Consider the following 55,653-nt stretch of genomic DNA (forward strand, 5'->3'; position numbering starts at 1 on the left):
CTGTGTTATTTCAAAGGAACCTCGACCATCGGTAGTCCGATGGACGGGGTATCAACATATCTGGCGTTGACTTTTGGCACGCTGTTGAGTTCTCAAGGAACGGTCGCTTCCTTTGTACTCACCCTCTCGGGCTTTCCTCCGGGCGCTTCCCTTCGGTCTTGCGTTTCCGACTCTATCAGATCTTTCCGACCCGATTTCCTCGGTGCTTTCCAGGTTCCCGCTTCCGCGTTTCCCTTTCCGGCGGTTCCGACTCTATCAGATCCTTTCGGGCCTGATCCCCGGTCAGCGGGGTTTGTCTTCGCGGCTGTTGGGCCGTTCCGACGAGTGAGACTTTAGCGGATTCCCCGGCTCCCGAGCGAATCGGGGGCCTCGTCCTTTCGAACGTGGATTCCTCATTCCGTAAATACACATGCCAATGAAGCGACGACAGACGTGCTGCGCGTCGAATAGTGGTGAGTACTTGCGGATTGGCTGCCCGGGGACCGACCGGGGTCGGCGCTCACGTCGGGCAACTCGGAGAACACTACGGATGGGGGTAGGGCGTGTCAACTCGGGGGCGGGCCGCACTCCGGCGGCGTACTCTGGGCCGTATGACGACGCGTACGTGCACCCGACTGTGGTGGGCCGCCTGACGGCGGCCGCTCTCACGTATGCACTCAGCGGCCGCCGCTTCGGCGGCCGTTTTTGTTTCCTCCTCCGGCACCACGGAGGGGCGGCCGCCCGGGGCGGCGGTCCCTACCAGGAGGTGGAGGAGAGATGACACGGGTCTTCAGTGGGATCAAGCCGACGGGGCATCTGACGCTGGGGAACTACCTGGGGGCCATGCGGCGGTGGGCCGCGGTCGACCAGCACGAGGCCGACGCCCTGTTCTGCGTCGTCGATCTGCACGCCCTGACCGTCGACCACGATCCCGCGCGGGTGCGCAGGCTGAGCCGGCAGTCGGCGACGCTGCTGCTGGCGGCCGGGCTGGATCCGGAGCTCTGCACGGTGTTCGTGCAGAGCCATGTGGACGAGCACGCCCGGCTGTCGTACGTGCTGGAGTGCGTGGCCACCGACGGTGAGATGCGGCGGATGATCCAGTACAAGGAGAAGGCCGCGCGGGAGCAGCGGCGGGGCGGGAGTGTGCGGCTGTCGCTGCTGACGTATCCCGTGCTGATGGCGGCGGACATCCTTGCGTACGGGGCCGGTGAGGTGCCGGTGGGAGACGATCAGCGGCAGCACGTGGAGCTGGCGCGGGATCTCGCCGTGCGGTTCAACCAGCGGTACGGGCACACATTTGTGGTGCCGCGGGCGACGCGGCCGGGGGTCGCGGCCCGGGTGATGAATCTTCAGGAGCCGGCGTCGAAGATGGGCAAGAGCGACGACGTGGGGCCGGGGATCGTCTATCTGCTGGACGAGCCGGACGTGGTGTGCAAGAAGGTCATGCGTGCCGTGACCGACAGCGGGCGGGAGGTCGTGTACGACCGGGAGGCCCGGCCGGGGCTCGCCAACCTGCTGGAGATCCTCGCGGCGTGCACGGGTGGGGAGCCCGAGCTGCTGAGTGGTGCGTACACCTCGTACGGGGACCTGAAGAAGGACACCGCGGAGGCGGTGGTCGAGGTGCTCCGGCCCTTGCAGGAGAGGCACAAGGAGTTGTGTACGGATCCCGCGTATGTGGAGGGGGTGCTGCGGGACGGGGCCGAGCGGGCCCGGGGGATGGCCCGGCCGACGGTGGATGCCGCGTATCGGGCGATCGGCTTGCTGCCGGCCGTGGCGGAGAGGGAGCCGGCCGGGGCCGGGGTGTGACGTGGCCGTGGGGGCGGGTGCCGGGCCCGCCCCCCGTGGTCAGCTGTTGTTGCCGGAGGCCAGGGCGCGGCTGCGGTCGCGGGCGGCTTCGAGGGCGGCGATGAGGGCGGCCCGTACGCCGTGGTTCTCCAGTTCGCGGATGGCGTTGATCGTCGTGCCGGCGGGGGACGTGACGTTCTCGCGGAGCTTGACGGGGTGTTCGCCGCTGTCGCGGAGCATCGTCGCGGCGCCGATGGCGGACTGGACGATCAGGTCGTGGGCCTTGTCGCGGGGCAGGCCGAGGAGGATGCCGGCGTCGGTCATGGCTTCGACCAGGTAGAAGAAGTAGGCCGGGCCGGAGCCGGAGAGGGCGGTGCAGGCGTCCTGCTGGGACTCGGGGACGCGGAGTGTCTTGCCGACGGCGCCGAAGATCTCCTCGGCGTGGGCGAGGTGGTCGGCGGTGGCGTGGGTGCCGGCGGAGATGACGGACATGGCCTCGTCGACCAGGGCCGGGGTGTTCGTCATGACGCGGACGACCGGGGTGCCGGGGGCGAGGCGCTCCTCGAAGTAGGCCGTGGGGATGCCGGCGGCGCCGCTGATGACCAGGCGGTCGGCGGGGACGTGGGGGGCGAGCTCGTCGAGGAGGGTGCCCATGTCCTGCGGTTTCACCGTGAGGATCAGGGTGTCGGCGGTCTTGGCGGCTTCGGCGTTGGTGACCGGGGTGACGCCGTAACGGGTGCGGAGCTCTTCGGCTCGTTCCTGGCGGCGGGCGGTGACCAGGAGGTCGGACGGGGTCCAGCCGGCGCGGATCACTCCGCTGAGCAGGGCTTCGCCGATCTTGCCGGTGCCGAGGACTGCGACTTTCTGGGTCATGGCGCGGGATGCCTCCGAAGGGTGCGTCGTCCGGAATCCATCCTCGCACCGGGGGGCAGTGGGCGGCTCGGGTGTCCGCTGGGCGGGATGTCGCGCGCCGGGGTGGCTATGCCGTCCGGCGCCTGAGGGTGGCCGCGCCCAGGGTCAGGACGAGGAGTGCGCAGCCCGCGACGATGAGGACGTCCCGGACGAACGTGGCCGTCATGTCCGTGTGGTGCAGGACCTCGTTCATCCCGTCGACGGCGTAGGACATGGGGAGGACGTCCGAGACGGCCTCCAGGGCGGGGTGCATGGCGTCGCGCGGGGTGAACAGGCCGCACAGGAGGAGCTGGGGGAAGATCACCGCCGGCATGAACTGGACCGCCTGGAATTCGGAGGCGGCGAAGGCCGAGACGAAGAGGCCGAGGGCCGTGCCGAGGAGGGCGTCGAGGAGGGCCACCAGGAGGAGGAGCCAGGGGCTGCCGGTGACGTCGAGGCCGAGGAACCAGACGGCGAGGCCCGTGGCCAGGGCGGACTGGATGATCGCGAGGGTGCCGAAGGCGAGGGCGTAGCCGGCGATGAGGTCGCCCTTGCCGAGGGGCATGGCGAGGAGGCGTTCGAGGGTGCCGGAGGTGCGTTCGCGCAGGGTGGCGATGGACGTCACCAGGAACATCGTGATCAGGGGGAAGATCCCGAGGAGGGACGCGCCGATGCTGTCGAAGGTGCGGGGGCTGCCGTCGAAGACGTAGCGCAGCAGGAACAGCATCACGCAGGGGATGAGGACCAGCAGCGCGATGGTGCGGGGGTCGTGGGTGAGCTGGCGGAGGACCCGGGCGGCGGTGGCGGTGGTGCGGGAGGCGCTCAGGGCCCTCGGTGGGGTGGCCGTCCCGGCCGGGGTGGTGGTCATCGGGTCGTCTCCTTCGTGCGGGCTGCTGCTTTCGCCTCGTCCACCAGGTGCAGGAAGGCCTCCTCGACGGTGGCGGCGCCGGTGCGGGTGCGCAGGGCGTCGGGGGTGTCGTCGGCGAGGAGCGTGCCGTCGCGCATGAGGAGGAGGCGGTGGCAGCGCTCGGCCTCGTCCATGACGTGGGAGGAGACGAGGAGGGTGGCGCCGCGGTCGGTCGCGAGGTCGTGGAAGAGGTTCCACAGGTCGCGGCGCAGCACGGGGTCGAGTCCGACGGTCGGTTCGTCGAGGACCAGGAGTTCGGGGGCGCCGAGGAGGGCGACGGCCAGGGAGACGCGGTTGCGCTGGCCGCCGGAGAGGTTGCCGGCGAGGGCGTCTGCGTGGGTGGTGAGGTCGACGTCGGCTATGGCGCGGGTGACGTCGGCTTCACGGCGGTCGGCGGCCGGGCGGCCGGGGTGGAGGATCGCGGCGAAGTAGTCGAGGTTCTGGCGGACGGTCAGGTCGTCGTAGACGGACGGGGCCTGGGTGACGTAGCCGATGCGGGTGCGCAGGGTGGGGTGGCCGGCGGGGTGGCCGAGGACGTCGAGGGTGCCGGCGACCTTGGCCTGGGTGCCGACGAGGGCGCGCATGAGGGTCGACTTGCCGCAGCCGGAGGGGCCGAGGAGGCCGGTGATCTGGCCCCGGGGGACGGTGAAGCCGAGGTCGCGCAGCACGGTGCGGGTCCCGCGGGTGACGGTGAGGTTCTCGGCGTGGACGGCTGGGGTGTCCGGTGTCGGCGTGCGGTCGGGGGTGGGGCCCGGGTGTGGTGAGCCCCCGGGAGCATTATTCATCATGCGATGAATAATGCTCCCGGGGGTCGGGCTCGTCAAGCGGCCGGGGGGCCTTGGGGCGGGTGCGCGTCAGGCCGGGGTCCCGGCGAGGAGGAGGACGACCTCGTAGACCTCCTCCACGACGCCGCCCGGGAAGGCCCGGAGGAGGTGCTCGCGCTCTTCGGCCAGGAACGACGCGGTGCGATCCGCACCGCCGACCAGGAAGACCGAGTGGCTGCCGATGTTGGCGAGGTGGGTGTCGACCGGGACGCGGCGGCTCCAGCGGACCGTGCGGCGGGTGAAGTCGAGGCGGCCGCTGGGGTCGGCGGTGCCGTAGTCGACGTTGCGCTTCTCGGCGGAGACGTCGATGCCGAAGTGACGGCTCATGCGGACGGCGGCTTCGGCGATCCAGGGGACGTCGAGGGCGTCGGTGTTCCACCACAGGGCCAGGGCCCCGCCGGGGCGCAGGACGCGCAGGGCTTCCGGGACCGCGCGGGCGGGGTCGGTCCAGTGCCAGGCCTGGGCGTAGGTGACGAGGTCGACGGAGGCGTCGGAGAGGGGGAGGTCGTCGCCCGTGCCGCGGACGACCGGGATCGCGGGCAGACAGCGGCGGAACTGGGCCGCCATGCCGTCACCGGGTTCCACGGCGACGACGTCCGCGCCGCGTGCGTGCAGGAGGGCGGTGGCGATGCCGGTGCCGGCGCCGATGTCCGCGACGCGGGCGCCGGCGAGGGGGCGTCCGGTCAGGTCCTCGATCGCGTCGAAGAGGGCCGGGGGGTAGGAGGGGCGGTTGGCGGCGTACTGGGCCGCGGCGGCGTTGAAGGAGTGGGCTCGGGCGCTTCGGGTGGGCTCGGGGGTCTTGGCAGGGGGGTCGGGGGTCGGGTCGGCTCCGGCGGGGTGGTGGGCGGAGGGCGATGCGGTCATACGGCCATGGTGGCCGGGGGCGGGGTGGAGTGCGGTGAGATTTCGGTGAGATCGGCGGGGGGGGGCCGGGCGGATCTCTTTCGGCAAGGCTCTGCTGCCCGAGCGGATGCCGAAGTGGGGTGGGTGGTCGGGCCGTTCGGGAGTCGAGAGCTCGTGATCAATACTCTTGGCGGCGGGTGAGGCGGGTGAGGGTGACGCCGCTGGGGAAGGCGGTGCGCTCGGCGACCTCGAAGACGGTGGGGTCGAAGGCGCCGTCGAAAGCCGGTACTCCGGCACCGGCGACCACCGGGTAGTGCTTGACGATCAGTTCGTCGATCTCGGGCAGGAGGGCGCCTGCGAGCTTGCCGCCGCCGCAGAGCCATACGTTCAGGGCGGTGTCCTCATCCTTCTTCAGTGCGCGGACCAGGCCGAGGGGGTCGCCCGGGACGACGGTGACGGCGGGGTCGGCGTCGGGCCGGAGCGTGCTGGACACCACGTACTGGCGCAGGTGCGCGTAAGGGCTGGTGACCCCTTGTTCGAAGGGGGCGCGGTAGGTGCCGAGGCCCATGACGACGGTGTCGAAGTACCGGTTGGGGGTGTCGGCGAGGCCGGCGGCGGCGCGGTAGGCGGTCGGGACCGTCTCGGGGTACAGGGAGTTGGCCCAGGCGCTGTAGGCGGCGCTCTGCCGTTCGTCGCCGGAGGGGAAGAAGTCGTATTCGCCGTCGGGGCCGGCGATGCGGCCGTCGAGCGTGACGGCGATGTAGTACACGAGCTTTCGCATCTCTCTCATAACTCCATTCGTAGTACTCTCCTTGCAGTGGTTTGAACGTAGTACTACAACTGGAGTGGTGTCAATGGTGCGACGGAACGACCAGCGGCGTGCCGCGCTCGTCGACGCGGCGATCGAAGTACTGGCCAGGGAGGGTGCGCGGGGTCTGACGTTCCGGGCGGTGGACGCCGAGGCCGCCGTACCGGCGGGGACCGCGTCCAACTACTTCGCCAACCGGGACGACCTCCTCACCCAGGCCGGCGCCCGGGTCTACGAGCGGCTCCAGCCCGACGACGCGACGATCGCCCGGCAGCGGGACGCCGGCCGCGACCGGGAGACCTACGTGGTGCTGATGAGGGAGCTCGTCGGCCGCGTCGCCGCGTTCCGCACCGGCTACCTCGCCCTGCTCGAACTGCGCCTGGAGGCCACACGCCGTCCCGAGCTGCGCACGGTCCTCACCGAGCGGGTTCGCGCGGACGTCGACGCCAACGTCGCGTACCACGAGGCCTCCGGCCTGCCCGGCGACGCCATGGCCGTCAAGCTGCTCATGCTCACGCTGAACTGGCTGATCGTCGAGCAGCTCACCCTGCCGGACGTCTTCACCGAGGCGGAGCGCGAAGAACTGGTGGCGGCGGCGGTGGAGCGCATCGTGGCGGAGCGGTAGGCGGCAGGGCTCCGCCGGTGGCGGCTACCCGCGGCGGCGGTTCTTCGGGTTGCCCGAGCGGCGGGTCGTGCGCTTCTCGTACTGCCTTCGGGCCTCTTCGTACTCCTCGCGGTGGAGCCTCTCACCGGGGGCCTCGGTGAGGGAGCGGAAGAAGTAGGCAAGGAGCGAGCCGACGAAGCCGATGGTCAGGAGGCCGCGCAGGGACGCCTGGCGGTCCGGGTCGGGGCGGCGGGTGAAGCCGTCCCAGGTGTGACGGAAGGCCATCGCGCTGCAGATCGCGAACATCACGACCATGAGGAGCGTGACGAAGCCACCGATCGCGGCGATCTGGAGGCCCTGGTAGGCGAGGCGGAGGACGAGGCAGGAGGCGGCGGCCGCCGCGAGTGAGCCCACGGCCACGGCCGTGCGGCGGGCCGCGTAGCCGCTGTCGTGCTCGACCCAGGTGGTGCCGAAGAAGCGGATCGGCTCGGGGCGGGGGCCGGGGGAGCCCGCAGAGGCTGCCTGGGTGCGGGTGTCGTCGCTCACGCGTCGATTATGGCCCCGGGGTGACTGCGGGCTCCGGGCGGCTCAGCCGCAGCGCGGGCGGATGTAGCCGTCGCTGCCCGTCCGCACGTAGGCGTCCGAGACGTACTGGCCGCTGTCGATGTTGTCCCAGATGTTCGTCGTGCCGTACGGGCCCGTCACCGTGGTGCCCGGCGACTGGCAGTGGATCGGGACCTTCGCCCCCTCGGACAGGACGCGGACGACCGTGTAGTTGGTGCCGGGGCCGCTGCGGACGTTGACACGGACGCCCGGCGCGACCGAGTAGTAGCGCACGGCCGCGGTCCCGGCCTCGGCCGTGACCGCTTCCGTCACCTGGCCGCCCACTGTCTCTTCGACGCGGTCGACAGACATGAAAAACCTCCCCCGTTGCAACCCCATGACCGGCATGGGGCCCCGTTGATTCCCCTGAATCGCGCCATGAAACACCTGTGCGCGACTCGCACGCGGAGACTAGCAAGCCGCCTCTGTCACGAACGGCTCATCGACTAGGCTCCGTGCGTCGCGCGCGCGGACGAACAGCACGGGGGTGGTTCCATGGCGCCGCAGAGCAGCACCGGGGCGGGCGCGGAAGCGGAACTTCCCGAATACGCCGGCCACTACCGGCTGGAGACGACGCTCGGATCCGGGGGCATGGGCGTCGTGCACCTCGCGCGGAGCACCTCGGGGATGAAGCTCGCGGTGAAGGTCGTGCACGCCCAGTTCGCCAGGGATCCCGAGTTCAGGGGGCGGTTCCGGCAGGAGGTGGCGGCCGCGCGGAAGGTCAGCGGTGCCTTCACCGCGTCCGTCGTCGATGCCGACTCGGAAGCCGAACGGCCCTGGATGGCCACCCTGTTCATCCCCGGACCGACCCTGTCCGACCATGTGAAGCGGAACGGGCCCATGAGCCCCGCCGAGGTGCGCCGTCTGATGGCCGGACTGGCCGAGGCGCTGCGCGACATCCACCGGGTCGGCGTGGTGCACCGGGATCTCAAGCCCAGCAACGTGCTCCTCGCCGAGGACGGGCCCAAGGTCATCGACTTCGGGATCTCCCGGCCGAAGGACAGCGAACTGCGCACCGAGACGGGCAAGTTGATCGGAACGCCGCCGTTCATGGCGCCGGAGCAGTTCCGGCGCCCCCGCGAGGTGGGACCCGCCGCCGACGTCTTCGCGCTCGGGTCGGTGATGGTGCACGCCGCCACCGGCCGGGGGCCGTTCGACTCGGACAGCCCGTACGTCGTCGCCTACCAGGTCGTCCACGACGAGCCGGACCTGACCGGAGTGCCGGAGAACCTCGCGCCGCTCGTGGCGCGGTGTCTCGCCAAGGAGCCCGAGGACCGGCCGACGCCCGACGAGTTGATGCGGGAGCTGCGGTCGGTCGCGGCCTCGTACGACACGCAGGTCTTCATACCCCCGGAGCGCGCCGAGGAGGGGCCGGCGGAGCCCACCCCCGAGGCGCCGGCTGCCGGGACGCCGGTGCGTGAAGGGTCCGGTCGGCTGCGGAAACGCGGGGCCGTGGTGGCCGGGACCCTGGGACTGGCGGTCGCCGGGGTACTGGCGGTGGTAGGTCTGCCCGGGGGTGCGGAGCCGGCGCGGGAGGTCGCCTCGCCGCGGACCACGGCCGCCGCGTTCTCCGGGTGGGAGGCGAAGCCGCTCGACGGCCGGAGCACGCCGCAGTGCTCGTACGCGGCGGACGCCGTGGTGTGCGCGCAGGAAGGGCTGGTGTTCGCGCGGGACGCCGTGGACGGGCGGCTGCTGTGGCGGCGGGCGCTGAAGGGCACCGCAGCGAGCGGGCCGCCGGCGGGGCCCCCGGTCGTGGCGGACGGCGAGGTGCTGGGCGGACTCGGTCAGGGGCGGGAACTCACGGCCGTCGACCTGGCGTCGGGCAGGGTGTCCCGGCAGGAGCTGCCGGCGTACGGCGGGCTGCGGGCCGTGGGGGGCATGGTGCTGCTCACCGGATCCGACGGCACGGTCAGCGGGGTGGAGGCCGCCTCGGGACGGGTGCGATGGAGGCACCGGGTGCCGGGACAGGACGTGCCGTACTTCCTCTCGTTCCCCGGCGACCGGCTGGCGTACGCGGTGAGCGTGTCCGGTGACGGAAGCCGGACGCGGGTGACGGCGGTGGATCCGCGGACGGGTGCGGTGCGGTGGCAGGCGGGGCTGGACGGCGCCCTGGAGGCCGTCGGGACGGCGGGCGGGTCGCTCGTGGCGGTGGCCGTCGACCCGGCGCGTGATGAGGCGCGGGCCGTCGTGCGCTACGACCCCCGCAGCCGCAGGAGCGTGCGGGTGCCGTTGCGTGTCCCCCTGGCACAGGCACAGGGCGGCGTGCGCGGGGACGTCGTCCATCTCATGGCGAGCGGCGGGGCGTTGACGGCCGTGGACCTCCGGGCGCGTGAGCAGGTGTGGACCCTGGAGACGGGGGTCGTGCGGGCGTCCAGGCCGGCGGCGGACGGCCGGCACGTGTACGTGAGCGCGCCCGACGGGCGCATGCTCGCCGTCGACGCCCGGCGGGGCAGGCTCGTCGGGCAGACACCGGTCCGGCTGGGTGAGCGCTCCGACCGGGTGCCGGCGTCCCTTCCCGAGCCCCTGGTCGTGGGCGACCGGGTCTACGGCAGTGCGCCGGACGGGAGCGTCTTCGCCGTGAACGGGCGCGATCCGGCGGCCTGGTAGCCGGTGGTCATACGCGAGGGCCGCCTCCCGGCGGGAGACGGCCCTCGGCGTGAGACGGGGATCAGCCCAGCTTCGACACGTCCCGCACCGCGCCCTTGTCCGCGCTGGTCGCCATCGCCGCGTAGGCGCGCAGCGCCGCCGAGACCTTGCGTTCGCGGTTCTTCGGGGCGTACACGCCGTTCAGCGCCTGGTCGCGGCGGGCCAGCTCGGCGTCGTCCACCAGCAGCTCGATGGAGCGGTTCGGGATGTCGATGCGGACCCGGTCGCCGTCCTCGACCAGGGCGATGGTGCCGCCCGCTGCCGCCTCGGGCGAGGCGTGGCCGATGGACAGGCCGGAGGTGCCGCCGGAGAAGCGGCCGTCCGTGACGAGCGCGCAGGTCTTCCCGAGGCCGCGGCCCTTGAGGTACGAGGTCGGGTAGAGCATCTCCTGCATGCCGGGGCCGCCCTTGGGGCCCTCGTAGCGGATGACGACGACGTCGCCGTCCTTGACCTGCTGGGTGAGGATCTTCTGGACGGCCTCCTCCTGCGACTCGCAGACGACCGCCGGGCCCTCGAAGGTCCAGATGGACTCGTCGACGCCGGCCGTCTTCACGACGCAGCCGTCCACGGCCAGGTTGCCCTTGAGGACGGCGAGGCCGCCGTCCTTGGAGTAGGCGTGCTCGGCGGAGCGGATGCAGCCGCCCTCGGCGTCCTCGTCCAGCGCCTCCCAGCGCTCGGACTGGGAGAAGGCCTCGGCGGAGCGGACGCAGCCGGGGGCCGCGTGCCACAGCTCGACGGCCTCGGCGGACGGGGAGCCGCCGCGCACGTCCCAGGTCTTCAGCCAGTCGGCGAGGGACGGGCTGTGCACGGAGTGCACGTCCTCGTTGAGCAGGCCCGCGCGGTGCAGCTCGCCGAGCAGGGCGGGGATCCCGCCGGCGCGGTGCACGTCCTCCATGTAGTACGTGCGGTCCTTGGCGACGTTCGGGGCGACCTTGGCCAGGCACGGCACGCGGCGCGAGACCGCGTTGATCTCGTCGAGGCCGAAGGGGACGCCCGCCTCCTGGGCGGCGGCCAGCAGGTGCAGGATCGTGTTGGTCGAGCCGCCCATGGCGATGTCGAGCGCCATGGCGTTCTCGAACGCCGCGAAGGAGGCCACGCTGCGGGGCAGGACCGTCTCGTCGTCCTGCTCGTAGTAGCGGCGGGTGATGTCCATGACCGTGTTGGCCGCGTTGACGTACAGCTGTTTGCGGGCCGTGTGCGTGGCCAGGACCGAGCCGTTGCCCGGGAGGGACAGGCCGATGGCCTCGGTCAGGCAGTTCATCGAGTTGGCGGTGAACATGCCGGAACAGGAGCCGCAGGTCGGGCAGGCGTTCTCCTCGATGCGGAGGATGTCCTCGTCCGAGATCTTGTCGTTCACGGCGTCGGAGATCGCGTCGACCAGGTCGAGCGTGCGGACCGTGCCGTCGACCAGGGTGGCGCGGCCGGACTCCATCGGGCCACCGGAGACGAAGACCGTCGGGATGTTCAGCCGCAGGGCGGCGTTGAGCATGCCCGGGGTGATCTTGTCGCAGTTGGAGATGCAGATCAGGGCGTCGGCGCAGTGCGCCTCGACCATGTACTCCACGCTGTCCGCGATCAGGTCGCGGGAGGGCAGGGAGTAGAGCATGCCGCCGTGGCCCATGGCGATGCCGTCGTCGACGGCGATCGTGTTGAACTCGCGCGGGATGCCGCCGGCGGCGACGACCGCCTCGCTGACGATCCGGCCGACCGGCGCCAGGTGCGTGTGGCCGGGCACGAACTCGGTGAAGCTGTTGGCGACCGCGATGATCGGCTTGCGGCCGATGTCCCCGCCCGGTACACCGGAGGCGCGCATAAGGGCGCGGGCGCCCGCCATGTTGCGGCCGTGGGTGACTGTGCGGGACCTCAGCTCGGGCATCGTCGCTCGCTCCTTCAGAGACGGCGTCAGAGAGTTCGGAGATTTCTGACTGCTACCGAGCGTACGCCGGTCATCCAGTGGGCGGGACGCACTGTCCGGAATGCGGGACGGCTGTCTCGGAGCACGGCACCCGCAGGCCTTACGGATCGGTCAGGTGTCCCTGTACGACGGGTGCCAGCCGCGCGATGACCTGCTCCGGGTCCGCCGAGGCCAGCGGCTCGATCTTGAGGACGTACCGCAGGATCGCGGTGCCGACGAGCTGGGCGGCGGCGAGCTCGGCCCGCAGCTCGGCGTCCGGCAGCTCCAGCTGCCCGGCGATGCGGTGCAGCACCTGGGTGGCGATGATCCGCCGGAAGACGGCGGCCGCGGTGTCGGTGGTGAGGGCGGAGCGGACGATGGCGAGCAGGGGCGCGCGGGTCGCCGGGTTCTCCCAGACGCCGAAGAAGAAGCGGGCCAGGCGCTCCCCCACCCCGTCGAGCGGGCCCTCCTCGATGGCTTTCGGGGCCTGGAGCGCGGGTCCGAAGGACTGGGTGATCGCCGCCTCGAAGACCTGCTCCTTGGTGCCGAAGTAGTGGTGCACCAGGGCCGAGTCCACTCCGGCCGACTTGGCGATGCCGCGGACGGACGTCTTCTCGTAGCCGCGCTCGGAGAACTCGTCGCGGGCGGCGGTCAGGATGCGGTCGCGGGTGTCCGCCGACTCGGTGCGCGGGGGGCGGCCGCGGCGGCGGGCGGTGGTGCCGGACCCGCCGCCGGCCGGGGTCGCGCCGTTCATCGCCGCGGCACCTTCACCGCCGAGGCCAGATGCAGGCGGGTGAAGGCCAGCGCCTCCGCCAGATCGGCCTCACGCTCGGCGCTCGACATCGCGCGGCGGGTGTTGACCTCGATGACCACGTGCCCGTCGAAGCCGGTCAGGGCGAGGCGCTCCAGCACCTCGGCGCAGGGCTGGGTGCCGCGCCCGGGCACCAGGTGCTCGTCCTTGGCGGAACCCCGGCCGTCGGCGAGGTGGACGTGGCCGAGACGGTCCCCCATGCGGTCGACCATGTCCAGCGCGTCGGAGCGGGCCGTCGCGGTGTGGCTGAGATCGATCGTGAAGTGCCGGTAGTCGTCCTTCGTGACGTCCCAGTCGGGGGCGTACGCGAGCATCTCGCGGTCGCGGTAGCGCCAGGGGTACATGTTTTCGACGGCGAACCGTACGTCCGTCTCGTTCGCCATGCGCCAGATACCGGCGACGAAGTCCCGGGCGTACTGGCGCTGCCAGCGGAACGGGGGGTGGACGACGACGGTGGACGCGTCGAGCTTCTCGGCCGCCGCACGCGCCCGCTGGAGCTTGGTCCACGGGTCGGTGGACCACACGCGCTGCGTGATGAGCAGGCAGGGGGCGTGGACGGCGAGGATCGGGATCCGGTGGTAGTCGCTGAGTCTGCGCAGGGCCTCGATGTCCTGGCTGACCGGGTCGGTCCAGACCATGACCTCGACTCCGTCGTAGCCGAGGCGCGCGGCGATCTCGAAGGCCGTGGCCGTCGACTCCGGGTAGACCGAGGCCGTCGACAGGGCGACCTTCGCGTCCGGGATCTTTACGGCTGGCTCTGCCATGCAGGACAGATTACGGGGTGTGGTCGGGGTGGGGTGGGGGGCCTCTTCGCCGTTGTGGTGTTTGCCATAGGCGGGCCGGCCCCTACAGGGACTCCATGTGATCCAGGCGACGCAGGATCACGCCCTCGCGCAGCGCCCAGGGGCATATCTCCACGCGCTCCACGCCGAAGAGGTCCATCGCGGCCTCGGCCACCAGGGCGCCCGCCAGGAGCTGGCCGGCCCTGCCCTCCGAGACGCCGGGCAGCTCGGCGCGCTCCTGCTCGGTCATGGCGGCCAGGCGTGGGACCCAGCCCTCCAGGGACTCCCGCTTGAGCTCGCGCTGCACGTAGAGACCCTCGGCGGAGCGGGCCGCACCGGCGATGCGGGCCAGCTGCTTGAAGGTCTTCGACGTGGCCACGACGTGGTCGGGGGTGCCGAGGCGGCTGAACTCCCCGACCGTGCGGGCGATCTCGGTCCGCACGTGGCGGCGCAGGGCGCGCACGTCGTCCGGGTCGGGCGGGTCGCCGGGCAGCCAGCCGGCGGTGAGGCGGCCGGCGCCCAGCGGCAGCGAGGCGGCCGCGTCGGGCTCCTCGTCGATGCCGTAGGCGACCTCGAGGGAGCCGCCGCCGATGTCCAGGACCAGCAGCTTCCCGGCCGACCAGCCGAACCAGCGGCGGGCGGCGAGGAAGGTCAGCCGGGCCTCCTCGGAGCCGGTGAGGACCTGGAGCTCGACACCGGTCTCGGCGCGCACGCGTTCGAGGACGTCATCGGCGTTACGGGCCTCCCGGACGGCGGAGGTCGCGAACGGGAGAACCTCCTCGACGCCCTTGTCCTCGGCGGCCTGGAGCGCCTCCTTGATGACCGCAACCAGCCGGTCGACGCCGTGGGGGCCGATCGCGCCGTCGTCGTCGAGGAGCTGGGCGAGGCGCAGTTCCGCCTTGTGCGAGTGCGCGGGCAGCGGGCACGCGCCGGGGTGCGCGTCCACCACCAGCAGATGCACCGTGTTCGATCCCACGTCGAGGACACCGAGTCTCATGTACGGAACGCTACTGCCCGCGGGGCCGTCCGCCGTCCTCGGCTGGGGTACAAGGCCCGAGGCGGGGCCCGTACCCTGGAGGCGTGCCAAAGACGAAAAAGGCGAAGCGCGACAAATCACCGGCCGTCGTGGAGTCCGACGAGAAGGGCCTCGACTTCGCTCGCGCGTGGGTGGAGTTTCCCGATCCGGCGGACGACGAGCAGGTGTTCCGCTGCGATCTGACATGGCTGACCTCTCGCTGGAACTGCATCTTCGGCAGCGGCTGCCAGGGCATCCAGGCGGGCCGCGCGGATGACGGGTGCTGCACGTTGGGTGCCCACTTCTCCGACGAGGACGACGAGAAGCGCGTCGCCGAGCATGTGGCCAGGCTCACGCCGGACATCTGGCAGCACCATGCCGAGGGCACGCGGGGCGGCTGGGTCTCCGAGGACGAGGACGGTGAGCGGCAGACGCGGCCCTACCAGGGCTCGTGCATCTTCCAGAACCGGCCCGGCTTCGAGGGCGGCATGGGCTGCTCGCTGCACATCCTCGCCGTGAAGGAGGGCCGCGAGCCGCTGGAGACCAAGCCGGACGTCTGCTGGCAGCTGCCCGTGCGGCGGACGTACGAGTGGATCGACCGGCCCGACGACACGCGCGTCCTCCAGGTGTCGATCGGTGAGTACGACCGCCGCGGCTGGGGCCCGGGCGGCCACGACCTGCACTGGTGGTGCACGTCGGCGACCTCGGCGCACGGCGCCGGTGATCCCGTGTACGTCTCCTACCGGCCCGAGCTGATCGAGCTGATGGGCAAGGCAGGCTACGACCGGCTGGTCGAGCTGTGCGAGGAGCGGCTGGCCTCGCAGCTGCCGTTGCTGGCACCGCATCCCGCGGACCCCGTGCCTCCGGTGGCCTGAGGCCCGCTACGACGTGGCCGGGCTCGGGTCGCCGCTGTCCGACGGCGGTGGCGTCGAGCCCGTGGGGTCGGTCGGGGCCGGGTCCGTCGGCGTGGGTGTGGGGTCCGGGTCGGCCGACGGCGGCGGGGTGGTCGGCGTGGGGTCCGGGTCCGGGGCGGAGGTCGTGGGCGTCGGGTCGGGCTGGGTCGGGCTCGGGTCGCCCGGCCCGCCGGGACGCGGGCCCGGGCCGGGGCCGGAGGGACTGGGCGCGGCGCCGTAGCCCTCGATGTGCACGACGGCGCCCACCGGGGCGACCGCCACCTGCGCGCGCCAGGGGCCGGCGGGCTCCCGCAGGTGGTCGACGTACACCTTGATCGTCAACGACTCGCCGGGCCGGAGCGTTCCCGACGACTGGCTGAGGTAGAGCCAGTGGGCTCCCGTGGACGCGGACCAGCGGACCGGGGCCGGGCCGGTGGCGGTGAGGGTGACGAGGGTGGTGTCGCCGCTGTTGTCGGCCGTGACCTCCAGGGCGGTCTCCCGGCCGGCCCCCGCGACGCCGATGACCTCGACGGAGACGTCGGCCTTGCCGTCCTTGCCGAAGCGGGGGCCGGGCCGGGTGCTCGCGTTGCCGGTGTTCTCGTAGCCGCCGCCCGCCATCTCGCCGTCCAGGCCGAACGGGTCGTCCGCCTCGCGCGCGGAGGCCGAGCGGCCGTCCTGGCCCTCGCCGACCGGGGTGCCCCGGTAGGCGGCCCACAGGGCCAGCACGGGTGCGGCCACGACGGTGGCGACGACGGTCGTGGTGACGGCACGCGCGCGCAGGCGGTCCCGGCGGGCGGCGTGGTCCTTGGGGTCCATCGGGAAGCCGCGCCGGTCGAAGCGGGGTACGGCACCCCGGGCGCGCGGGAGGTGGGTCATGGCGACGTGCAGGGCCGCCCGGGGAGCCGGCAGGACGGGCAGTTCGGCGGGCGTGACGCTGGTGCCGGGCCAGCGGCCGGGGATGGCGCGCTCGGCGGTGCGGCGGCAGCGCGGGCAGTCGTCGACGTGCCGGACGAGTTCGGCCCGCAGGGCCGTGCCGAGCACGAGCCGGTCGTCGCCGGCGAGGTGCGCGACGCTCGGACACGCCCCGGTCTCCACCACGGCGAGGGCCGCACGCGTGCGTTCCACCTCGCAGGCGGCGGAGGCGAGCAGATCACGGGCGGCGTCCGGGCCCATGCCGAGGACGGCGGCGACCTCGCGGGCGGCGAGGTGGTGGCGCACGGCCAGTTCGAGCGCCTCGCGCTGCTCCGGGGTGGTGCCGGCGGCCTCCGGCCAGGCCAGCAGGGCCAGTTCCTTACGGCGCCGCTCTTGGACCTCCTCGGAGGGGGCCGGGGCGGCCGGACGGTCGGCGCGCTGCCGGTCGGCGCGGCCCGCGGCATGGCTGCTCTGACGTTTCTGCTTGGCCTCGGCCAGCTTGCGCAGGCACGCCCAGCGGGCCAGCGCGTACATCCAGGCCCTGCGGTCCGCGGGTGCCTGCGGGAGGTGCCGGCCGCGGCGTTCGGCGAGGGCGAGCACGTCGCCCAAGGCGGCGGTCGCGGCCTCGTGGTCGCACAGCACGGACAGGCAGTAGGTGAACAGGCCGTCCAGGTAGGGCTCGTAGCGCGCGGGCGGCCGCTGCGCCAGCGTGCGCGCCGCCCCGCGGTCACGCGCTTCCCGGTGTGCCCGGTGTGCGCCGGCCGTGCGGGTGGAGCGGGTCGAGATCTCCGGAGTACTGCTCATCATTCGGCGACCGTAGGGGGCCGGGAGTGGCACCTTCAGGCGGCTTGAGCACATTTAATCCGTACGGGTGAAACGATCCCTCAATCGGGGACATGAACCGGTGGTTCCGCCGCTGGCGGAGGGTGGCGGACCCCTGGCGCGCAGGTGGCCGCCGTCGGCCGGCCCCCGAGATGTCAGTGCCTGCGGCTACGGTTTCGTCCATGGCTGCCCGTACGAAGACCACCAAGGACCGCCCGTCCTACCGCTGCACGGAGTGCGGCTGGCAGACGGCGAAGTGGCTCGGCCGCTGCCCCGAGTGCCAGGCCTGGGGGACGGTCGAGGAGTACGGCGCGCCCGCGGTGCGGACGACGACACCGGGCCGGGTCACCACCTCCGCCCTGCCCATCGGCCAGGTGGACGGCCGCCAGGCCACCGCCCGCCCCACCGGCGTGCCCGAGCTGGACCGCGTGCTCGGCGGCGGACTGGTCCCCGGCGCGGTGGTGCTGGTCGCGGGCGAGCCGGGCGTCGGCAAGTCGACGCTCCTGCTGGACGTGGCGGCCAAGTCCGCGAGCGACGAGCACCGCACCCTGTACGTCACGGGTGAGGAGTCGGCGAGCCAGGTCCGGCTGCGCGCCGACCGCATCGGCGCCATCGACGACCACCTGTACCTCGCGGCCGAGACGGATCTGGCGGCGGTGCTGGGCCACTTGGACGCGGTGAAGCCGTCCCTGCTGATCATGGACTCGGTGCAGACGGTCGCCTCCCCGGAGATCGACGGCGCACCCGGCGGCATGGCCCAGGTGCGGGAGGTCGCGGGGGCGCTCATCCGGGCCTCCAAGGAACGCGGCATGTCCACGCTGCTCGTGGGCCACGTCACCAAGGACGGCGCGATCGCCGGCCCCCGTCTGCTGGAGCACCTGGTGGACGTCGTCCTGCACTTCGAGGGCGACCGGCACGCCCGCCTGCGCCTGGTGCGCGGCGTCAAGAACCGCTACGGCACCACCGACGAGGTCGGCTGCTTCGAGCTGCACGACGAGGGCATCACGGGCCTCGCCGACCCGAGCGGACTCTTCCTGACCCGCCGGGCCGAACCGGTCCCGGGCACCTGCCTGACCGTCACCCTCGAAGGCCGCCGCCCGCTGGTCGCCGAGGTCCAGGCGCTCACGGTCGACTCCCAGATCCCCTCCCCGCGCCGCACCACCTCGGGCCTGGAGACCTCCCGCGTCTCGATGATGCTCGCGGTGCTGGAACAGCGCGGGCGGATCAGCGCCTTGGGCAAAAGGGACATCTACTCCGCGACGGTCGGCGGTGTGAAGCTCTCGGAGCCCGCCGCCGACCTGGCCGTCGCCCTCGCCCTGGCGAGCGCGGCGAGTGACACACCTCTCCCCAAGAACCTCGTCGCGATCGGCGAAGTGGGCCTCGCGGGCGAGGTGAGACGGGTCACTGGCGTGCAGCGCAGACTGGCGGAAGCCCACCGTCTGGGCTTCACACATGCCCTGGTACCGGCCGATCCGGGCAAGGTCCCGCCGGGCATGAAGGTCCTGGAAGTCGCGGACATAGGGGACGCCCTGCGGGTCCTTCCCCGCTCCCGTCGCAGAGAGGCCCCACAGGACGAGGAGGGTCGCCGGTAGACTTTGCCCTGGTCTCGCCCGTCCGTGCGAACCGAGCGCGCGACACGGGGGCGCCCAGAACCTGCGACCGGAGGAGTGCAGTGGCAGCCAACGACCGGGCATCAGCTCCCGGAAAGTCCGGTGGGAGTGCCGGTACCGATGGCCTGATGCGCGCCTCCCTGAGCGCCGTGGCACCCGGCACCGCCCTGCGTGACGGCTTGGAGCGGGTACTCCGCGGCAACACCGGCGGGCTCATAGTGCTCGGCTCCGACAAGACGGTCGAGGCGCTGTGCAGCGGCGGTTTCGTGCTGGACGTCGAGTTCACCGCGACCCGGCTGCGCGAGCTGTGCAAGCTGGACGGCGGCATCGTGCTGTCCTCGGACCTGTCGAAGATCCTGCGCGCCGGCGTGCAGCTGGTCCCGGACCCGACGATCCCGACGGAGGAGACCGGCACCCGGCACCGCACCGCGGACCGCGTGAGCAAGCAGGTCGGCTTCCCGGTGGTCTCCGTCTCCCAGTCGATGCGGCTGATCGCCCTGTACGTCGACGGCCAGCGCCGCGTCCTGGAGGACTCGGCGGCGATCCTGTCCCGCGCCAACCAGGCGCTCGCCACCCTGGAGCGCTACAAGCTCCGCCTCGACGAGGTCGCGGGCACGCTGTCGGCGCTGGAGATCGAGGACCTGGTGACCGTCCGGGACGTCTCGGCGGTCGCCCAGCGCCTGGAGATGGTGCGCCGCATCGCCACGGAGATCGCCGAGTATGTGGTGGAGCTGGGCACGGACGGCCGGCTGCTGGCCCTCCAGCTCGACGAGCTGATCGCGGGCGTGGAGCCCGAGCGCGAGCTGGTCGTGCGGGACTACGTCCCCGAGCCGACGGCCAAGCGCTCCCGCACGGTCGACCAGGCCCTCGCCGAACTCGACGCCCTCACCCACGCCGAGCTGCTTGAACTGTCCACGGTGGCCCGGGCGTTGGGCTACACCGGCGCGCCCGAGACGCTGGACTCGGCGGTTTCCCCCCGCGGGTACCGTCTCCTCGCCAAGGTGCCCCGGCTCCCCGGCGCGATCATCGACCGCCTCGTCGAGCACTTCGGCGGACTTCAGAAGCTGCTCGCCGCGAGCGTCGACGACCTCCAGACGGTGGACGGCGTGGGCGAGGCCCGGGCGCGCAGCGTCCGTGAGGGGCTGTCGCGGCTGGCGGAGTCGTCGATCCTTGAGCGGTACGTGTAGCGCGCAGGACACCCTGTTCGCAACGGCTGAGGGCGGTACCCGGCAAGGGGTACCGCCCTCGTGCGTTTCCGCCGCTGTTCTCTGGTGCCGCCTCTGTCTGCCGCTGTTCTCCGGCGCCGCCTCTGTCTGCCGCCGTCTCGGCCGCCTGCGCAGGGGCCGGCCGTCTCTGCCGGCCGTGTGCTAGTCCGCCGAGAGCACGAACGACGTCTGCACCTTCGCGAAGCCCGGGGCCTTGGCTTCCACCAGATACGTGCCCGCCCCGGCCGAACCCGCCGGAGGCGTGGCGCACTCGGGGGCACTCGGCTTGCGGTCCCACTTCACGGTGTAGGTGATGCCGCTGCCGGCGGCGACCCGGTACAGCTGGTGCGCGGCGGCCTTGGGGCAGTCCCCGGAGGACCAGTAGTCGTCGTCGCTGCTCGCCGGGGCGATCGTGAACACCGCGTTCTTCGGCCCGAGATCGATCTTGCAGTCGCTGCCGGAGACGTTCCGAGCGGTCAGCAGGAAGGTGGGCGTCTGCTCGGGGTCGTAGGTGTTGTGCCGGCTGCGCAGGCTGAACTTGACCGCGCTCGCGGTGCAGTTGGGCAAGGTGGAGCCGGCCGGCAGGGTGTCACCCGCGCCGACGCCGCCCGCGGAGGCGCCGCTCCCCGAGCCGCCGGAGCCGCCCGCGCCCTCGGAACCGCCCGCGCCGGAACCGTCACCGGAGCCCGAGCCGGAACCGTCCCCCGCCCCGTCCCCCGGGCCGTCACCGGAGCCGTCACCCGAGCCGTCACCGGACCCCGACGAGGAGCCGCCGGAACCGCCGTCGCCCGACTCGTCGCGTCCGCCGGGCGCTTGACTGATGGCCGGGCCCGAACTGGACGGGCCGGGTGTGATGGAGGGCGCGGGATTCTTGCCGTTGGCGCCGTTGTCGCGGTCCTCGCCGCCCCCGCCCATCATCACGATCCAGGTGGTCAGCAGCGCCAACACGGCGACCACAGACACCAGTACGACCCTCCGACGCCAGTAGATGGAGGAGGGAAGCGGCCCGACCGGATTGCGCAGAGATCCCACGGCGCAAACCTTACGAGAGATCGGCGCGTTCGCCGGTCCCACCCGCCGCTCGAAGCCACAACTTTTCCGGATCATCATTTCGGAATCCCGGCCCCCACCCCTGACTTCCGTCAGGTACGGAACCCGACGATCGCTGGGTGTGACGATATGAGCCCGCCGTCTACCGTCCGTGACCATGAACTCCGAGGACACCGCGCTCTACCGCGACATCACCGACTTCGCGCACGACACCCCGAACTGGGTACAGCAAGGCGCCGAGACATGGACGGAGGCCGGACTGCTGGTGTTCGCCGGGCTGTTCGCGACGGCCTGGTGGCGTGCGCGCCGGGGCAGCCCCCGCGCGTTCGCGATCGCGGCCCTTGCACCTCTGGCCACGGCCGTGGCCTATGTGTGCAGTGAGGTGCTCAAGTCCGCTGTCCAGGAGGAGCGTCCGTGCCGTGCGGTGGCCGGGGCCGCCGCGTCACTGGCCGCGTGTCCGCCGCACGGCGACTGGTCCTTCCCGTCCAACCACGCCACCATCGCGGGCGCCGCTGCGGTCTCCCTGGCCCTGGTGCGCCGCGCGCTGCTGTGGCTGACGGCCCCGCTCGCCCTGCTGATGGCGTACTCCCGGGTCTTCGTCGGGGTGCACTACCCGCACGACGTCATAGCGGGGTTGGCCCTCGGCACGCTCATCGCCCTGGTCGCCGTACGGCTGGGCAGGGGTCCGATGACGCGGCTGGCCGGAGCGATGCGCACCTCGTCGGCGCCGGCCGTGCGGTGGGCGCTGGGACCGGGCCCGGCGCCCGTCCCGCGGTACGAGACGCACGCGCGCCGGTGAGCCGTCACACACGGCGCACCGCCGCGCTCAGCGCCTGTCCGCGGCTCGCGGGCGCCGTGACGATGTGGCGCCGTGACGATGTGGCGCCGTGACGATGTTGCGCCGTGACGCCGTGACGCCGCGGCGGTCACGACTCAACCAGCCCCGCCTCGTACGCGACGATCGCCGCCTGCACCCGGTTGCGGACGCCCAGCCGGTCCAGGACCGCGCTCACGTACGCCTTCACGGTGCCCTCGACGAGATGCAGGCGGGCGGCGATCTCCGGGTTGGACAGGCCCGCGCCGACCAGGCCGAGCACCTCGCGCTCGCGGGGGCTCAGGGCGGTCACCCGCGCGCGTGCCCGTGCCTCGCGGGTGAGGCGGCCGCCGCCGAGGCCCTCGTCGATGACGTACCGGGCGACCTTGGGCGAGAGGAACGCGGCGCCGGCGGCCACCGCCCTTACCCCCGCGATGAGTTCGTACGGATCCCCGGACTTCAGCAGGAACCCGGTGGCGCCGCCGCCCAGGGCGCGGGTCACATAGGCGCCCTCGGAGAAGGTGGTGAGCATCGCCACGGCCGTGCCGGGCACCGTCCGTACGATCTCCTCCGCCGCCGCGAGACCGTCCAGGCGCGGCATGCGGACGTCCAGCAGGGCCACGTCCGGGCGGTGGGCGCGGCACAGTTCCACCGCCTCGTGTCCGTCGCCCGCCTCGGCGACGACCTCCGTCCCGCCGCCGCTGCCGCTGCCGCTGTCCAGGATGGCGCGCACCCCGGCCCGGACCATCGCCTCGTCGTCGGCCAGCAGCACGCGGATCGGCGCCCTGCTCGTGTCCCCGGTACTCATCGTGCGAACTCCTCGTACTCTTCGCGGCCTTCGCCGGACAGGCCGACGCCGGGGACCACGTCCTTGGCGACCAGCCGTCCGGCGTCGAAGCACAGTCTGAAGTGGGCGACCGAGACGAAGAGTTCGCCGCTCGCGCGGTAGTAGCGGCAGTCGGCTCCCCCGGGCGGGGCCGGGGCCCGCTCCTCCGGCGGGTCGTTCACGTCGCGCTCGGGCAGCACCCGCTCGACCTCGGCGGCCGGGGTGCCGACGCGGAGCTTCGCGTACGCGGCGGGTTCGAGCACCGAGTGCGTCTCGGCGTACGCGTACCAGCCGAAGGCGGCGCCGACGAGCACCACGCCCACGCCGGCCGCGGTGCCGAGGCCGGCGGCGACCCGGCGGCGGGCGTGTGTGAACGGCGCCCGGGCGGGGCGCGCGGGCCTGACCGCGACCGGCCGCCCCGGGACGTACGCCCGGACCCGGAAGCCCTCCCCGTGCGCACCGGCCTCGAACTCGCCGCCGACGGAGGTCACCGCCGCCCGCAGCCCGAGCAGGCCCGTACCGCCTCCGGAGGGCCGGGAACCGTCCTGCGTGGAAGGGCCGTTGGTGACGGTGACGGAGGTCCCCGCGGTCTGTCCCGTGACCGCCACGACCACGGGGGCGCCCGGTGCGTGTCGTGCCGCGTTGGTCAGCGCCTCCCGGACCACGCGGTGCAGCAGCCGCTCGGCGACCTCGCCGGGACCGGCGGAGGGCGGATCGGCGGCCGGGTCCCGCCCGTCCGGCTCCCAGCGCACCGGAAGGCCCGACTCGGCGGCGCGGGCCACGAGTTGCTCCAGGGTCTCGCCGGCCGGGGACAGCGGCACGGGCTCGTCGTCGTCCTCGCGCAGGACGCCGATGATGCGGTGCAGCCGGTCCGTGGCGTCGGCCGCGGCCGCACGCAGGTCGGCCGCCGCCGTCCGGTGCTCGTCGTCGAGGCCGGGGGCGACCTGGAGGGCGCCGGCGCGCAGGGCGATGAGGCTCAGCTCGTGGCCGAGGGAGTCGTGCATGTCCTGAGCGATCCGGGCCCGTTCCCGCAGCCGGGCGCGCTCCTCGGCGAGGGCGGCCTCGTCCTCCAGGCGGGCGGCGCGCAGCCATCCCGCCTCGGCCAGCTCGCGGCTCTGCCGCCAGTAGCGCCCGCCGAGCCACGGGAAGACACAGCCGAAGAGCAGGGTGCCCGTCATGACGAGCCACTCGGGGGCCGGGTCGACGCCGGTGAGCACGATCCGTGCCGTGCCCGCGCAGCCGACGGCCGCGAAGCACAGCACGGCGGGGCGCGCCCGGCCCGCCCGCAGCCCGAGCAGCAGCGCGCACACGCCGAGGGCGGGACCGTAAGAGGCGGTGAACAGGGCCGGGGCGGCGGCCAGGCTCAGGGCGGCCACCAGTACGAAGGCGACCGGCGGCAGCCGCCGGGACACGGCGGCGGCCACGGCCAGTACGGCCACACCGGCCGCCTGCTGCCAGCCGGGGCGCGGCTCGTTCAGCCCGATCCGGTCCGCCGTGAGCGCCGGGACGGCGAAGGCGGCCCACAGGAGGACGCCACGGACGAGCGAGGCCGGGCCGGGAGGTTCCATGCGCCCGACGCTACAAGTGCCCGGCCTGCCCGCACTGCTGTCGATCGTCAGGTACCCACCCCCTTCAGGGGTGGCGGTGTGCCCGATCCGAGGGCTCTGCGTGGCACCATCGATACGCCATGACTGCTCCCACGAAGCCCCCGCAGCCCATCCCCGCCCCCGCCGACGCCCCCTCCGGCCCGCCCCTCGGGGCGGACCTGCACTCCCCCGTCATCGACTGGTTCGGCGAACACGCCCGCGACCTGCCGTGGCGGCGCCCCGAGGCCGGGGCGTGGGGGGTGATGGTCAGTGAGTTCATGCTGCAACAGACGCCGGTGAGCCGCGTCCTGCCCGTCTACGAGCAGTGGCTGGAGCGCTGGCCGCGCCCCGCCGACCTGGCCAAGGAGGCGCCCGGCGAGGCCGTCCGCGCCTGGGGCCGGCTCGGCTACCCGCGCCGCGCGCTGCGGCTGCACGGCGCCGCCGTCGCCATAACGGAACGGCACGGCGGTGACGTACCGGCCGACCACGCCCAGCTGCTGGCGCTGCCCGGCATCGGCGAGTACACGGCCGCCGCCGTCGCCTCCTTCGCCTACGGGCAGCGGCACCCGGTGCTGGACACCAACGTGCGCCGGGTCCTCGCCCGGGCGGTCACCGGCGTGCAGTACCCGCCGAACGCCACCACCGCCGCCGAGCGCAAGCTGGCCCGCGCGCTGCTGCCCGAGGACGAGCCGACCGCCGCCCGCTGGGCCGCCGCCTCCATGGAGCTGGGCGCGCTGGTGTGCACGGCCAAGAGCGAGTCGTGCCACCGCTGCCCGATCGCCGCGCAGTGCGCCTGGCGGCTGGCGGGCAAGCCGGAGCACGACGGCCCGCCGCGCAAGGGCCAGACCTACGCGGGCACCGACCGGCAGGTGCGCGGGCGGCTGCTCGCCGTGCTGCGTGAGGCGCACGGTCCCGTTCCGCAGACCGCTCTGGACCGGGTGTGGCACGAGCCGGTGCAGCGGGCCCGCGCCCTCGACGGTCTCGTCTCCGACGGTCTGGTGGAGCCGATGGCGGGCGGTCTGTACCGGCTGCCGTTGACCTGACGTACAGGCACGTCACAGCCGCGGGCCGCCGCCCGTCACACCATCCCGAGGGGACAAATCACCCCTAAACCGCCTCAACACCCCCACGTCCTTACCCCGTTCGGATTTCCGTTACACAACCGACGGACAGCCGAGTGCTGGCCGCAGGCTGCTTCGGACAGCGCCGTGACAACGCCTCCGTACCTTCAGATGCGTTCCCGGAAGACACGGGACGACGGAAGACCACAGGCAGTGCACGGGCGGCGGGGAGCCGGCCCGAACGGGGAAACGGGAGGCGGTTCACCATGGCGCAGGGCGAGGTGCTCGAGTTCGAGGAGTACGTCCGCACCCGGCAGGACGCGCTGCTGCGCAGTGCCCGCCGCCTGGTCCCGGACCCGACGGATGCGCAGGACCTGTTGCAGACGGCGCTGGTACGGACGTACGGCCGCTGGGAGACCATCGAGGACAAGCGGCTGGCCGACGCCTACCTGCGCCGGGTGATGATCAACACCCGCACGGAGTGGTGGCGGGCGCGGAAGCTGGAGGAGGTCCCGACCGAGCAGCTCCCGGACGCCTCGGTCGACGACGCCACCGAGCAGCACGCGGACCGCGCCCTGCTCATGGACATCCTGAAGGTCCTCGCCCCCAAACAGCGCAGTGTCGTGGTGCTGCGACACTGGGAGCAGATGTCCACGGAGGAGACGGCCGCCGCCCTCGGCATGTCGGCCGGAACGGTCAAGAGCACGCTGCACCGGGCGCTCGCCCGGCTCCGCGAGGAGCTGGAGTCCCGCGATCTGGACGCACGCGCGCTGGAGCGTGAGGAGCGGGAGCGGTGCGCGGCCTGACCGGCGAGGGTTCTGCACGGGCCCGGGGCAGTATCCAGGCGGTGAGCGCGGCACTGGCCGTGCCCACCGCCCTCGCCCTTTTGGTGTCCGGGTGCGGTGCCGGCGGGACCGGCGCCCGGGACGAGGGCCCGGCGCACGCCGACTCGGTGGCGGGCGCCGCCGCCACCCCGTCCGCCGCGCCGTCGAAGTCCCCCGACAACGTGAACGCGGTCGCGCTCATCAAGGACGACCCGAAGGTCGCGCCTGAGGTGAAGCGCGATCTGAAGCCGTGCGTGGCCGACGAGTACCCGGTGGACGTCTCCTACGGCAATCTGACGAAAGGCTCCGCGGACGATGTCGTCGTCAACGTGCTGACCTGCGGTGACGCGGTGGGTGTCGGCAGTTACGTGTACCGCGAGCGGGACGGCTCGTACGAGAATGTGTTCAAGGCCGAGGAGCCGCCGGTCTACGCGGAGATCGACCGCGGGGACCTGGTGGTGACCAAGCAGGTGTACGACAAGGGCGACCCGGTGTCGAGTCCCTCCGGGGAGAACGTGATCACGTACAGATGGACCTCCGGCCACTTCACCGAGAAGTACCGCACGCACAACGACTACGGGAAGGTCGTCGGCGACAGCGCGACGCCGGTGCCCGCGGGCTGACGCGGGCGGAAGGGCCGCGTGAACCGATCGGGCCGCTCGGACCGATCCCTCGGTGAACGCATCGCAGGGACCGTGCGTCCCAACAGGAGAACGCACCCCACGGACCACGAGGACTGAGAGCACCGGGATGGCAGACCAGACCCATGTCCTGTTCGTCGAGGACGACGACGTCATCCGCGAGGCCACGCAGCTCGCCCTGGAACGGGACGGCTTCGTGGTCACCGCCATGCCCGACGGGCTCTCGGGTCTGGAGGCGTTCCGGTCGGACCGCCCCGACATCGCGCTGCTGGACGTCATGGTCCCCGGCCTCGACGGTGTCAGCCTGTGCCGCCGCATCCGCGACGAGTCGACCGTGCCGGTGATCATGCTGTCGGCGCGGGCCGACTCCATCGACGTCGTGCTGGGCCTGGAGGCGGGCGCCGACGACTACGTGACCAAGCCGTTCGACGGTGCCGTCCTGGTCGCCCGGATCCGCGCGGTGCTGCGCCGCTTCGGGCACGCGGGCGGCGGCCGGGGCGAGGAGCCGGCCGCCCCGGCGAGCGGCGGGGTACTGGCCTTCGGGGACCTGGAGGTCGACACCGAGGGCATGGAGGTCCGCCGCGCGGGACAGCCGGTGGCGCTGACGCCGACCGAGATGCGGCTGCTGCTGGAGTTCTCCTCCGCGCCGGGCACGGTGCTCTCCCGCGACAAGCTGCTGGAGCGGGTGTGGGACTACGGCTGGGGCGGGGACACCCGCGTGGTCGACGTGCACGTGCAGCGGCTGCGGCAGAAGATCGGCCAGGACCGGATCGAGACGGTCCGCGGCTTCGGCTACAAGTTGAAGGCCTGAGCAGGGGCAGGGGTATGAGGGGGCACTTCCGGCGCCTGGTCGCCGCGGGCTTGGAGCGTGCGGGCATCCGTACGGGCCTCAGATGGAAGCTGAGCGCGGCCATCGCACTGGTGGGTGCGCTGGTGGCGGTCGCGCTCAGCCTTGTCGTGCACAACGCCGCCCGGGTCTCGATGCTGGACAACGCGCGCGATCTCGCCGACGAGCGGATCATGATCGCCCAGCGCAACTTCGAGCTGTCCGGGCGGATGAACTTCCCCAACACCAAGATCAACGATCCGGAGCTGCCGCAGGCGCTGCGGGAGCGGGTCGAGGCCGGCCAGCGGGCGACGTACGTGGCCGACAGGCCGGGTGACGTGCCCGACATATGGGCCGCCGTGCCGCTGAAGAACGGTCAGGTGATGTCCCTGCACTCGGGCTTCACCGACCGCAGCTCCGACATCCTCCAGGACCTCGACCAGGCCCTGCTCATCGGGTCCATCGCGGTCGTCCTCGGCGGCAGCGCGCTCGGGGTGCTGATCGGCGGGCACCTCTCGCGGCGGCTGCGCAAGGCGGCCATCGCGGCGGGCCAGCTCGCGGGCGGCGAGACGGACGTGCGGGTGCGGGACGCCATGGGCGGGATCGTGCGGGACGAGACGGACGACCTGGCGAGCGCGGTGGACGCCATGGCGGACGCGCTGCGCCAGCGCATCGAGGCCGAGCGGCGGGTGACCGCCGACATCGCGCACGAGCTGCGCACGCCGGTGACCGGGCTGCTCACCGCGGCGGAACTGCTGCCCCCCGGACGCCCGACCGAGCTGGTGCTGGACCGGGCCAAGGCCATGCGCACGCTGGTCGAGGACGTGCTGGAGGTGGCCCGTCTCGACGGGGCCTCCGAGCGGGCGGAGCTCCAGGACATCATGCTGGGCGAGTTCGTCGCCCGGCGGGTGGCGGCCAAGGACCCGGCCATCGAGGTGCGCATCGTGCACGAGTCGGAGGTCACCACCGACCCGCGCCGCCTGGAGCGCGTCCTGTTCAATCTCCTCGCCAACGCGGCCCGGCACGGCAAGCCGCCCGTCGAGGTCAGCGTCGAGGGCCGGGTCATCCGGGTGCGCGACCACGGCCCGGGCTTCCCCGAGGACCTGCTCGCCGAGGGGCCGAGCCGCTTCCGCACCGGCAGCAGGGACCGGGCCGGTCACGGACACGGACTGGGCCTGACCATCGCGGCCGGTCAGGCCCGGGTGCTGGGCGCCCGGCTGACCTTCCGCAACGTCCGCACCCCCGGGACACCGGAGCACTTGCCGGCCGAGGGCGCGGTCGCCGTGCTGTGGCTGCCGGAGCACGCGCCGACGAACACGGGGAGCTACCCGGTGCTGCCGGGGTCGTAGGGCCGGCAAACCGCGGGTCAGCGGGTCCCTGCCAGGGTCGTAGGGCCGACGCCCCCTGGTCAGCGGATCCCTGCCCGGGTCGTAGAGCCGGCGCCCCCGGGGCGGGGTCCCTCCCGGGTCGTAGAGCCGGAGAACCCTGGTCGGCGGGCCCCTGCCCGGGTCGTAGAGCCGGCGCCTCGGGGCAGCGGGCTTCTGCCCGGGTCGTTGAACCGACGCCCCTGGGTCAGCAGGCATCTGCCCGGGTCGTTGAACCGACGCCCCTGGGTCAGCAGGCTTCCGCCCGGGTCGTAGAGCCGGCGCCCCGGGGCAGCAGGCATCTGCCAGGGTCGTAGAGCCGGAGAACCCTGGTCAGCAGGTCCAGTCCTGGGCCATGTCGAGGCCGCCCTCGCGGGGCTGGGTGAAGGAGAACCAGTTGCCCGAGTCGTCGCGGAACAGCGCCTCCGTGCCGTACGGACGCTCCTGCGGCTCCTGGAGGAACTCCACGCCCCGCTCCTTGAGCTTCTTGTAGTCGCCGTGGATGTCGTCGGTGGTCAGCACACCCGCGCCGAGCGCCCCCTTGGTCACCAGCTTCCTGACCATCTCGGCGGACTCGGGGTCCATGGCGGGTCCGCCCGGCACCATGAGCGTCAGCTCGACCTCCGGCTGGTTCGGGGAGCCGACCGTGAGCCAGCGCATGCCGCCCTCACCCATGGTCATGTCCGTACGGACCTCAAGGCCCAGCTTCTCCGTGTAGAACTCCTTCGCCCGGTCCTGGTCGAGGACCCAGACGGTCGAGATGGCGAGACCCTTGATCATGGCGTGCTCCTGCTCTGGCTCTGCGTCCGGTTGTGTCTGCCCTGCCACGGTAGGCAGCGGGGGTGTCAGCCCGCTTCTCCGGAATTGCGCTGCTTCGCCTCTCCGGAAGGGTTCTGCTCGCCGGCGCCGGGCGCGGAGCGGAAGCCGCCGGCCCAGAGCATGGCGTAGCAGCCGGGTATGAGGGCGGCGCCCCGGCCCACGTGCTTCGTCCGGTACTCGCTAGGCGTCAGGCCGGTCCAGGCCTTGAAGCGGGCCGAGAAGGTGCCGACGCTGCTGAAGCCGACCAGGTGGCAGATCTCCGTCACCGACAGGTTCGCCGTGCGCAGCAGGTCCTCGGCGCGTTCTATGCGGCGGTGGGTGAGGTACTGGCCGGGGGTCTCGCCGTACTCCTCCTTGAAGGCGCGGATGAAGTGGTAGCGCGAGTACCCGGCGTGCGCGGCCACGGTGTCCAGGTCGAGCCCGGGGTCGGCCCAGTCCCGGTCCATGGCGTCCTTGGCGAGCCGGATCCGGCGCGTCTTGTCCATGCGACCGATGGTGGCACGGGGGTCCGACAACGGCCGCGGCCCACGGCCCCGCCCGGGCGCGACGGGCGGTGCGGCCGGGCATGCCGAAGGCCCCCGGGCGGACACTCCCGGGGGCCTCGTACGGTGCGGTCAGACGGCCTCGACCATGGGCGGCTGCGCCGCCGGGGTGTCCGGCTTGCCGTCCTCCTTGGGTCCCGCTCCCTTCAGCGGCACCTCCTTGACGAACACGGCTGCCACGAGGGCGACCACCGCCACCACGGCCCCGAGCAAGAACGCCGAGTGCGTGCCGGCGGACACCGCGTGCTGGTACGCCTCCCGGGCCAGCACCGGCAGTTTCTCCAGGCTCTTCGCGTCGAGCTGCGCCGACTGCTCGGTCACCTTGGAGCCCAGCGCCCCGGCCCGCTCGCTCATGACGTCCTGAACGCGGTTGTTGAACAGCGCGCCCATGATCGCGACGCCGAAGGAGGAGCCGAGCGTACGGAACAGGGTGGTCGACGAGGACGCGACGCCCATGTCCTTCATCTCCACGCTGTTCTGCGCGACCAGCATGGTGATCTGCATCAGGCAGCCCATGCCGAGTCCGACCACGGCCATGAAGACCCCGGACGTCAGACGGGAGGTCCCGGTGTCCATCGTGGAGAGCAGATACAGCCCGACGATCATCAGCGCGCTGCCGACGACCGGGAAGACCTTGTACCTGCCGGTGTTCGTGGTCACCCGCCCGGCGACCATCGAGGTCACCAGCATCGCGCCGAGCATCGGCAGGAGCAGCAGCCCGGAGTTGGTCGCGGAGGCGCCCTGCACGGACTGCTGGTACAGCGGCAGGAAGAGCGTGGCGCCGAACATCACGAAGCCGGTGATGAAACCGATGACCGACATCAGCGTGAAGTTCAGGCTGCGGAAGATGTGCAGCGGCACCACCGGCTCGGCGGCCCTGGTCTGCCAGAACACGAACCCGACCAGCGCGGCCACCCCGATGCCGATCAGCTCCATGATCCGTGCGGAGCTCCAGGCGTACTCCGTGCCGCCCCACGTCGTCACCAGCACGATCGCGGTGATGCCGACGGTCAGCAGCGCGGCGCCCAGGTAGTCGATCCGCGCCTTGGAGCGCTTCTTCGGCAGGTGCAGCACCGCGCTGACGGCGACCAGCGCGACCGCGCCGAGCGGCAGGTTGATGTAGAAGGCCCAGCGCCAGCCCCAGTTGTCGGTGATGGTGCCGCCGACCAGCGGACCGCCGATCATCGCCAGCGCCATGACGCCGGCCATCATGCCCTGGTACTTGCCGCGCTCCCGGGGCGGGATCAGGTCGCCGATGATCGCCATGACGCCGACCATCAGACCGCCGGCACCGAGGCCCTGCACGGCACGGAAGCCGATCAGTTCGCCCATGTTCTGGGCCATGCCGCTGAGCGCGGAGCCGATCAGGAAGAGGACGATGGACGACAGGAACGTGCCCTTGCGGCCGTACATGTCGCCGAGCTTGCCCCACAGCGGGGTGGAGGCCGCGGTCGCGAGCGTGTAGGCGGTGACGACCCAGGAGAGGTGTTCGAGCCCGCCCAGCTCACCGACGATCGTCGGCATCGCCGTACCGATGATCATGTTGTCGAGCATCGCGAGCATCATGGCGATCATCAGCGCGAGCAGCACCACCCGCACGCTCTTGGGCTGTTTCTCCCCGGCGTCTGCCGCCGGTGTGTCCGTCGTGTCCGTCATCGCTTCCCACTCCCCCAGCTACCGCTACTCACCACTGCTACTTACTTGCCGACCGGCTAGTGATTACACTCGGAAGCTAGACCTGGAACTAGCCGGTCGTCAAGTAAGTTTTATGGAAAGCGGGGGGCGTAGGAGGATGGGCGGCACCATGGACGGCACCAGGCAGCGGCGCCGCGGGGACACCCGCCGGCGCATCCAGGACGTGGCCCTCGAACTCTTCGCGGAGCAGGGCTACGAGAAGACCTCCCTGCGCGAGATCGCCGAGCGCCTGGAGGTCACCAAGGCGGCGCTCTACTACCACTTCAAGACGAAGGAAGAGATCCTCGTCAGCATCTTCGAGGACCTCACCCAGCCGATCGAGGACCTGATCGAGTGGGGCAGGCAGCAGCCGCACACGCTGGAGACCAAGCAGGAGATCATCCGCCGCTACGCCGACACGCTCGCCCAGGCGGCACCGCTGTTCCGCTTCATGCACGACAACCAGGCGTCGGTACGGGACCTGCGGATCGGCGAATCCTTCAAGGCGCGCGTGCACAGCCTGCGCGACATCATCGTCGACCCGGACGCGGACCTGGTCGACCAGGTCCGCTGCGCGAGCGCGATCTTCACGCTGCACGCCGGGATGTTCCTGCTCCAGGACGTGGGAGACGACCCCGAGGAACGGCACAAGGCCGTCCTCGAGGTCGCCACGGACCTGGTGACCCAGGCCCACCGGGCAGCCAGGGGCTCCTAGGGCCTGGCGGCGCGGGGCCGGGTCAGACCTTCACGCCCTTGGCGCGCAGGAACTTCACCGGGTCGACCGCCGAGCCGTAGTTCGGGGTCGTACGGATCTCGAAGTGCAGGTGCGGGCCGCTGGAGTTGCCGGTGTTGCCGGACTTGGCGATCTCCTGGCCGGTCTTGACGATCTGGCCGACCCGCACGGTGACCTTCGACAGGTGGGCGTACTGGGAGTACGTGCCGTTGCCGTGCTTGATCACGACGGCGTTGCCGTACGCGGGGCCGTCACCGGCGCCGTTGCCGCCGGCCTTGACCACGGTGCCGCCGTGGGTGGCGACGACCTGGGTGCCGCTCGGCACGGCGAAGTCCTGACCGCTGTGGGTGGACTGCCACATGCCGCCGTTCTGGGCGAAGGACGCGGAGAGCTTGTACTTCTTCACCGGGTCGACCCAGGAGGGGGCGGCCTTCTTGGCGGCCGCCTTCTCGGCGGCCGCCTTCTTCGCGGCGGCCTTCTTCGCGGCGGCGGCCTTGGCGGCCTTCTCAGCCTTCACGGCCTCGGCCTTGGCGGCCTTGGCCTGGGCGGCGGCCTGCGCCTGGACGGCACTGGCGGCACCGGACGCGGCCGTGGTGTCGGCGGCGGACGCGACCCCGGCTCCCAGTGCGACCGAGACACCAAGGCCGGCGGCCAGCACGGTCGCACGGGTGCGGAGCTGGGACGTACGGGAAGAACGGGACGTGACGCGCTGGGACATCGAAACCTCGTATGGAAGGGGACGGAGAAAACCACCCGGCGCACAGTCGCTCGCCGTGTGGCCATCCCTTGGTAACCCGAGGCCCGACAAACGCCCAAAAGCGTGATCTACGACGCTCTTTAGTAATTTGGTTCAGTGTTCTACGTCTCTTGACACAGCAGTCATTCGGGACGAATCAGGGCACTGGCCCGCACTTCCGCCCTCGCGTCGGGGCAAGAATCCCTTTTCTCCCGTTCCGTTATCCACTATTCCAGCTAGTAACGGACATATCGCCTGTGCCGCATGTCACCGGGGGCGCTCTTCGGCCATTCCTGAAATGTGGCGCACGCCTCTAGGCGCCTACCGTCCGGTAACCCTACGGTTCCCCTCGCGCCACCCTCGCGCACGAACATGCACACGACATGTTGGCAGCGTCACGGACGTGAGAGGACCCCCACGACATGCAGACCCGACGCCCCTGGTTGCGCCGCGCATCAGTGACCGCCGTCTCGGCCGCAGCCCTCCTGGCGATGGCCGCACCGGCCGACGCCACCACCGCCACCCGGGCCTCCACGGCCGCCACCACCGCCGCAGCCGCGGACGTCGACTACGGCACCTGGCAGAAGGACTGCCAGGCCGTGATGGACCAGGCGCTGCCCTATCTGAAACAGCGGATCGCGGCCGCGAAGCCGGGCGAGAAGCAGGCGATCGTCCTCGACATCGACAACACCGCGCTGGAGACGGACTTCGGCTTCAGCTACCCGCAACCGGCCAACAAGCCGGTCCTCGCGGCCGCCAGATACGCGCAGGAACGCGGCGTCGCCCTCTTCTTCGTGACCGCCCGGCCGGACATCATCGCCTCGTTCACCGAGTACAACCTGGAGCAGACGGGCTACCAGGTCGCGGGGCTCCACGTCCGCAACTTCATCGACCTCTTCAGGAACGTCGCCGAGTACAAGACGGCCCAGCGCGTCGCCATCGAACGCAAGGGCTACACGATCATCGCGAACATCGGCAACAGCAGCACCGACCTGTCGGGCGGCCACGCCGAGAAGACGTACAAACTGCCGGACTACGACGGACAGCTGTCCTGACCCGCCTGGTCAACTGCTAGTAGTCTCACCCCCGTTCACGCGATCACGGGGGTGAGGCGGTTGGATCCGACGGTACTCGGCGGCAAGCTGGCGTCCGCACTGGTGACTCCGCTGCTGAAGAAGCTCTTCCGCCCGGACGGACCGGGAGCGGGCCTGGTCGACCAGCCCGTACGCCTGTCCGCTCTCGTGTCCTTCCGGGGCGAGAAACGCACCCTGGACGAGCGGGACGTCCACAAGCTCGCCGGGCAGCTCGTGGCGCAGGCGGTGGACTCCCCCGGCGAGCCGCCCTTCCCGGCCGACGAGCGGATCGCGGTCACCGACACCCTGGCCCGCAGGCTGCTCGCCCTCGGCGACCTCGACATGGACGACGTCCAAGCGGTCCGTCTGGGCCACCGCGAGCTGGCCAAGAAGCTGCACTACGCCGCCCCGGCACCCGACGGGCTGGGCGCGGACTCCTGCCACTTCCTCGACCACGCGACCGAGTGGGCGTGCCTGAACATCCTGGAGTTCTTCACCCGCCGCTCCACCTTCGTCGCCCGCTCCCTCGTCGAACAGACCCGCGGCCAGGCCGAACTGATCGCCAAGGTCGACGAGCTGCTCACCCGCACACCCCGCCCGTTCGCCCGCGACGCCGCCTTCGAACGCCGCTACCTGCCGTACGTCGCCGAGCGCCACAACCACATCACCATCTACGGCATCGACCTGCGGGACTCCCCGGACCGCTGGCCCCTGGCCGTCGCCTACCTGAGCCTGGAGGCGACGAGCGGCGAGCAGACCGGCGTGTCCGACGCGCCGCCGGGCGAGCACACGGGTACCGCCACCGCCGCCGCCCGGCTACCCGCCGAGGAGGCCCTCAGCAGCCACGACCGGGTCATGCTGCGCGGCGACGCCGGCTCCGGCAAGACCACGCTCGTGCAGTGGCTGGCGGTGACCGCCGCCCGGGACGCGACCCGCGTCCCGTTCGTCCTCCCCCTGCGCACCCTGGTCCGCTCGGGCGCGCTCCCCGCCCCCGCGGCCTTCCTCACGGCGGTGGGCTGCCCCCTCACCCCGCCGGAAGGCTGGGCGGACCGCGTGCTGGCCGCCGGGCGCGGGCTGGTCCTGGTCGACGGCCTGGACGAGATTCCCGCCGCCGACCGGCACCGCACCCGCGACTGGCTGCTCGCCCTGATCCACGCCTTCCCCGGCAACCACTGGCTGCTGACCTCACGCCCCACCGCCGTACGCCCGGACTGGCTGGCCGCCGAGGGATTCAGGGAACTGACCCTCACCCCGATGCGCCGCGCCGACGTGGCGACGTTCGTGCACCGCTGGCACGCGGCCGCGCAGGCGCCCGAGTACGAGACACAGCTCCTGGACTCCCTGCGCACCAAACGGGACCTGGCCCGCCTCGCCACCAACCCCCTGATGTGCGGTCTGATCTGTGCCCTCCACCGGGAGCGGCGGGGCTACCTGCCCACCGGCCGCAAGGAGCTGTACGACGCCGCCCTCGCGATGCTCCTCGCCCGCCGTGACCGGGAACGGGGCATGGGCGCGGTGGACGGCGTCGAGCTGGGCGAGGAGGCCCAGCTGGAGGTGCTCCAGCGCCTCGCCTACGCGCTGGTGCTGAGCGGCAACACGGAGATGGACCTGGAGACGGCCGAGGGCATCGTGGCCCGCTGTCTGCCGGTCGTCGCGCCGGGGTCGGGCCGGGGTGACGCCGAGGCGGTGCTGCGCACCCTCCTGCTCCGCAGCGGCCTGCTGCGCCGGCCCGGCGAGGGCGTCGTCGACTTCGTCCACCGCACCTTCCAGGACTACCTGGGCGCCCGGTACGCCGTCGAGGAGGGCCACCTGGACGTCCTCGCCGGGCACGCGGGCGACAGCCTCTGGGAGGACGTGATCCGCATGGCGGTCGCGCACGCCCGCCCCCGGGAACGAGCGACCTTGCTGCGCCGGCTGCTGGCCGAGGGCACCCCGCGGCTGACCCTCCTCGCCCTGGCCTGCCTCGAACACGCCGCGGCCCTGGATCCCGGGGTGCGGGCGGAGGTGGAGGAACGGGCCGGGGCACTCGTCCCGCCGCGCACGACGGAGGAGGCCAAGGCCCTCGCGGAGGCGGGCCCGCTGGTCCTGGAGCTGCTGCCCGGGCCGGAGGGACTGACCGCCGGGGAGGCCCACGGCGTCGCCGTCACCGCCTCACTGCTCGGGGCGGAGGAGGACGGGGGCGCCCTGGCGGTGCTGCGCCGCTTCCGCGACCATCCGGATCTCGACGTGCGGCGCCAGCTGGCCGGCACCTGGAGCCGCTTCGACACGCGCGAGTACGCGATCGAGGTGCTCGACCACCTGGAGCGGGACGGTCTCTCCCTGGTCTGCGAGTCGGCCGAGCAGAGGGCGGCGCTCCGCTTGATGCGCCCCTGGCACAGGCTGCGGTTCGACGGCCCGCTCACCGCGGCCGCGCTCATCGGCTGCGTACCCGACCCCTCCGAGGTCCGCCTGCTGCACCTGCGGAACAATCCGGGCCTCGGGCATCTGGGAGAGCTCCGGGCGTTCCGGTCCCTGACCTCCCTGTGGCTCCAGCACTGCCCGGACGCCGTGGGCCTGTCGAGCCTGGCGGACCTGCCGCTCACCGACCTGTCGGTCTTCGACCGCGGGGCCGACCTCACCGGGCTGGGATCGCTGACGCTGCTCACACGGCTCTCCATCGCCCAGAGCCTTCCGGGGGACGTCCTCACCGACGTGCTCCCCGTCGGGGCGCCCCTGCTGAGTCTCTTCCTGGGGATGGGGTCCATCCGCTCGACGGGGCTGCGCGGCCTCACCCGGTGGCCCACGCTCCAGTCCCTCGCGTTCGGCGTGTCCGGCGCGCAGTACCTCGGTGCCGAGGACTGGTCCGAGGTGGCCGGCCTCCCGGCGCTCACCACGCTGTCGCTCTACGGGCAGCCCGAGGCGTACGCGCACGAGGCCATGCCGGAACTGCCCGGTATCCGGGACCTCCAGTTCCTCGCGAATCCGCCGCCCCCGGAAGCGCTGCGGGTCCTCGCCTCCCGCCTGCCCGGCCTTCGCACCGTGGGCGTCGCCACCCCGGTCGACCGCGCGGAGTCCCTCGACCCCTACGCCGAGCTCTTCCCCGCCGCCGAGGTCTTCCGCATCTGACCCCGGGCAGCGAAAAGGGGCCGGTGCCCCGGAAGGCACCGGCCCCTTTCACTCGGCCGTGACGCTTACGCGTCCTTGCTCAGGTTCGGACCCGTGCCACCGGCCGCCTGCTCGATCGGCGGGACGTCCGGGAGGGCCGCCTTCTCCTCACCGCGGAAGGTGAAGGTCTTGGTCTCGCCCTCGCCCTCCGTGTCGACGACCACGATGTGACCGGGGCGCAGCTCGCCGAAGAGGATCTTCTCCGACAGCGAGTCCTCGATCTCGCGCTGGATGGTGCGACGCAGCGGACGCGCGCCCAGCACGGGGTCGTAGCCCTTCTTGGAGAGCAGCTCCTTGGCGGACTGGGAGAGCTCGATGCCCATGTCCCGGTCCTTCAGGCGCTCGTCCACCTTGCCGATCATCAGGTCGACGATCTTGAGGATGTCGTCCTGGCTGAGCTGCGGGAAGACGACCACGTCGTCGACGCGGTTGAGGAACTCGGGCCGGAAGTGCTGCTTGAGCTCGTCCGAGACCTTGTTCTTCATGCGCTCGTAGTTGGACTTCGTGTCGCCCTGGGCGGCGAAGCCCAGGTTGAAGCCCTTGGAGATGTCCCGGGTGCCGAGGTTGGTCGTCATGATGATGACCGTGTTCTTGAAGTCCACGACCCGGCCCTGGGAGTCGGTCAGGCGACCGTCCTCCAGGATCTGGAGCAGCGAGTTGAAGATGTCCGGGTGGGCCTTCTCGACCTCGTCGAACAGGACGACCGAGAACGGCTTGCGGCGGACCTTCTCCGTCAGCTGGCCGCCCTCTTCGTAGCCCACGTAGCCGGGGGGCGAACCGAAGAGGCGCGAGACCGTGTGCTTCTCGCTGAACTCCGACATGTCGAGGGAGATCAGCGCGTCCTCGTCGCCGAAGAGGAACTCGGCGAGCGCCTTGGACAGCTCGGTCTTACCGACACCGGACGGGCCGGCGAAGATGAACGAGCCTCCGGGGCGCTTCGGGTCCTTCAGACCGGCACGCGTACGGCGGATCGCCTTCGACAGCGCCTTGACGGCGTCGTTCTGGCCGATGACCCGCTTGTGGAGCTCGTCCTCCATGCGCAGCAGACGCGAGGACTCCTCCTCGGTCAGCTTGAAGACCGGGATGCCGGTGGCGGTGGCGAGGACCTCGGCGATCAGCTCGCCGTCGACCTCGGCGACGACGTCCATGTCGCCGGCCTTCCACTCCTTCTCCCGCTTGGCCTTGGCGGCCAGGAGCTGCTTCTCCTTGTCGCGCAGGGAGGCGGCCTTCTCGAAGTCCTGCGAGTCGATCGCGGACTCCTTGTCGCGGCGGACACCGGCGATCTTCTCGTCGAACTCGCGCAGGTCCGGCGGCGCGGTCATCCGGCGGATGCGCATCCGGGACCCGGCCTCGTCGATCAGGTCGATCGCCTTGTCCGGCAGGAAGCGGTCCGAGATGTACCGGTCGGCCAGGGTGGCGGCCTGGACCAGCGCCTCGTCGGTGATCGAGACGCGGTGGTGCGCCTCGTACCGGTCACGGAGACCCTTGAGGATCTCGATCGTGTGCGGCAGGGACGGCTCCGCGACCTGGATGGGCTGGAAGCGGCGCTCCAGGGCCGCGTCCTTCTCCAGGTGCTTGCGGTACTCGTCCAGCGTGGTCGCACCGATGGTCTGGAGCTCACCTCGGGCCAGCATCGGCTTGAGGATGCTCGCGGCGTCGATGGCGCCCTCGGCGGCACCCGCACCGACCAGCGTGTGCAGCTCGTCGATGAACAGGATGATGTCGCCGCGGGTGCGGATCTCCTTGAGGACCTTCTTCAGGCGCTCCTCGAAGTCACCGCGGTAGCGGGAGCCGGCGACCAGCGCGCCGAGGTCCAGGGTGTAGAGGTGCTTGTCCTTGAGGGTCTCGGGCACCTCGCCCTTGACGATGGCCTGGGCGAGGCCCTCGACGACGGCGGTCTTGCCGACGCCGGGCTCACCGATCAGCACCGGGTTGTTCTTCGTACGGCGGGACAGCACCTGCATGACCCGCTCGATCTCCTTCTCGCGCCCGATGACCGGGTCGAGCTTGGACTCACGAGCGGCCTGGGTGAGGTTCCGGCCGAACTGGTCGAGGACCAGGGACGTGGAGGGGGTGCCCTCGGCAGGACCGCCGGCGGCGGCGGTCTCCTTGCCCTGGTAACCGGAGAGCAGCTGGATCACCTGCTGCCGCACGCGGTTCAGATCTGCGCCCAGCTTGACGAGGACCTGGGCGGCGACGCCCTCGCCCTCGCGGATCAGGCCGAGCAGGATGTGCTCCGTGCCGATGTAGTTGTGGCCCAGCTGAAGGGCCTCGCGGAGCGACAGCTCCAGGACCTTCTTGGCACGGGGGGTGAAGGGGATGTGGCCGGACGGGGCCTGCTGGCCCTGGCCGATGATCTCCTCCACCTGCTGGCGGACCGCCTCGAGCGAAATCCCGAGGCTCTCAAGGGCCTTGGCGGCGACACCTTCACCCTCGTGGATCAGGCCCAGGAGGATGTGCTCAGTGCCGATGTAGTTGTGGTTGAGCATCCGGGCTTCTTCCTGAGCCAGGACGACAACCCGCCGCGCGCGGTCGGTGAACCTCTCGAACATCGTTAATCGCTCCTCAGAGCGGTCAGGCAGTGGGGGGAACTTCCCCTCCCTGTCCTTCCGCAGCTTAGTCCCGCAAGCGGGGACCGCTCATTCCAACTGCCGACACCGTCCTTGGCCTCCTGACCCCGAACGCCGACATCTGCTCCAACCCGATGGTGCGAGACGATGTTCCCGCAGGCCAGGCAGATACCCCACTCGCCAGTACGCCGATGGCGAACGTGAGACGGCCTTTCCTGCGTGTCGCCCCCTCCCACTAGGGATGTCTTACCCGTGGGGACCGGAAGTCCATGCCGAGCGGCCCCGTTCCCTCCGCTACGGGCGAACAACCTTGCGCCTGTCCGCACCCCCCGCACGCCCCCGTTTCGCCACGCTGCGCACTCATGGCGCCACCCAGCGTAACTCGCACGGCCTTCCGGCTGTTGCACTTGGCATGTTCGGCGCCCCGCACCCCGTGATCGCGTCCGCATCCCGGTGCCTTCCGCTCCCTCGCCGGCCGCTCGACGCGGCCGGCGTGAGCGGTCAGGTCCGGCGCTGGTACGAGAACGAACTGGGGTGGCCGACGGTGCCCGGCGATCCGCTGCGGCTGGCGGTGGGGGTGCGCTACGACGTCCTGGACGTCCCGGCGGAGGCGGGGTACGCGGCCCTGCGGCGCCTGGCGCCGGGCTCTCCCGTCGCCCTGCACGGCGACCGGATGCTGTTCCTGGTGGCCACGGGCAGCGCGGAGGAGCTTCCCGGGCTGCTGGAGTGGCTGGACTGGGGGGCCCTGCCGCTGGATCTCGGGGCGATCGGGGCGGGCGGCCTCATGGCGGCGCCGTCACTCCCGGGGCCTCGCGAGGAAGGGGGCGCACCGCTCAGGGGCGCGTCACTGCCGCCCGGCCGTCCGGGCCCGGCCGGTTCCCAGGGGGCCGCCGTGTGGCTGCGGCCCCCCGAGCCGGGATGCGAGGTCGAGGCCTCGCTGCCGACACTGTCGGCGCTGGGGGGCGGTGGGAACGCCCCCGGTCTCGTGCGGCTGGTGAACACGGTGGCCACCCAGTGCCACCGGGTCCGGCTCGGGCGCGCGGGCGCCCAGCCACCGGCCTTGCGTGCGCAGGGTCGGTAGTGCCGCTGATCAGCCGTTGGCCTTCTCGTAAGCCTCGCGGATGGTCGCGGGAACACGGCCGCGGTCGTTGACCTCGTAGCCGTTCTCCTTCGCCCAGGCGCGGATCGCCGCGGTGTCCTGGCTGCCGCTCGAAGCCGCGCGCGCCTTTCCGCGCCCGCCCGAAGCACGGCCTCCGGTACGCCGACCGCCCTTCACGTAAGGATCGAGAAGGCCACGGAGCTTGTCCGCATTGGCAGTGGTGAGATCGATCTCGTACGTCTTGCCGTCCAGCGCGAACGTCACGGTCTCGTCCGCCTCGCCACCGTCGAGGTCGTCGACAAGAAGGACCTGAACCTTCTGTGCCACCGGATTTCCTTTCATCGATATCTTCAAGGGCCGGGGGAGTGCCGGCGTCCGCCGTATCGCCGTCCCCTGTTATATGCAGTACTGCAGTACCTCGGAAAGCAAACCGCTTTTGCCGGGAAAACACAAACCCCCGGCAGAGACCGGCAGCCCGGGCTCGGTCCGGAAACGTGCGCGTTTCGGACATAGGGCACCGGGGCAGGGGCGGGCGTCGCGGAATATGCCTTGACGAACCGGCCGGACGCTCTTGCGGCCCTCTAGCGGCGGACGATCACAGATGCAGAAGCATCCGGCTGTTGCCCAAGGTGTTCGGTTTCACTCGTTCGAGTCCGAGGAACTCCGCGACACCCTCGTCATAGGAACGCAGCAGCTCCGCGTAGACATCCGTGTCGACGGGCGTCTCGCCGATCTCCACGAAGCCGTGCTTGGTGAAGAAGTCGACTTCGAAGGTCAGGCAGAAAACACGGCGAACGCCGAGCCAGCGGGCGGTCTCCAGCAACTTCTCCAGCACCCGGTGCCCGACGCCCGCCCCCTTCAGGCCCGGCTTCACCGCGAGAGTGCGGACTTCCGCGAGGTCTTCCCACATCACGTGCAGCGCGCCGCAGCCGACGACCTCGGCGTTGTCGTCCCGTTCCGCGACCCAGAACTCCTGGATGTCCTCGTAAAGCGTCACCGTCGCTTTGTCGAGCAGGATGCCGCCGCGGACGTAGGCGTCAAGGAGGCGGCGCACGGCCGGGACATCGCTGGTGCGGGCCCGCCGGACGGTGATGGCTTTTGCGGTGGCTTCGGGGCTCTTCGCGGACATGACCGGACGCTATCGCCCACCGAGGTCCTGAGCGGAGGCGGGGTTCTCCGGGAGGCCTTGTCGGGGTTCCGCTCGTTCGGCCGGTTCTGCGGATTCCGACGGTTCGGTCGGTTCCTGGGTTTCCGGGCCCTGGACGATGCGTACGGCATCGCTGAGCGACCGGCGCTGTTCCTCGCTCATCATGCCGAAGAAGGCGACGAGAGCGGCTGCGGGGTTGTCGCTCTGCGACCAGGCGTCGTTCATCAGGGCGGCGGCGTAGGCGGCGCGGGTGGAGACGGCCTCATATCGATAGGCGCGGCCTTCCGCCTCGCGGCGCACCCAGCCCTTCTGATGGAGATTGTCCAAAACGGTCATCACGGTGGTGTACGCGATGGACCGCTCCTTCTGAAGATCTTCCAGGACTTCTCGAACGGTCACCGGGCGGTTCCACTTCCACACCCGCGACATGACCGCGTCTTCGAGTTCTCCCAATGGGCGAGGCACGCTCAGAACAATAGTGGGAGATCCCGGTTATGGCGTGGCGGACGTGCGCTTCACCGGCGAACAGGAACAAAAAGGGCGTACGACTCGAAAGTGCGGGCGCCGCGAGGTGCGGGTCCGCCGAGTCGTACGCCCTCGGAGGGAGTGGGGTCAGGCGTCGGCCTTCGGTGTCGCGGCGGGCCGGCCGGCGCCCTCCGCGCGCGCGAGGGCGGCGTCCACGGCCGCGTCCTCCTTGGCCTTGTTGGCGCCGCCCTGTGTCTTCACGATCACCCGGATCACGCCGATGAAGAAGACGGCCATGACGGCCGGGGGCAGGAGCGCGGAGACGTAGTCCATGGCTCCAGGGTAGCCACGTCAGCCCGCGGCGAGCTGCTGGGGGTTGGCCGGGGGCGGCGGTGTCGGCTTGCGGCGCGGGAAGACCTCGCCCGGGGTGGGGATCGGGCGGGAGGGCTTCGGGGTGCCCGGGGCCGGGGCCGGGGCGGGCTTGGGTGCCGGGGGTTTGCGTGCGGGCTTCTTCTCGGGCTGCTTCTCGGGGTCGTCCCCCGCGGAGGCGCCGCGGCCCCCGGGGAGCGCCAGCAGGCGGGTGCGTGAGCCGGGGACGGTGGCCGCGGAGAGCGGGACGGGGGTGAGGGGGGTGACCGTGCAGCGGTCCAGGAGGGCCGCGGCGGCGGGGTTGCCGCGCAGGGCGCGCAGGGCCGCGAGGTCGTCGGGCAGGGGGCGGTAACCGGCACCCAGCGCCTCGTCCAGGAGGGCGAGGTAGCCGGCGGCGGTGCCGGGGAGGGCGGCGCGGTACCGGCCCAGGTCGGCCACGAGGAAGGCGCGCAGCCTGGCCCCTTCCCGCAGCGCCTCGTCGAGCGACTCTGCGAGACGGAGACAGTCCTGGACGTCGTCGGACGAGGCAGGGGTGGGGTGGAGGGCAAGGGCGAGGGCGCGGCGGAGCACACGCAGCTCCTCCGCGCCGAACGCCAGACCGCCGCGGGATCCGTATGGCGTGGGCATGCGGCGACGATACGCGCTAATCAGACAAATCTCGCATAGGGGGCGGGTGTGGCGTGGGGGACCACTCGTCCCGCCCAGAGCGTCATGGACGCGGCCACCGACGCCTGTCGAGAACGGACGCGCTCACTTGCCGCCGTGGACAGCACGCGGCCGGGACCCGCGGCCCGACGCACCGGGCGCCGCCGCCGGCACGCCCCCGCCCGCCGGGGCGCGGCGCAGAACCGCGGCCCGAGCCCCGCCACGCACCCCCGCCCACCCCCGGCAGACCCCTCACACCGATGCGCTCACTTGCCGCCGTGGACAGCACGCGGCCAGGACCACGGCCCAGACGCCAGGCGCCGCCGCCGGACACGCCCCCGCCCGCCGGGGCGCGGCGCAGAACCGCGGCCCGAGCCCGCCACACACCCCCGCCCACCCTCGGCAGACCTCACATGCGCGACACGTTCCGCTCGTAGACCAGCCGCAGTCCGATCAGCGTCAGCCACGGTTCGTGCTCGTCGATCACCGAGGACTCGCCCAGGACCATCGGCGCGAGACCGCCGGTCGCGATGACGGTGACGTCGTCGGTGTCCTGTGACAGCTCGCGGGCCATGCGGGTGACCACGCCGTCGACCTGGCCCGCGAAGCCGTAGATGATGCCCGACTGCATCGCCTCGACCGTGTTCTTGCCGATGACACTGCGCGGCCGGGCCACCTCGATCTTGCGGAGCTGGGCGCCGCGGACGCCCAGGGCCTCGACGGAGATCTCGATGCCGGGGGCGATGACCCCGCCGACGTACTCGCCGCGCGCACTGACCGCGTCGAACGTCGTCGCCGTGCCGAAGTCGACGACGATGGCCGGGCCGCCGTAGAGCTCGACCGCGGCGACCGCGTTGATGATGCGGTCCGCGCCGACCTCCTTGGGGTTGTCGGTCAAGATCGGCACGCCCGTCTTGACGCCCGGCTCGACGAGGACCGCCGGGACGTCGCCGTAGTAGCGGCGCGTCACCTCGCGCAGCTCGTGCAGGACCGAGGGGACGGTGGCGCAGATGGCGATGCCGTCGATGCCGTCGCCCAGTTCGTCGCCGAGGAGCGGGTGCATGCCCATCAGGCCCTGGAGGAGGACCGCCAGCTCGTCGGCCGTGCGGCGCGCGTCCGTGGAGATGCGCCAGTGTTCGACGATCTCGTCGCCGTCGAACAGGCCCAGGACCGTGTGGGTGTTTCCTACGTCGATCGTCAGCAGCATGGCCCGCCCCGCTCCCTACTCCGCCGGCCGCAGGTCGAGGCCGATGTCCAGGATCGGCGAGGAGTGGGTGAGGGCCCCGACGGCCAGGTAGTCGACGCCGGTGTCCGCGTAGGCCTTGGCGTTGTCGAGGGTGAGGCGGCCGGAGGCCTCCAGTGCCGCGCGGCCCCCGACGATCGCGACGGCCTCCGCGCACTGCGCCGGCGTGAAGTTGTCCAGCAGGATCAGGTCGGCGCCGGCGTCCAGGACCTCACGGAGCTGGTCCAGGGTGTCGACCTCGACCTCGATGGGGACGTCGGGGAAGCGCTCGCGGACCGCCTGGAAGGCCTGGGCGACACCGCCCGCCGCGACCACGTGGTTGTCCTTGACCAGCGCCGCGTCCGAGAGGGACATGCGGTGGTTGACGCCGCCGCCGCAGCGGACCGCGTACTTCTCCAGGGAGCGCAGGCCCGGCGTGGTCTTGCGGGTGTCGCGGACCTTGGCCTTGGTGCCGTCCAGGACGTCCGCCCACGCGCGCGTGGCCGTCGCGACGCCCGACAGGCGGCACAGGATGTTCAGCGCGCTGCGCTCGGCCGTGAGGAGGTCGCGGGTGCGGGTGGTGACGGAGAGGAGCTTCTGTCCCGCCTCGACGCGGTCGCCGTCCTCGGCGTGCCGCTCGATCTCCAGCTCCTCCTCGCAGACCACCGAGACGACCGCCTCGGCGATGCGCAGGCCGGCCACCGTGCCGGCCTCGCGGGCGGTGAAGTCGGCCGTGGCCACCGCGTCCTCCGGGATGGTCGCCACGGTCGTCACGTCCACGCCGTGGGCCAGGTCCTCCTGGAGGGCGACGTTGGCGATGTCCTCGACCTCGACGGGGTCGAGGCCGGCGTCGGCCAGGAGCTGGGCGAGTGCGGGGTCCAGGCCGCACTCCAGGTATGCCTCGTCGTCCGCGCCGCAGGCGCAGCCGTCTGAGCAGCCTCCTGAGGAGGCGAGGGGAAGGTCGGGGGTGCTCACGTCGGTCACTGCTCCTGGGGGGCCTGGGGCGGGAAAGTCGTCGGGGGGAAGTCTGTGGTGTCCGTGGTGTGCACGGCCAGCGTGCGGTCCGGGTTCAGGGTCACGACGATGTGCCGGCGCCAGGCGCTGTCGTCGCGCTCCGGGCGGTCCTCGCGCCAGTGGCAGCCGCGGGTCTCCTCGCGCAGCAGGGCGGCGGCGACCAGGACGCGGGCCACGCACAGGAGGTTGGTGGCCTCCCAGGTGTCGACGCCGGCCTCGGCCGTCTTGCCGTTCTCGGCGAGGGCCTCCCGGGCGTCGGTGTGCAGGCGCTGGAGCTGGTCGGCGGCCTTGGTGAGGGAGCCCGCCGAGCGCAGGACGCCCGCCCCGCCCGTCATGATCCGCTGGATCGCGAAGCGGGCTTCGGCGGTCTGGAGGGGGTGCTCGGGGATCTCCGGGTGCGGGACCGGCTGGGGCACGCGCGCGTGCAGGCCGTTCGCCGCGATGTCGGCCGCGATGCGCTCGGCGTAGACGAGGCCTTCGAGCAGGGAGTTGGACGCCAGGCGGTTGGCGCCGTGCACGCCGGTGCAGGCCACCTCGCCGCACGCGTACAGGCCCGGCACGGTCGTACGGCCGTGGGAGTCGGTGCGCACACCGCCGGAGGCGTAGTGGGCGGCCGGGGCGACCGGGATGGGGGCGGTGACCGGGTCGATGCCGTGGGCGCGGCAGGCGGCGAGGATCGTCGGGAAGCGGTGCTCCCACATCTCGGCGCCGAAGTGCCGGGCGTCGAGGTACATGTGCTCGGCGTCCTGCTCCTGCATGCGGCGCATGATGCCCTTGGCGACGATGTCGCGGGGGGCCAGTTCGGCGAGTTCGTGCTGTCCGGCCATGAAGCGCACGCCGTCGGCGTCGATCAGGTGCGCGCCCTCGCCGCGCACGGCCTCGGAGACCAGGGGCTGCTGGCCCTCCGCGTCCGGGCCCAGGAACAGCACGGTCGGGTGGAACTGGACGAACTCCAGGTCGCTGACCTCCGCGCCGGCCCGCAGCGCGAGCGCCACGCCGTCGCCCGTCGACACGGACGGGTTGGTGGTGGCGGAGAAGACCTGGCCCATGCCGCCGGTCGCGAGGACCACCGCGGGGGCGTGGACGGCCCCCACACCGTCGTGCTGGCCCTCCCCCATGACGTGCAGGGTCACACCGGCGGTGCGGCCCTCGGCGTCCGTGAGGAGGTCCAGGACGAGCGCGTTCTCGACGGTGCGCATGCCCCGCGCGCGGACGGCCTCGACCAGGGCGCGGGAGATCTCGGCGCCGGTGGCGTCGCCGCCGGCGTGGGCGATGCGGCGGCGGTGGTGGCCGCCCTCGCGGGTCAGTGCCAGTTCGCCCTCGGACTCGTCGAACCGGGCGCCGGTCTCGATGAGGCGGCGTACGGCGTCGGGGCCCTCGGTGACGAGGAGGCGGACCGCTTCCTCGTCGCACAGGCCCGCGCCCGCGACCAGGGTGTCGTCGAGGTGCTGCTCGGGGGTGTCGCCCTCGCCGAGGGCCGCGGCGATGCCGCCCTGGGCCCAGCGGGTGGAGCCGTCGTCGAGACGGGCCTTGGTGACGACGACCGTGCGCAGGCCGGCTGCCTCGCAGCGCAGGGCCGCGGTCAGCCCGGCGACGCCGGAGCCGACGACGACCACGTCCGCGGCGATGGACCACCCGGCGGCGGGCGCGTGCAGTCGTATGCCTGTGGTGGTCACGAGGCGGCTCCGAAGCTTCCGAAGGTGAGGGGGATGTTGTCGATCAGCCGGGTCGCCCCGACCCGGGCGGCGACGGCGAGGACCGCGTCACCCGTGAAGTCGTCCCCGATCTCCGTGAAGTCGGACGGGTCGATCAGGGCGAGGTAGTCCAGCGCGAGCGGCGGGTCGAGGCGCGCCGCCTCGTCGAGGACCTGGCGGGCGGCGGCGCGGACGGCCGCCGGGCCGCCCGGGACGGCCGTCGCCACGGCGTGCGTGTCGGCCGCCGCGCGGGACTCCCCTATGGCACTGAGCGCCTCGGCACGCGCGCGCGTGGCGGGCACTTCGCGGGCCCGGGCGCGCAGCGCCTCCTGCGCGGCGTGCCGGTCCTGGCCCGCGAACAGGGCCCCGGACAGGGCGAGGGCGGTGCGCCGCTCCGCGGCCGACAGGTAGCGGTTGCGGCTGGACAGGGCCAGGCCGTCCTCCTCGCGGACGGTGGGCACGCCGACGATCTCCACGCCGAAGTTCAGGTCCCGCACCATACGGCGGATCAGCGCGAGCTGCTGGGCGTCCTTCTGGCCGTACAGGGCGAGGTCGGGGCGGGTGAGGTGCAGGAGTTTGGCGACGACGGTGAGCATGCCGTCGAAGTGGCCGGGGCGGGAGGAGCCCTCCAGGCGCTCGCCCATGGGGCCGGCGGTGACGCGGACCTCGGGTTCGCCGCCGGGGTAGACCTCGTCCACGGAGGGCGCGAACACGACGTCCGCGCCCGCCTGCCCGGCGAGCTCGATGTCGGCGTCCAAGGTGCGCGGGTAGCGGTCGAGGTCCTCGCCCTTGCCGAACTGGAGCGGGTTGACGAAGACGGTGACGACGACCTCGCCGTCCGGCCCGGCGATGGTGCGCGCGGTGCGGATCAGTGTCGCGTGGCCCTCGTGCAGCGCGCCCATGGTCATCACCACGGCGCGGCGGCCCGCACGCGCGCGTGCGTGCAGTTCCTTCGCGGTGCGCAGCACAGTGGCGGTCATCGGGCGTCCCCTTCGGTGCCGTCGGTCAAGTCGGTCCCGTGGGCGAGTACCCCGAGGAGGTCCTCGGCGAGTTCCGGCTTCAGCAGGCCGTGGGCCAGCGCCCGGTCGGCGGTCGCGCGGGCCATCGCCAGGTAGCCGGCGACGGTCTGCGGGGCGTGCCGGCGCAGTTCGGTGACGTGCGCGGCGACCGTGCCCGCGTCCCCGCGCGCGACCGGGCCGGTGAGGGCCGCGTCGCCGGAGCGCAGGGCGTTGTCCAGGGCCGCGCCGAGCAGCGGACCGAGCATCCGGTCGGGGGCCGCGACGCCGGCGGAGCTCAGCAGCTCCATGGACTGGGCGACCAGCGTGACCAGGTGGTTGGCGCCCAGGGCGAGGGCCGCGTGGTAGAGCGGCCTGTTCTCCTCGGCGATCCACTCCGGCTCGCCGCCCATCTCGATGACGAGGGCCTCGGCGGCCAGGCGCAGTTCGTCGGGCGCGGTGACGCCGAAGGAGCAGCCGGCCAGGCGCTGGACGTCCACGGGCGTGCCCGTGAAGGTCATCGCGGGGTGCAGGGCGAGCGGCAGGGCGCCCGCGCGCAGGGCGGGGTCGAGGACCCGCGTGCCGTAGCGCCCGGAGGTGTGGACGAGGAGCTGGCCCGGCCGGACGGAACCGGTGTCGGCGAGGCCGGTGACCAGGCCGGGCAGGGCGTCGTCGGGAACGGTCAGCAGCACCAGGTCGGACCGCTGGAGCACCTCGGCGGGCGGCATCACCAGCACGTCGGGCAGCAGTTGCCCGGCACGGCGCCGGGAGGCCTCCGAGACGGCGGAGACGGCGACCGGGCGGTGCCCGGCGAGCTGGAGGGACGCCGCCAGCGCGGGTCCCACGCGGCCGGCGCCGACGACGCCGACGGTGAGCCGCGCGGGGCGGTCCTTGGGGTCTGGCTGTGGGGTTGTGTTCACTCGACGGCGGCCTTCCCGTTCCAGTCCGCTCCGGGTACCGGACGATTTCTCGTCATGTTAACGCGATCGGTTCGGGGAGCGTTCGGTCGTCCACAGGCTGTGCATGCCCGCGCGGCACCCCGGGGACGGCCCACGGAAATGCGGATGCCCGGCGCCTCCCGCGCGCGGGAGGATCCGGGGCATGACCGATACGGCGGAACACGACGACCCGGTGACGGACGAGGACAGGGGCGCAGGGCTGCGCGAGCGGCGGCTGGCCGCCCATCACAGGGCCCGGCGCGTGTTCGCGCGCTTCGGCTTCCAGCAGACCCTCCGGGAGCGCCTGGCGGTGCTGGCGGAGGCGCAGGGCGTCCACGACCTGGACCAGCTGTCCGACGTGTACGGCGACGGCGTCGTCGAGGCGCTGGAGACGAAGGTCGCCGGGCTGCTCGGCACCGAGGCCGCCGCGTTCTTCCCGACGGGCACGATGGCCCAGCAGGTGGCCCTGCGCTGCTGGGCGGGCCGCACCGGGAACCCGGCCGTCGCCCTGCACGCGCTCAGCCATCCCGAGGTGCACGAGCGCAACGCGTTCAGCGAGGTCGGGGGCCTGCGCACGCTGCGGCTGACGAGCGAGCCTCGGCTGCCGAGCGCAGCCGAGGTACGCGACTTCGAGGAGCCCTTCGGGGCGCTGATGCTGGAACTGCCCCTGCGGGACGCCGGTTTCGTGCTGCCCACCTGGGAGGAGCTCACCGAGGTCGTCCAGGCCGCGCGGGACCGGGACGCGGTGGTGCACTTCGACGGGGCCCGCCTGTGGGAGTCCACCGTCCACTTCGGCCGGCCCCTGGAGGAGATCGCGGGCCTGGCCGACAGCGTCTACGTGTCGTTCTACAAGTCCCTCGAAGCGTTCGGCGGCGCGGCGCTCGCGGGTCCTCGGGAGCTCGTAGAGGAGGCGAAGGCCTGGCGCCACCGGTACGGCGGGATGGTCTTCCAGCAGTTCCCGACAGTGCTGTCGGCGCTCACGGGGCTGGACCGGGAGCTGCCCCGGCTGCCGGAGTACGTGCTCCACGCGCGCGTGGTGGCCGCCGCCCTGCGCGAGGGGTTCGCGGCGGCCGGGGTGCCGTGGGCGCGCGTGCACCCGGAGGTGCCGCACACCCACGACTTCCAGGTGTGGCTGCCGTACGAGCCGGACGTCCTCGGGGAGGCCGCGGTGCGGGTGGCCGAGGAGACGGGGGTCATGTTGTTCGGCAGCGCCTGGGACCGGGGCGGGCCCGGGCTGGCGCTGACGGAGGTCCATGTGCGGTCCGCCGGGCTGGAGTGGACCGCCGAGGACGTGAAGGCGGCGGTGGCGGAGTTCGTGGCCCGGCTTCCGGAGCAGGTCAGGTAGGGCGCCGCCGCCACCGGCCCAGGACGTCCCGGAGCCCGCTGCGGGCCGGGCGGGAGCGCCCCTCCCGTACGGCCCGGCCGTCGTGCGTGCCCGGCGCGGGCGGGAGGGGCTCGCCCAGGGAGCGGGCGCGGTAGGCGTCGAGGAGGTGCTGCTGCGTGATGCTCATGGTGAATCGCCTTAGCGGGACGGGGTGATGGAGGTCCGAAGGCTCCGCGGCTGCCCCGGTGGCCCCACGGTGCGCCCGCGCCCCGCGTGCCGTCGCGTCGATTGACGAGGCCCGTCAATCGGCGGGGGCGTTGTCGGTGGCCGGGTGCACCATGAGGGCATGAGCGTGCACATCGACATCACGGGGCTGCGGCCGGAGGAGGCCGCCGTGGTGCCCTCGCCCCTGGCCGAACTCGGCATGGCGCTGCACGCGTTGTCCGAACCGGCGCACCACCCGGGGCTACAAGGCTGGGTGACGGGTGTGACGGCCCGGCTCGACCCGCATCTGGCCGACCGCATGTGCGAGGCGGACTTCCTGTGGCGGACGACGTTCTCGGACCTGTTCCTGCCCTGGGCGGGGCTGCCGGACCGGCGCACGCTCCCGGGCGCGACCCTCGCCGAGGAACTGGACCAGCTCGACAAGCTGTCCGACGAGCAGTTCGTGGACGCGGCAATGGAGTTCACCTGCGGCACCTGCTACGGCGAAACCGAACCGGCGACGCTGTCCGACCCGGAGACGCGCCGCCGGGCCCTGGAGCTGGCCGCCGCGCGCGGACCGCGGCAACTGCACTTCGGTCAGCGGCTGCTGGCGGACCCGCCCCGGATCCGGTCCTGGCTGCGGCAGTTCCTCCGGGACTGCGACGAGGCGTTCTTCGCGGAGGCCTGGTCCCGGCTGCGCCACCAGCTCGCGGCGGACGCCCGGCACAAGACGGACCTGCTGCGCCGCAAGGGCCTGGCCGAGGCGCTGGCCGCGGTGTCCCCGGCGATCACGCTCGACGAGGGGGCCGCCCGGATCACGGTCGACAAGCTGGGCGACGGCCGGACGGCCACCGGCGACGGCGGCCTGCTGCTCGTCCCGACCAGCCTGGGCTGGCCGCATCTGATGGTCCTGCACCGGCACGGCTGGCAGCCGGTGCTGCACTACCCGGTCGGCTCCCCGGAACTCGCCGCGCCGCAGACGCTCGAACAGCTGGCCATGCGGATGACCGCGCTGTCCCACCCGGTCCGGATGCGCATGTGCCGCCATCTGGCCCGCAGCGCGCACACCACCAGCGAGCTGGCACAGGTGCACGGCATGACGCCCCCGGAGATATCCCGGCACCTGGCCGTGCTGAAGAAGGCGGGCCTGATCACCACCCGCCGCCGCGGCCGCTACGTCCTGCACCAGCTGGACGTGACGGTGGTGGCCCGGCTCGGCAGCGAGTTCCTGGAGGGGATCCTCAGGTAGCCGGCGGGTGGCCGGTCCGCGGGTCAGCCGTGCCCGCCGGCCCGCACCAGCCCCGTCTCGTAGGCCAGCACCACGACCTGCACCCGGTCCCGGAGCCCGAGCTTGGTCAGGATGCGGCCCACGTGCGTCTTCACCGTCGCCTCCGACAGCACCAGCCGCGCCGCGATCTCGCCGTTGGACAGGCCCTGCGCGACCAGCACCATGACCTCGCGCTCCCGCTCGGTGAGCCGCTCCAGTTCCTTGTGCTGGGGCTGCTTGGTGCCGGGCAGCATCGGTGCGAAGCGGTCCAGCAGGCGCCGGGTGGTGGAGGGCGCCACGACCGCGTCGCCGCTGTGCACGGCCCTGATCGCGGCCAGGAGCTCCGCCGGGGGCACGTCCTTGAGCATGAAGCCGGAGGCTCCCGCCTTCAGCCCGGAGAAGGCGTACTCGTCGAGGTCGAAGGTGGTCAGGATGAGCACCTTCGGCGGGTCGGTGTCCGCGCAGATCCGGCGGGTCGTCTCCACCCCGTCGAGCTTCGGCATGCGGACGTCCATCAGCACGACGTCGACCTCGGTCGTCCGCAGTTCCTGGAGGGCCTCGACGCCGTCGCCCGCCTCCGCCACGACCTCCATGTCCGGCTGGGCGGCGAGCACCATCCGGAACCCGGTGCGCAGCAGCACCTGGTCGTCGACGAGCATCACGCGGATCGTCATCGGGCCTCTTCCCTAGGGGGTCGTTGAGGGGGCGTTACAGGTGTCAGTGAGGGGTGTGCGCCGGGTTCAGTGCGCGGGTTTGAGCGGCAGCAGGGCACTGATGCGGAATCCTCCGCCCGGGCGCGGCCCCGCGTCCAGGGTGCCGCCGACCATACCGACCCGCTCGCGCATGCCGATCAGCCCGTGGCCCTGGCCGTCGAGCCCGCCCTCCTCGTACAGCTCGTGCGGGGCGCCCTTGCCGTCGTCCTCGACGAGCAGGCCGAGGCCGTCGTCGAAGTAGACCAGGCGGACGCTCGCGCCCGCGTTGGGGCCGCCGTGCTTGCGGGTGTTGGTGAGCGCCTCCTGCACGATGCGGTAGGCGGTGAGCTCGACGCCGCTGGGCAGCGGGCGGGGCGTGCCCTCGACCTTGAAGTCGACGGGGAGTCCGGAGGTGCGGCACTGCTCGACGAGGTCCTCGATCTGCTGCACGTCGGGCTGCGGCACGTACTCGCCGGCCTCCTGGTGCTCGCCGGTGCGCAGCACGCCGAGCAGGCGGCGCATCTCGGCGAGGGCCTGGCGGCCGGTGGAGGAGATGGTCTCCAGGGCCTTCTTCGCCTGGTCGGGGGCGGCGTCGAGGACGTAGGCGGCGCCGTCGGCCTGGACCACCATCACCGAGACGTTGTGCGCGACGACGTCGTGCAACTCGCGGGCGATGCGGGCCCGTTCGGCGGCCACGGCGACCTTGGACTGCGCCTCCCGCTCCTTCTCCAGGCGGGCGGCCCGCTCCTCCAGCTGCGCGAAGTAGGCACGCCGGGTGCGGAAGGAGTCGCCGAGCACCCAGGCGAGGGCGAAGGGGACGGTCTGGAGGACCGCCAGAGCGATGTCGCCCGCGAGCCCCGTCTGCTCGTTCGACCAGCGCAGCTGCGCCAGGGGGGCCGCGCACAGGCCGGCGACCAGCGCGAAGCGGGAGGCCCAGCGGGCACCTTCCGCCGCGACCGTGTAGACGATCACCAGCATGGCGAAGTCGGCGGGCAGGATCGCGACGTCGGTGACCAGCTGCGCCACGCCCACCACGGCCGCCAGCAGCAGCATCTTCTCCGGCATCCGGCGGCGCAGCGCGACCACGAGGCTCAGCAACAACGTGATCGGGAGGACGGCGGCCCACGGGCCGATCCGCTCGCCCGCCGCCCCGCCCAGCACCGAAATCCCGAGGAGGACCACGGCCCAGAAGCCGTCGACCCACATCGGGTGCCTGCGGAGGAAGTCATAGAGGCGCTGCACGTAACCCAGCGTAGGGAAGCGCGATAGGTGCAGGGGTCGCCCGGAGGACCGATCCGCACCGGGCGCGCGTACTCCGCAAGGTGGAGTTGCGTTCGTTGTGTCCGCATAGCCTGGGCCGGTGACGGCAGGGACGAGGGAAGAGTGGCGCGGGTGGCGTGCGGCGGCGCAGGACGCCCTGTACGCGCCGGGGGGCTTCTACCGGCGCGCGGAGGGACCGGCCGGGCATTTCCGGACGTCCGTGCACGCGTCGCCGCTGTTCGCCGGGGCCGTGGCGCGGCTGCTGTGCCGGGTCGACGAGGCGCTGGGGCGGCCCGCGGTGCTGGACTTCGTCGACATGGCGGCCGGACGGGGCGAGCTGGCGGGCGGGGTGCTCGCCGCGCTGCCGGCCGACGTGGCGGCCCGCACGCGCGCGTACGCCGTCGACATCGCCGAGCGGCCGGCCGGGCTCGATCACCGGATCGAGTGGCTGGCCGAGCCCCCGCGGGGGACGACGGGGCTGCTGTTCGCCAACGAGTGGCTGGACAACGTGCCTCTGGAGGTCGCGGAGGTGGACGCCGCGGGCGTCGCGCGGCTGGTGCTGGTCCGGCAGGACGGGAGTGAGCGGCTCGGGGAGCCGGTGGCCGGGGCGCAGGAGCGATGGCTGCGGCGGTGGTGGCCGCTGCCCGGCGAGGAGGGGCTGCGGGCCGAGATCGGGCTGCCCCGGGACGAGGCGTGGGCCACGGCGGTCGCGACGCTCGGGCGCGGGCTCGCGGTGGCCGTGGACTACGCGCACACGGCGGACACCCGGCCCCCGTTCGGGACGCTGACCGGCTTCCGCGAGGGCCGCGAGACGACACCGGTACCGGACGGCTCCTGCGACATCACCGCGCACGTCGCCCTGGACGCGTGCACGCTGCCCGGCGGGCGCGTGCTCCCCCAGCGCGAGGCGCTGCGCACCCTGGGCGTAACCGGCGCGCGCCCCCCGCTCACGCTGGCCTCCACCGACCCCGCCGCCTACGTACGCGCCCTCGCGAGCGCCGGTGAGGCCGCCGAGCTGACCGCGACGGGCGGGCTGGGCGACTTCGGCTGGCTGGTGCAGCCGGTCGGCATCCCGGACCCCTTCCAGGGATGAGCCCCTGCTCGCCGAAGTCCCCTACTTGTCGATGTCCCCGACCACGAAGAACATCGACCCCAGGATCGCCACCATGTCCGCGACCAGCGTCCCCGGCAGCAGCTCCGT

At 72.4% G+C, this 55,653-nt stretch carries 53 protein-coding genes (1 of these 53 only partly in view); 19 read left to right on the plus strand and 34 right to left on the minus strand.

Annotation, left to right across the window (positions count from 1 at the left end):
- The first annotated feature begins 756 nt into the window (after window positions 1-756).
- Entirely contained in the window at window positions 757-1,785 is a 1,029-nt protein-coding gene (trpS, locus tag AB0E85_RS25395; protein WP_361931350.1) for a tryptophan--tRNA ligase, read from the plus strand.
- Window positions 1,786-1,824: 39 nt separating this feature from the next.
- Here the strand turns inward: trpS and proC are convergent, their stop codons facing one another.
- From proC to AB0E85_RS25420, 5 genes are all read right to left on the minus strand, one after another.
- Window positions 1,825-2,637: a pyrroline-5-carboxylate reductase gene (gene proC / locus AB0E85_RS25400; RefSeq protein ID WP_361931353.1), complete on the minus strand. Its 813-nt coding sequence runs from the start codon at window positions 2,635-2,637 to the stop codon at window positions 1,825-1,827.
- A 106-nt stretch (window positions 2,638-2,743) separates the two neighbouring features.
- Entirely contained in the window at window positions 2,744-3,523 is a 780-nt protein-coding gene (locus tag AB0E85_RS25405; RefSeq protein ID WP_361931356.1) for an ABC transporter permease, read from the minus strand.
- The gene (locus tag AB0E85_RS25410) at window positions 3,520-4,350 is read right to left on the minus strand and encodes an ABC transporter ATP-binding protein (protein WP_361931359.1); all 831 of its coding nucleotides are present in this window, start codon (window positions 4,348-4,350) and stop codon (window positions 3,520-3,522) included. The genes AB0E85_RS25405 and AB0E85_RS25410 overlap by 4 nt, the downstream gene beginning before the upstream one ends.
- Before the next feature lie 66 nt (window positions 4,351-4,416).
- Window positions 4,417-5,250: a class I SAM-dependent methyltransferase gene (locus AB0E85_RS25415; protein WP_361931362.1), complete on the minus strand. Its 834-nt coding sequence runs from the start codon at window positions 5,248-5,250 to the stop codon at window positions 4,417-4,419.
- A gap of 157 nt (window positions 5,251-5,407) precedes the next feature.
- Complete coding sequence (locus AB0E85_RS25420; protein ID WP_361931364.1) at window positions 5,408-6,010, minus strand: dihydrofolate reductase family protein; 603 nt, start codon at window positions 6,008-6,010, stop codon at window positions 5,408-5,410.
- A 73-nt stretch (window positions 6,011-6,083) separates the two neighbouring features.
- Between AB0E85_RS25420 and AB0E85_RS25425 the strand changes: the two genes are divergently transcribed.
- On the plus strand, window positions 6,084-6,662 hold the full coding sequence (locus AB0E85_RS25425; RefSeq protein ID WP_361931366.1) for a TetR family transcriptional regulator: 579 nt from the start codon (window positions 6,084-6,086) through the stop codon (window positions 6,660-6,662).
- Window positions 6,663-6,686: 24 nt separating this feature from the next.
- On the opposite strand, the gene AB0E85_RS25430 is transcribed toward AB0E85_RS25425, so the two are convergent.
- On the minus strand, window positions 6,687-7,187 hold the full coding sequence (locus tag AB0E85_RS25430) for an EamA/RhaT family transporter (RefSeq protein ID WP_361931368.1): 501 nt from the start codon (window positions 7,185-7,187) through the stop codon (window positions 6,687-6,689).
- Window positions 7,188-7,229: 42 nt separating this feature from the next.
- Window positions 7,230-7,556 (minus strand): SH3 domain-containing protein, encoded by a 327-nt coding sequence (locus AB0E85_RS25435; RefSeq protein WP_361931371.1) that lies wholly within the window; start codon window positions 7,554-7,556, stop codon window positions 7,230-7,232.
- A gap of 183 nt (window positions 7,557-7,739) precedes the next feature.
- Between AB0E85_RS25435 and AB0E85_RS25440 the strand changes: the two genes are divergently transcribed.
- The gene (locus AB0E85_RS25440) at window positions 7,740-9,851 is read left to right on the plus strand and encodes a serine/threonine-protein kinase (RefSeq protein ID WP_361931373.1); all 2,112 of its coding nucleotides are present in this window, start codon (window positions 7,740-7,742) and stop codon (window positions 9,849-9,851) included.
- Window positions 9,852-9,912: 61 nt separating this feature from the next.
- Here AB0E85_RS25440 and ilvD read toward each other — a convergent pair whose 3' ends face one another.
- The 4 genes from ilvD to AB0E85_RS25460 all read right to left on the minus strand — a co-directional run bounded on the left by ilvD (window position 9,913) and on the right by AB0E85_RS25460 (window position 14,374).
- Window positions 9,913-11,766, minus strand: a complete 1,854-nt coding sequence (ilvD, locus tag AB0E85_RS25445) for a dihydroxy-acid dehydratase (protein WP_361931376.1) — start codon at window positions 11,764-11,766, stop codon at window positions 9,913-9,915.
- 139 nt (window positions 11,767-11,905) lie between these two features.
- Window positions 11,906-12,538, minus strand: coding sequence for a TetR family transcriptional regulator (locus AB0E85_RS25450; RefSeq protein ID WP_361931379.1), 633 nt, complete (start codon window positions 12,536-12,538; stop codon window positions 11,906-11,908).
- On the minus strand, window positions 12,535-13,359 hold the full coding sequence (locus tag AB0E85_RS25455; protein WP_184560907.1) for a sugar phosphate isomerase/epimerase: 825 nt from the start codon (window positions 13,357-13,359) through the stop codon (window positions 12,535-12,537). The genes AB0E85_RS25450 and AB0E85_RS25455 overlap by 4 nt, the downstream gene beginning before the upstream one ends.
- 82 nt (window positions 13,360-13,441) lie before the next feature.
- Window positions 13,442-14,374, minus strand: coding sequence for a Ppx/GppA phosphatase family protein (locus AB0E85_RS25460; RefSeq protein WP_361931381.1), 933 nt, complete (start codon window positions 14,372-14,374; stop codon window positions 13,442-13,444).
- Between the two features lie 83 nt (window positions 14,375-14,457).
- Here AB0E85_RS25460 and AB0E85_RS25465 point away from each other — a divergent pair, with 83 nt between their 5' ends.
- Complete coding sequence (locus AB0E85_RS25465) at window positions 14,458-15,267, plus strand: hypothetical protein (protein ID WP_361931383.1); 810 nt, start codon at window positions 14,458-14,460, stop codon at window positions 15,265-15,267.
- A gap of 6 nt (window positions 15,268-15,273) precedes the next feature.
- Here the strand turns inward: AB0E85_RS25465 and AB0E85_RS25470 are convergent, their stop codons facing one another.
- Window positions 15,274-17,004 carry a hypothetical protein gene (locus tag AB0E85_RS25470; protein WP_361931386.1) on the minus strand — a complete coding sequence of 577 codons (1,731 nt, stop codon included), beginning with the start codon at window positions 17,002-17,004 and terminating at the stop codon, window positions 15,274-15,276.
- A 197-nt stretch (window positions 17,005-17,201) separates the two neighbouring features.
- Between AB0E85_RS25470 and radA the strand changes: the two genes are divergently transcribed.
- Window positions 17,202-18,611 carry a DNA repair protein RadA gene (gene radA, locus AB0E85_RS25475; protein ID WP_234850027.1) on the plus strand — a complete coding sequence of 470 codons (1,410 nt, stop codon included), beginning with the start codon at window positions 17,202-17,204 and terminating at the stop codon, window positions 18,609-18,611.
- 80 nt (window positions 18,612-18,691) lie between these two features.
- Window positions 18,692-19,816 (plus strand): DNA integrity scanning diadenylate cyclase DisA, encoded by a 1,125-nt coding sequence (disA, locus tag AB0E85_RS25480; protein WP_031104906.1) that lies wholly within the window; start codon window positions 18,692-18,694, stop codon window positions 19,814-19,816.
- Between the two features lie 180 nt (window positions 19,817-19,996).
- On the opposite strand, the gene AB0E85_RS25485 is transcribed toward disA, so the two are convergent.
- The gene (locus AB0E85_RS25485; RefSeq protein WP_361931389.1) at window positions 19,997-20,866 is read right to left on the minus strand and encodes a hypothetical protein; all 870 of its coding nucleotides are present in this window, start codon (window positions 20,864-20,866) and stop codon (window positions 19,997-19,999) included.
- Window positions 20,867-21,041: 175 nt separating this feature from the next.
- Here AB0E85_RS25485 and AB0E85_RS25490 point away from each other — a divergent pair, with 175 nt between their 5' ends.
- On the plus strand, window positions 21,042-21,683 hold the full coding sequence (locus AB0E85_RS25490) for a phosphatase PAP2 family protein (protein WP_361931392.1): 642 nt from the start codon (window positions 21,042-21,044) through the stop codon (window positions 21,681-21,683).
- 127 nt (window positions 21,684-21,810) lie between these two features.
- Here AB0E85_RS25490 and AB0E85_RS25495 read toward each other — a convergent pair whose 3' ends face one another.
- Together AB0E85_RS25495 and AB0E85_RS25500 are read right to left on the minus strand one after the other, a co-directional pair.
- Complete coding sequence (locus AB0E85_RS25495) at window positions 21,811-22,506, minus strand: response regulator transcription factor (RefSeq protein WP_361931394.1); 696 nt, start codon at window positions 22,504-22,506, stop codon at window positions 21,811-21,813.
- Window positions 22,503-24,092, minus strand: coding sequence for a histidine kinase (locus AB0E85_RS25500; protein WP_361931397.1), 1,590 nt, complete (start codon window positions 24,090-24,092; stop codon window positions 22,503-22,505). The genes AB0E85_RS25495 and AB0E85_RS25500 overlap by 4 nt, the downstream gene beginning before the upstream one ends.
- Before the next feature lie 119 nt (window positions 24,093-24,211).
- Here AB0E85_RS25500 and AB0E85_RS25505 point away from each other — a divergent pair, with 119 nt between their 5' ends.
- The 5 genes from AB0E85_RS25505 to cseC all read left to right on the plus strand — a co-directional run bounded on the left by AB0E85_RS25505 (window position 24,212) and on the right by cseC (window position 28,811).
- Window positions 24,212-25,153 carry an A/G-specific adenine glycosylase gene (locus tag AB0E85_RS25505; protein ID WP_361931400.1) on the plus strand — a complete coding sequence of 314 codons (942 nt, stop codon included), beginning with the start codon at window positions 24,212-24,214 and terminating at the stop codon, window positions 25,151-25,153.
- 284 nt (window positions 25,154-25,437) lie between these two features.
- A complete protein-coding gene (locus AB0E85_RS25510) occupies window positions 25,438-25,977 on the plus strand; it encodes a SigE family RNA polymerase sigma factor (RefSeq protein WP_030251439.1) in 540 nt (179 codons plus the stop codon).
- Window positions 25,965-26,618 (plus strand): hypothetical protein, encoded by a 654-nt coding sequence (locus AB0E85_RS25515; RefSeq protein WP_361931403.1) that lies wholly within the window; start codon window positions 25,965-25,967, stop codon window positions 26,616-26,618. The genes AB0E85_RS25510 and AB0E85_RS25515 overlap by 13 nt, the downstream gene beginning before the upstream one ends.
- 127 nt (window positions 26,619-26,745) lie before the next feature.
- The gene (cseB, locus tag AB0E85_RS25520) at window positions 26,746-27,447 is read left to right on the plus strand and encodes a two-component system response regulator CseB (RefSeq protein ID WP_053673912.1); all 702 of its coding nucleotides are present in this window, start codon (window positions 26,746-26,748) and stop codon (window positions 27,445-27,447) included.
- 14 nt (window positions 27,448-27,461) lie between these two features.
- Window positions 27,462-28,811 (plus strand): two-component system sensor histidine kinase CseC, encoded by a 1,350-nt coding sequence (gene cseC / locus AB0E85_RS25525; protein WP_361931406.1) that lies wholly within the window; start codon window positions 27,462-27,464, stop codon window positions 28,809-28,811.
- 348 nt (window positions 28,812-29,159) lie between these two features.
- On the opposite strand, the gene AB0E85_RS25530 is transcribed toward cseC, so the two are convergent.
- From AB0E85_RS25530 to AB0E85_RS25540, 3 genes are all read right to left on the minus strand, one after another.
- Window positions 29,160-29,606 (minus strand): VOC family protein, encoded by a 447-nt coding sequence (locus AB0E85_RS25530; RefSeq protein ID WP_361931409.1) that lies wholly within the window; start codon window positions 29,604-29,606, stop codon window positions 29,160-29,162.
- 65 nt (window positions 29,607-29,671) lie between these two features.
- Entirely contained in the window at window positions 29,672-30,130 is a 459-nt protein-coding gene (locus AB0E85_RS25535; protein ID WP_361931411.1) for a helix-turn-helix transcriptional regulator, read from the minus strand.
- Between the two features lie 129 nt (window positions 30,131-30,259).
- A complete protein-coding gene (locus tag AB0E85_RS25540; RefSeq protein WP_361931414.1) occupies window positions 30,260-31,843 on the minus strand; it encodes an MDR family MFS transporter in 1,584 nt (527 codons plus the stop codon).
- Between the two features lie 136 nt (window positions 31,844-31,979).
- On the opposite strand from AB0E85_RS25540, the gene AB0E85_RS25545 reads away from it, so the two are divergent.
- Window positions 31,980-32,576, plus strand: coding sequence for a helix-turn-helix domain-containing protein (locus tag AB0E85_RS25545; protein ID WP_361931416.1), 597 nt, complete (start codon window positions 31,980-31,982; stop codon window positions 32,574-32,576).
- 22 nt (window positions 32,577-32,598) lie between these two features.
- On the opposite strand, the gene AB0E85_RS25550 is transcribed toward AB0E85_RS25545, so the two are convergent.
- On the minus strand, window positions 32,599-33,312 hold the full coding sequence (locus AB0E85_RS25550) for a M23 family metallopeptidase (RefSeq protein ID WP_361931419.1): 714 nt from the start codon (window positions 33,310-33,312) through the stop codon (window positions 32,599-32,601).
- Window positions 33,313-33,752: 440 nt separating this feature from the next.
- Between AB0E85_RS25550 and AB0E85_RS25555 the strand changes: the two genes are divergently transcribed.
- Window positions 33,753-34,385: an HAD family acid phosphatase gene (locus tag AB0E85_RS25555; protein WP_361931422.1), complete on the plus strand. Its 633-nt coding sequence runs from the start codon at window positions 33,753-33,755 to the stop codon at window positions 34,383-34,385.
- Window positions 34,386-34,445: 60 nt separating this feature from the next.
- Window positions 34,446-37,508, plus strand: coding sequence for an NACHT domain-containing protein (locus AB0E85_RS25560; protein ID WP_361931424.1), 3,063 nt, complete (start codon window positions 34,446-34,448; stop codon window positions 37,506-37,508).
- Window positions 37,509-37,573: 65 nt separating this feature from the next.
- Here AB0E85_RS25560 and AB0E85_RS25565 read toward each other — a convergent pair whose 3' ends face one another.
- The gene (locus AB0E85_RS25565) at window positions 37,574-40,099 is read right to left on the minus strand and encodes an ATP-dependent Clp protease ATP-binding subunit (RefSeq protein ID WP_361931427.1); all 2,526 of its coding nucleotides are present in this window, start codon (window positions 40,097-40,099) and stop codon (window positions 37,574-37,576) included.
- 430 nt (window positions 40,100-40,529) lie between these two features.
- On the opposite strand from AB0E85_RS25565, the gene AB0E85_RS25570 reads away from it, so the two are divergent.
- Window positions 40,530-41,198, plus strand: a complete 669-nt coding sequence (locus AB0E85_RS25570) for an SCO3374 family protein (protein ID WP_361931430.1) — start codon at window positions 40,530-40,532, stop codon at window positions 41,196-41,198.
- A 9-nt stretch (window positions 41,199-41,207) separates the two neighbouring features.
- On the opposite strand, the gene AB0E85_RS25575 is transcribed toward AB0E85_RS25570, so the two are convergent.
- The 10 genes from AB0E85_RS25575 to AB0E85_RS25620 form a co-directional block, all read right to left on the minus strand.
- The gene (locus AB0E85_RS25575; protein ID WP_102910506.1) at window positions 41,208-41,543 is read right to left on the minus strand and encodes an Lsr2 family protein; all 336 of its coding nucleotides are present in this window, start codon (window positions 41,541-41,543) and stop codon (window positions 41,208-41,210) included.
- 268 nt (window positions 41,544-41,811) lie between these two features.
- Window positions 41,812-42,345: an amino-acid N-acetyltransferase gene (locus AB0E85_RS25580; RefSeq protein WP_361931433.1), complete on the minus strand. Its 534-nt coding sequence runs from the start codon at window positions 42,343-42,345 to the stop codon at window positions 41,812-41,814.
- Between the two features lie 9 nt (window positions 42,346-42,354).
- Window positions 42,355-42,828 carry a BlaI/MecI/CopY family transcriptional regulator gene (locus tag AB0E85_RS25585; protein WP_361931436.1) on the minus strand — a complete coding sequence of 158 codons (474 nt, stop codon included), beginning with the start codon at window positions 42,826-42,828 and terminating at the stop codon, window positions 42,355-42,357.
- Window positions 42,829-42,975: 147 nt separating this feature from the next.
- Entirely contained in the window at window positions 42,976-43,161 is a 186-nt protein-coding gene (locus tag AB0E85_RS25590; RefSeq protein ID WP_361931439.1) for a hypothetical protein, read from the minus strand.
- 18 nt (window positions 43,162-43,179) lie between these two features.
- On the minus strand, window positions 43,180-43,824 hold the full coding sequence (locus AB0E85_RS25595; RefSeq protein WP_361931442.1) for a hypothetical protein: 645 nt from the start codon (window positions 43,822-43,824) through the stop codon (window positions 43,180-43,182).
- A gap of 427 nt (window positions 43,825-44,251) precedes the next feature.
- On the minus strand, window positions 44,252-45,049 hold the full coding sequence (locus AB0E85_RS25600; RefSeq protein ID WP_361931444.1) for a type III pantothenate kinase: 798 nt from the start codon (window positions 45,047-45,049) through the stop codon (window positions 44,252-44,254).
- Between the two features lie 15 nt (window positions 45,050-45,064).
- A complete protein-coding gene (nadC, locus tag AB0E85_RS25605) occupies window positions 45,065-46,039 on the minus strand; it encodes a carboxylating nicotinate-nucleotide diphosphorylase (protein WP_361931446.1) in 975 nt (324 codons plus the stop codon).
- 5 nt (window positions 46,040-46,044) lie between these two features.
- Window positions 46,045-47,754, minus strand: a complete 1,710-nt coding sequence (locus tag AB0E85_RS25610; RefSeq protein WP_361931449.1) for an L-aspartate oxidase — start codon at window positions 47,752-47,754, stop codon at window positions 46,045-46,047.
- Entirely contained in the window at window positions 47,751-48,752 is a 1,002-nt protein-coding gene (gene panC / locus AB0E85_RS25615) for a pantoate--beta-alanine ligase (protein ID WP_361931451.1), read from the minus strand. The genes AB0E85_RS25610 and panC overlap by 4 nt, the downstream gene beginning before the upstream one ends.
- A complete protein-coding gene (locus AB0E85_RS25620; RefSeq protein WP_361931454.1) occupies window positions 48,749-49,687 on the minus strand; it encodes a DUF2520 domain-containing protein in 939 nt (312 codons plus the stop codon). Before AB0E85_RS25620 ends, panC begins: the two co-directional genes overlap by 4 nt.
- 181 nt (window positions 49,688-49,868) lie before the next feature.
- Between AB0E85_RS25620 and AB0E85_RS25625 the strand changes: the two genes are divergently transcribed.
- Window positions 49,869-51,050 carry a beta-eliminating lyase-related protein gene (locus AB0E85_RS25625; RefSeq protein ID WP_361931457.1) on the plus strand — a complete coding sequence of 394 codons (1,182 nt, stop codon included), beginning with the start codon at window positions 49,869-49,871 and terminating at the stop codon, window positions 51,048-51,050.
- On the opposite strand, the gene AB0E85_RS25630 is transcribed toward AB0E85_RS25625, so the two are convergent.
- Window positions 51,043-51,216, minus strand: coding sequence for a hypothetical protein (locus AB0E85_RS25630; RefSeq protein ID WP_361931460.1), 174 nt, complete (start codon window positions 51,214-51,216; stop codon window positions 51,043-51,045). The genes AB0E85_RS25625 and AB0E85_RS25630 overlap by 8 nt on opposite strands.
- Window positions 51,217-51,375: 159 nt before the next feature.
- Between AB0E85_RS25630 and AB0E85_RS25635 the strand changes: the two genes are divergently transcribed.
- Window positions 51,376-52,482 carry a DUF5937 family protein gene (locus tag AB0E85_RS25635; RefSeq protein WP_361931462.1) on the plus strand — a complete coding sequence of 369 codons (1,107 nt, stop codon included), beginning with the start codon at window positions 51,376-51,378 and terminating at the stop codon, window positions 52,480-52,482.
- 23 nt (window positions 52,483-52,505) lie between these two features.
- Here the strand turns inward: AB0E85_RS25635 and AB0E85_RS25640 are convergent, their stop codons facing one another.
- Both AB0E85_RS25640 and AB0E85_RS25645 read right to left on the minus strand, forming a co-directional pair.
- Complete coding sequence (locus AB0E85_RS25640) at window positions 52,506-53,174, minus strand: response regulator transcription factor (RefSeq protein ID WP_033310325.1); 669 nt, start codon at window positions 53,172-53,174, stop codon at window positions 52,506-52,508.
- Between the two features lie 66 nt (window positions 53,175-53,240).
- Window positions 53,241-54,434, minus strand: coding sequence for a sensor histidine kinase (locus tag AB0E85_RS25645; protein ID WP_361931464.1), 1,194 nt, complete (start codon window positions 54,432-54,434; stop codon window positions 53,241-53,243).
- A gap of 118 nt (window positions 54,435-54,552) precedes the next feature.
- On the opposite strand from AB0E85_RS25645, the gene AB0E85_RS25650 reads away from it, so the two are divergent.
- Window positions 54,553-55,545 (plus strand): SAM-dependent methyltransferase, encoded by a 993-nt coding sequence (locus tag AB0E85_RS25650; protein WP_361931467.1) that lies wholly within the window; start codon window positions 54,553-54,555, stop codon window positions 55,543-55,545.
- A 21-nt stretch (window positions 55,546-55,566) separates the two neighbouring features.
- On the opposite strand, the gene AB0E85_RS25655 is transcribed toward AB0E85_RS25650, so the two are convergent.
- Window positions 55,567-55,653: the final stretch of an NADH-quinone oxidoreductase subunit D gene (locus tag AB0E85_RS25655; protein WP_361931469.1), read on the minus strand. It continues 1,065 nt past the right edge of the window; the window shows 87 of its 1,152 coding nt (coding positions 1,066-1,152); its start codon lies beyond the right edge, outside the window; the stop codon is at window positions 55,567-55,569.

Source organism: Streptomyces sp. NPDC029044, from assembly GCF_040637495.1.
GTDB lineage: Bacteria > Actinomycetota > Actinomycetes > Streptomycetales > Streptomycetaceae > Streptomyces.

Excerpts from the sequence above, each read along its gene's own strand:
- AB0E85_RS25535 (WP_361931411.1), bottom strand. The coding sequence starts at position 30,130 with ATGGACAAGACGCGCCGGATCCGGCTCGCCAAGGACGCCATGGACCGG.
- AB0E85_RS25435 (WP_361931371.1), bottom strand. The coding sequence starts at position 7,556 with ATGTCTGTCGACCGCGTCGAAGAGACAGTGGGCGGCCAGGTGACGGAA.
- AB0E85_RS25460 (WP_361931381.1), bottom strand. The coding sequence starts at position 14,374 with ATGAGACTCGGTGTCCTCGACGTGGGATCGAACACGGTGCATCTGCTG.
- AB0E85_RS25625 (WP_361931457.1), top strand. The coding sequence starts at position 49,869 with ATGACCGATACGGCGGAACACGACGACCCGGTGACGGACGAGGACAGG.
- AB0E85_RS25410 (WP_361931359.1), bottom strand. The coding sequence starts at position 4,350 with ATGATGAATAATGCTCCCGGGGGCTCACCACACCCGGGCCCCACCCCC.
- AB0E85_RS25590 (WP_361931439.1), bottom strand. The coding sequence starts at position 43,161 with ATGGACTACGTCTCCGCGCTCCTGCCCCCGGCCGTCATGGCCGTCTTC.
- AB0E85_RS25455 (WP_184560907.1), bottom strand. The coding sequence starts at position 13,359 with ATGGCAGAGCCAGCCGTAAAGATCCCGGACGCGAAGGTCGCCCTGTCG.
- AB0E85_RS25545 (WP_361931416.1), top strand. The coding sequence starts at position 31,980 with ATGGGCGGCACCATGGACGGCACCAGGCAGCGGCGCCGCGGGGACACC.
- AB0E85_RS25565 (WP_361931427.1), bottom strand. The coding sequence starts at position 40,099 with ATGTTCGAGAGGTTCACCGACCGCGCGCGGCGGGTTGTCGTCCTGGCT.
- AB0E85_RS25420 (WP_361931364.1), bottom strand. The coding sequence starts at position 6,010 with ATGCGAAAGCTCGTGTACTACATCGCCGTCACGCTCGACGGCCGCATC.
- AB0E85_RS25470 (WP_361931386.1), bottom strand. The coding sequence starts at position 17,004 with ATGATGAGCAGTACTCCGGAGATCTCGACCCGCTCCACCCGCACGGCC.
- AB0E85_RS25505 (WP_361931400.1), top strand. The coding sequence starts at position 24,212 with ATGACTGCTCCCACGAAGCCCCCGCAGCCCATCCCCGCCCCCGCCGAC.
- ilvD (WP_361931376.1), bottom strand. The coding sequence starts at position 11,766 with ATGCCCGAGCTGAGGTCCCGCACAGTCACCCACGGCCGCAACATGGCG.
- AB0E85_RS25570 (WP_361931430.1), top strand. The coding sequence starts at position 40,530 with ATGTTCGGCGCCCCGCACCCCGTGATCGCGTCCGCATCCCGGTGCCTT.
- trpS (WP_361931350.1), top strand. The coding sequence starts at position 757 with ATGACACGGGTCTTCAGTGGGATCAAGCCGACGGGGCATCTGACGCTG.
- panC (WP_361931451.1), bottom strand. The coding sequence starts at position 48,752 with ATGACCGCCACTGTGCTGCGCACCGCGAAGGAACTGCACGCACGCGCG.
- AB0E85_RS25635 (WP_361931462.1), top strand. The coding sequence starts at position 51,376 with ATGAGCGTGCACATCGACATCACGGGGCTGCGGCCGGAGGAGGCCGCC.
- AB0E85_RS25405 (WP_361931356.1), bottom strand. The coding sequence starts at position 3,523 with ATGACCACCACCCCGGCCGGGACGGCCACCCCACCGAGGGCCCTGAGC.
- proC (WP_361931353.1), bottom strand. The coding sequence starts at position 2,637 with ATGACCCAGAAAGTCGCAGTCCTCGGCACCGGCAAGATCGGCGAAGCC.
- AB0E85_RS25580 (WP_361931433.1), bottom strand. The coding sequence starts at position 42,345 with ATGTCCGCGAAGAGCCCCGAAGCCACCGCAAAAGCCATCACCGTCCGG.
- AB0E85_RS25530 (WP_361931409.1), bottom strand. The coding sequence starts at position 29,606 with ATGATCAAGGGTCTCGCCATCTCGACCGTCTGGGTCCTCGACCAGGAC.
- cseC (WP_361931406.1), top strand. The coding sequence starts at position 27,462 with ATGAGGGGGCACTTCCGGCGCCTGGTCGCCGCGGGCTTGGAGCGTGCG.
- AB0E85_RS25555 (WP_361931422.1), top strand. The coding sequence starts at position 33,753 with ATGCAGACCCGACGCCCCTGGTTGCGCCGCGCATCAGTGACCGCCGTC.
- AB0E85_RS25440 (WP_361931373.1), top strand. The coding sequence starts at position 7,740 with ATGGCGCCGCAGAGCAGCACCGGGGCGGGCGCGGAAGCGGAACTTCCC.
- cseB (WP_053673912.1), top strand. The coding sequence starts at position 26,746 with ATGGCAGACCAGACCCATGTCCTGTTCGTCGAGGACGACGACGTCATC.
- AB0E85_RS25500 (WP_361931397.1), bottom strand. The coding sequence starts at position 24,092 with ATGGAACCTCCCGGCCCGGCCTCGCTCGTCCGTGGCGTCCTCCTGTGG.
- AB0E85_RS25630 (WP_361931460.1), bottom strand. The coding sequence starts at position 51,216 with ATGAGCATCACGCAGCAGCACCTCCTCGACGCCTACCGCGCCCGCTCC.
- AB0E85_RS25550 (WP_361931419.1), bottom strand. The coding sequence starts at position 33,312 with ATGTCCCAGCGCGTCACGTCCCGTTCTTCCCGTACGTCCCAGCTCCGC.
- AB0E85_RS25415 (WP_361931362.1), bottom strand. The coding sequence starts at position 5,250 with ATGACCGCATCGCCCTCCGCCCACCACCCCGCCGGAGCCGACCCGACC.
- AB0E85_RS25640 (WP_033310325.1), bottom strand. The coding sequence starts at position 53,174 with ATGACGATCCGCGTGATGCTCGTCGACGACCAGGTGCTGCTGCGCACC.
- AB0E85_RS25450 (WP_361931379.1), bottom strand. The coding sequence starts at position 12,538 with ATGAACGGCGCGACCCCGGCCGGCGGCGGGTCCGGCACCACCGCCCGC.
- AB0E85_RS25425 (WP_361931366.1), top strand. The coding sequence starts at position 6,084 with ATGGTGCGACGGAACGACCAGCGGCGTGCCGCGCTCGTCGACGCGGCG.
- AB0E85_RS25540 (WP_361931414.1), bottom strand. The coding sequence starts at position 31,843 with ATGACGGACACGACGGACACACCGGCGGCAGACGCCGGGGAGAAACAG.
- AB0E85_RS25495 (WP_361931394.1), bottom strand. The coding sequence starts at position 22,506 with ATGAGTACCGGGGACACGAGCAGGGCGCCGATCCGCGTGCTGCTGGCC.
- AB0E85_RS25510 (WP_030251439.1), top strand. The coding sequence starts at position 25,438 with ATGGCGCAGGGCGAGGTGCTCGAGTTCGAGGAGTACGTCCGCACCCGG.
- radA (WP_234850027.1), top strand. The coding sequence starts at position 17,202 with ATGGCTGCCCGTACGAAGACCACCAAGGACCGCCCGTCCTACCGCTGC.
- AB0E85_RS25600 (WP_361931444.1), bottom strand. The coding sequence starts at position 45,049 with ATGCTGCTGACGATCGACGTAGGAAACACCCACACGGTCCTGGGCCTG.
- AB0E85_RS25490 (WP_361931392.1), top strand. The coding sequence starts at position 21,042 with ATGAACTCCGAGGACACCGCGCTCTACCGCGACATCACCGACTTCGCG.
- AB0E85_RS25595 (WP_361931442.1), bottom strand. The coding sequence starts at position 43,824 with ATGCCCACGCCATACGGATCCCGCGGCGGTCTGGCGTTCGGCGCGGAG.